Source organism: Bacteroides sp. HPS0048 (assembly GCF_964240755.1).
GTDB classification, from domain to species: Bacteria; Bacteroidota; Bacteroidia; order Bacteroidales; family Bacteroidaceae; genus Bacteroides; species Bacteroides nordii.
This window is the reverse complement of record NZ_CAXSVC010000033.1, coordinates 1-56,147: the sequence shown is the minus strand read 5'-3', so window position 1 is coordinate 56,147 and position 56,147 is coordinate 1. Positions and strand designations below refer to the sequence as shown.

Sequence of the window (56,147 nt, the reverse complement as noted above, 5' to 3'; positions counted from 1 at the left end):
GACGGAAAAAGGAAGCCGCACGACCGGAGGAAGAGAAACAGGAAAAGGCATGGCAGACGCTCAAACGCGACATCAAGAGCAGTGCCGATACCATCCACGGGATTGATACCGGACAATGCCGGGGCTATAGCCGTGCCCTGTTTGTCAGCAGCATCCTGAACAAGGTATCCACCCTGGCCAATCACGGGGAAGTGGAAATCGTCCGTAGGGCCGTGGACTTCATTTCCGAATATAACGCAAGGGTGAAGAAACCCGTCATCACACCGAGAAACAAATTCTTCCAATTGCCGGAACTGGCGGAACGGATGCGCGAAAAGCTGAAAGCGATGCAAAGCCGGGAAAACAAGGAAGTGCCGTTCGAGGGCGGGACACTTGTATGGAACTATGGGGAAGACCGCCTTCAGATCCTGTTTGACAGGATTCCCGAAGACAACAGACGCAAGGAACTGAAATCCTCCGGATTCCGCTGGTCACCCAGAAACAAGGCATGGCAACGGCAGCTCACCTCCAATGCCCTCAGTGCCGCCAAAAGAGTGTTGAACCTTCAAAACATCTGAACCATGAATAACGACAAACTGAAATTCGTAGTCGATTCACGCAGTTTTGACGGCAGCTGCGTGACCACCATGTCTGACGGAATACACGGCGACTACCACCATGAGACACTGGAGGAACTGAGAGACAGGGAAAAGAACCCGTGTCTCACAGCCGTGTCCGGAAATACCGTCCGCAAGATGATACGCATCCACCTGCAATCCCTCTGCGCCCCGTTCAGTGAGATTACGGAAGAAAGATATTTCGACTACATGGATGTCTTGCCCCCCATCCGCCATACCCGGAATTTCTTTTTCCTGGGAGAGCCTTATCATGCGGACATCTACCGGTTCTGCTTCCGGGCGGGCGGACGCTACTTCACGGGACTCCGCTCCGTTACCACGCCAAGGAAGGAGCTGGAACGGCAGATGGACAACCATTACCGGAACATTACCTTCAAAGGAGACATCCAGAAAGAAAAGCCGATGGTCATCTCCAACCACGCACGGCATGCCTCTATAATTATAGTTCCTTATCTGTTTCTTGACATAAATGGCGAGAAAAAGTTCATCTGCAACCTGATGAGAGGAACGGACGAATCGTCAGGCAGGGATGTGAGGCTGGAAACCGCCAAAATCCTGCGAAGCCTGCGCCGTCATCATTTCCTCTACTTCTCCGGCTATGAGGGAAACGACGATATGGACAGGTTCCTAGGCGAAGTGATGAAGAAAAAGCACACCCTGCTGGCAAACGGCAACTTCTTCCAATATCCCGTGAACCGGGAGTCCGTGTCGTTTACCGGAACGGTCAGGGAAACAGGCGAGCCGTTCTTCTTCCGGATTTACGACAGGGAGCTGTTCCTGCACCTGTTGTACGTCCTGAGAGGCATCAAAAGGGAAAAAGCTAAAATATAACGTGACACATAACGACGGTATGGTGACTGTCTTTCCGATCCGTCACCATACTAAAAAAACAATGAGATCATGAGAACTGTGACCGAAGAATCGTTGCGACGCAGGCTGGCCCGTCTGGAGTCGGCCTTGGAAAGCGAAAAGGCACGCCTGAGAAAAGTATGCGGCGGCATCCCCTGGGGAGCCGGGATGAGGCGTACCAAATGTACCCCCTCATTCCGAAGGGAGGACGAACTGATCGGGAAAATCAAGGCGGTGAGACAGCAACTCTCCCAAATGTCCGCAGGCGGTGACAATCACACGTTTAAAGAAACAGGCAGGTGAATGCCGGCCAATTAACTTGCAAGTCAATAATTTTAAAACCAGTTACGAATATGAACACCCGATTGGCTATAATCCGTTCAGAGGGAAAAGAACATCTCTGTTACCGGGAAGAGGAATGTTTTGTCGATGTATCCTATCCGATGGTGACATTTACCAAAGGGGAGGATGATTTTGAAATTGTCAAATGCGACCATCCGTCCATGGAAGAGACTTTCCTGTATCAGGAAAGCCGTTTCTCAATCGTGATTGAAATGTACCATAACGGCTGGCCGGCATTGTCTCTGAAAGATCCCGTGACCCATGAGATATACACGGTCCTGACGGTTAACCTGGAAGATAAGGCGGCATTCTCACTGCCTAACAGGGCATTCGTGGACATCAACAACAATCCTGATGCCATGGAGTTCCTTCTGTCCAACAAATTGGCTGAGGATACAGGTTATAGACGTCAGAGCGGCTGGGTAAGCTACCCGATGGTCACACTTAACCTTCCGACGTTTTACAGGCTTGACCCACATGCCTTTAGCGCAATATTGAATATCCGGTAATCCTTCCGGGCAATGAATCTGGTATCAACAATCAAATGGAAAGAATCATGAAAAGATATGACATAAGAGTAAGGTATTCCTTCGAGGGCACTTACACGGTAGCGGCAGAAGACCGCGATGAAGCAAAAAGAATGGTAAATGACGATTGCGGTCCTGTTTTGGGCGGCGATATCCACACGACACGCGATGACGATGAAGTATTGGAGTGGGATTTCTGTATCCATCCCGACACGCGGATTCTCTCCTTGCAGGAAAGAGGCGGAAAAGGAAGTTTACCGTCAGAAGCCGTTGATTTCAGCGGCAGGATCAAGGAACTGCGGGGGGACATCATCGACGCGATACGGCAGTTGCTCCATGCTCACTGCATGAAAGAAATTCGTCTTCCGGAAGAGGATTATGATCCGGTCTGGGTGATATGGTTTGGCAAGAACGGAGAACCATATGAATGCAGGGTGACAGGACTCCGGGTAACGGCGGACAGCCTGACCGTCCTTGCCGAAGAGAAAGAAAGCGGTGACGGGGTGCAGTGTCACAGCCCGTTTGAACTCGGCGCAAAGAACATAGACTGGCTTCATGAGATGTATGAGGCTGTGTGGCATCAACTGAGAGAAACAAACAATGTAGAATCACAAATAGAAGAACCATGAAATATCAAGCGGAAAATACCGTCTCCAGTTTCTTCTACTACATGTGGAACGCCTGGAGCGAGGAGGAATGCAAAGCCGTGTATGGCGGCATGTACCCGCATTTCTGGAAAAAATGGTGCGTGGCGACAGACAAGGGCACATTCGGCGCGGCGGAACGGTTCTACCTGGAACTCTCGGAAGACAACCGCAGGATTCTGGTGGAACGGGCCGTCTCGATATATGACGGACGAGGCCTCAGAAACAGGAACAGAAACATAAAAAATCAAACAGCATGCAGGGAAACATTATCAGTCTGATCTGCAACTCATGCGGTTGCAGTCAAACGGAAGCACAGGAATACCTGGACTCCGAAATACGGTACCTGCGCGAATTGCAGGAGGCGGACGACCTGAGAGAAGATGACATGGAAACGGCCTGTCTCAACCTCGGTCTTGACCTTGACTACCGGGAATATTTTATCAACCGCCTCGCAGGGGCATAAAAAACTTATGGCTATGACTTATTTTCAGAACATACACTCTCTGGCGGACTTGAAGAAAGAATACCGCCGGCTGGCATTGGAGCACCACCCGGACAAGAGTGGTGACACCGCAATCATGCAACAGGTGACCACCGAGTTTGGAAGGCTTTTTGAGGCTTGGAAAGAAAAACCGGATATTCCCTCGACCTCAACCGGATATGAATATGACTATCCGGGAGCCACGGCAAAGGAATACACCGGGTATGTGTATAACGAATACCGCTGGAAAGGCCGCAATTACAAGGGGCAGCACGCTCCGGAAATCGTGGGACTGGTACGGGCATGGCTCAAGGAGACCTATCCGGGATACAAGTTCTCTGCCAGACGGGAGAATTGCCACTCCATCCATATCCGGTTGATGAAAGCGGATTTCGAGGCGTTCACCAAAGAGTCCGGAAAAGTTCAAGGCGATGTCAACCACCATCATATCCATTCAGACAAATCATTGACGGACAGGGCAAAGGATGTAATGATGAACATCTGCGATTTCATCATGTCGTACAATTTCGATGACAGCGCCCCCATGACGGACTATTTTCATACCAACTTTTACCTGACGCTCGGAATCGGAAGTTACAAACAGCCGTACAAGGTGGAACCGCCCAAACTCGGCAGCAAAGACAAGCCGGAGGTATTCAAGCATCCGGAAGGTCCGGCACACAAGGCAATGCGCCGGGCATTGGGCAAAGCGCGTTTCGGCATCATCGAAAGCCGGAAGTATGCCGGGGAAATAATTCTGGGGGAAGACTGTTTCGGCTCACGGGGCTCACGGGGCGAAGTCTATTTTTGGCCGAAGGAATATTCAAGCGCAAAAATGGCCCAAAAACGCATCGACAAACTGGAGGAAGCCGGAATAAAGTGCGAACCCACCGGCTATAACGGAGGATACATCCGCCTGCTCGGGTACACCCCTGAAATGAGAAATTCCCTGGAACGGGAACGTCAGGAGTATGCCGCCGCGTATCAGGCATGGTACTCAAAACAGAATTTGAAACAATCTGATTCAGAAATTATGGATACAAACAATTTGGACAAGTGGTGGTACGGACTTCCGGGAAACACCAGACAGGCTATAGGAAACGATGGAATATGGGAAAAACTGGATATGCCGTCCCGTTCGGCGCTACACCGATATTCCCGGCTTAGAATTTACGGAACGGCAAAGGACAGGGATGAGGAACGCACGCTGCTCAATGAAATCGCGTGCGGACTGGGCGACCTTGCCCTTGTCCGTAAAAACGGCATCGCGTTGGAGGAAATGTGCAACGGGAACGGGGAATTTTACGATGAATACCAGGAACAGTTCAACATATTATATGACAATTACGGACACACAATAGAAAATATAAGCTGGCCGGACTGGATCGGACATACAATTCCGACAAACAGGGAACTGGGCCGATTATTGGAACATCACGGTTACAAGCGTATGGAAATCGATACCGACAGAAGAATCCCGAAAACTTTCTATGTTTTCCGTCGTGGGTTGCACATCAACGCAAGCGAGGACTTGTCTTACCACATCGTACCGCAACAGGACAGTTTCGGACTGGGGCGTTTTGCGGTATGTGCTACCAAAGACGGTGAAAGCTTCCAGCTGGGAACTGACTGTGCCCGGCTCTTTTTGAGGCGCTTCCTTGCCTTCCTGAAGGGTGAAAGAAGCGGGAAAGAGATTATAGATGAAATATGCAACAACCGACAAACTGAACGATAGTATGAAAGCAAAAGTATTCAAGTACAAGTTTGATGGAAATACCGTCGTGGCTCCTTATATGGAACTGGAGCCGTACGCGGAGAATGTATATCTCTCCCTGTCGAGAAAGAACGAATACGGGAATGAAGACGATGACTGTTTCCATGTGGTCTGCCGGATTGAAAACGTTTATTTCTCCAGCGGGCAGTATTCACGCCGGTTCCTCAAGGGAGAAGGTTGCAGAGAGGAAGCCGCCACCTATTGCAGGAACTGGATTGCGGATACGCTTCAAAGTGCGGAAAGAGGAGCCTTCGTCAATTTGATCTCCGTCCGCGTGTTCGAAGCTCTCGGACTTGACACCACCCCCCTGGTGCAAGCCCGTGAGGAATATAAAAGAATACAGGAGCAGAAACGCAGGGAGCAGAAGGAGAAAGAGGCGGAAGAGCGCAAAGTGCAGGAAGAGCAACATCAGCGGCTGCTCAATGAACAGAAACAGAAATTCCTGGACGGGGAACGGATCACGGGAGAAATGTTCCTTGAAATCACCGGAAGGGACGGTTTTGACATCCATATCAGAACCAAAGGGACATTCAACAGGCATGTGAGGGGCATTGACAGGAACGGAACCGTCAGTTTCCGGAAAATCAAGGGCTGCCGGACTCCGGACTTTACCGGATGCCATAAGGCCGTGTCCGTCTATCTGGCGTTCATAACAGAAAAAGAGGGCAAATAATTAAATCCGGGGCGGTAACGGTCTGCTCCATGCAGCTGTTACCGCTACCGGCTTCCGGCCTCACAATTCACGGTTCAGCGCCATTGCCAGCGGAAACATCAACCGGTTATAGGCTTTAAGCTTTTGCAAATTCAGTACATATCCGGCATAGGGATTGGTCAGATCGGTATAGAAGAATACATCGGTAAATCCCGCGTGTTCCTCCACGACTTCACCCTTCAACGGAATCTCCTCCACATTGAACCGCTCCAGAGGCAGTTCTTCCAGACGGGTCTGTTCCGCATTTCCCAACACATTGAGGTTACGGTTAAACAGCACGAATCCTTTCTTCCTGTAATCCACACGCATACCGTACGGACGCTCCACAAGGAAAGCATCCGCCGCTTTCTTTACATAGTTTTCCATAATCCTGAAATTAGAAATTGCAAAAATACAGCATTTGTCCGGCAATGGCGAACAAATCAGGAAGATTATCTAAGGAATCCACACAAAATCCCACAACAAAAAACAACCGTATATTTTATTTCCCACCCTGCAAAGGTAGTCCCGTGTCCTGTGTACCCGTACAAGGTCAGGCCCCTGCGGGGTTGGCTGAAAGAAAATCATCCTCGCTTCGCTGCGGTATTTTCTTTCGCCAAACCTTGCGGGTACGGCCACGGGACTGTCAGGCAGGCGAGAAATAAAAATACCGGCTCCCGGAGCCGGACGTGTTTAACAGATAAAACACCAAAGTTATGAAAATCCTGAATGAAGAACATTTCGAGAACGTAAAGCGCTATGCCGAATCCATTGGTGACACCTCACTTCAAAAGTGCTTGGAACGGTTGAAGAGTTGGGAAGGGAATTCTGACTATCCCAGTGAGATTTCACTCTACTATGACCATGCCCCATACTCGTTCGGCTTTACCCAGCATTATGCCGATGGAAGAATAGGTATCGTAGGAGGTCTGCTCTATCATGGAATACCTGACAGGTCGTTTGCCGTAACATTGCAGCCGTTCCACGGATGGCAGATACATACCTGAAAAACATGAAACTTGACAATGACCGAAAAGCAGACTTCAGAACAGAGAATCCGAGGTCTGCTTTTTCATTTCTTGCTGTAAAGATAGCCGTTTTCCGGGCTGATTGTGCAAGGCGGCCCCTTTCAGGGGCTGGGTTGGCTGAAAGAAAATCATCCTCGCTTCGCTGCGGTATTTTCTTTCGCCAAGCCTTGCCGCAATCCCCGGAAAACAGACTGGAAAGACATCAAGAAATAAAAATGCCTACCCATGTAGGCCGATGTTTTACTTAAAAAAGAACAGATATGGAAACACTGGATTATAACCAGCTGCTGCTTGTCTCCCTGTGGCAATACAACCACCACGGGGATGAAGGGCTGACTCCTGCACTTTTCGAGGAAACGTTCGGAAAGGTCTATGGAAGTCACTATTACGAAAAATGGACCGGCTACTTCAATCGGAATCTCTGGGACATGATTGCCTATTTCAGAAGCGAGAAGGAGAACGGACAGAAGTTCTGCGACATGGTTGCCCGTCAGGTCAAATTGTATCAACAAAAACGATCTCAATATGAAGTACGGTAATTTTTATGACCTGGAAAGTCTGACTCTGCTCAACAGGCATGAAGGGTGTGCCTGCTCCATAAAGGAATGTGATGTGGAGAAGGTGAACCGGCTGATTTCAAGGATGCGGGAGGACAGGGAAAGAGTCGGTTTACCGACTGCAGGAGACATTGTCACTTATATCACCCGTGGCGGTGACTATTATCCGCAGGCACACATTGAAAGGGGCGATGACCGGGAAGTTCATATCTGCCTTCTCCCACAAACACCTTTTTGCCATGAAAATGAAAAGTGTACCGGTTACAATACGGAAGGAGGCCCTTGGGTTACAACCGATCCGGAATTGCTGATTCCCGATGGCATACGCAGCAAACAGTTCCGGATATGGGGGCATACCGGAAGGCACAGGAACGGTGCCGTCCTCTTCCACACATTCGTCAGGGCATGGAAATACACGGAACCCGATCCTCTGTACGGAAAGTACACCACAAAAGAATGGACGAGATACCTTATCGAGTGTCAGCCGGATATTGAACCGGCTGATGCCTTTGTCTATCGGAATGAGGCATTCACCCTTTACTCGCGGGAAGAACTGGAACGGCTGGTCGGGATTCTGCACGGAAAGCTTTTCAACGGATTCCGTCCCGGTCTGTTCATACTCTGGGCATACCGTATGGAATGGAAGGAACTTCCCGCATGGGAATGGAACATGCTGAAAGCGGACACCCATCTCTCTTTCCTTGGCATTTCTCCCGTCAGGATACAGACTGACCATAAAAGACATATAGTAACAATCTATAAAAAATCAGAGTAATATGGTACCATACAACACACCGCAGACGATACGTCCGCTTGAGAAAATGGTCTGTGATTTCGCCTATTCGAACGGCTACGATCCGATATCCGTTTTCAACGATTTCCTGCGTTATGTCATTCACGGGTTCTCTCCCGGCGCACCGCCCCTTATGGACTGGAAATACAAACGGCAGCAGAACAGGCATTTTATGGAAATGCTTACCGGATGGATACGGCTCATGCAGCGGGAACTGCAATCCGGCGGATGGTTTGATGCGTTCGGTGACCTCTTCATGGCAATATCCTCCAAAAGCGGTCGGCAGGTGAACGGACAGTTCTTCACTCCGCCGGATATCTGCGACCTGATGGTCTTATGTACCGATTCGGGGGAGACAGCGGCAGGAAAACGTATCTGTGACCCGACATGCGGAAGCGGAAGGCTGCTGCTGGCATATCATGTACGCCACCTGGGTAATTATCTGGTTGCAGAGGATGTCAGCCGTACCTGTTGTCTGATGACCGTTTGCAACATGCTCGTACATGGCTGCATAGGTGAGGTCATCCACCATGACAGCCTCTGCCCCGAAAACTTCATGGACGGCTGGATGGTAAACCATACGCTGACCCAGACGGGCATTCCCTCCATTCGCCGGATGAGTGAGGAGGAATATCGGACAAGCAGGAACATGTCCGTTGACCTGCTCAGAAAGCGGAAAGAGAAATTGCGCCAAATGCAGCCTGGCAAGAAACAATTGCCATATAAACAACAGAATTTATAAACAATAAACCGAATGATTATGAAACTGAATGTTAGCAACGAATTGAAATCCCGCCTGACCCATGCGGCGGAAAACGGAAGTGTGATAGCCAAAGATATCCTTTCGGAAGTAAAAAAGAACGTACCGGTGGAAGAAGTCATACGGGGGTCCTACAATTTTTTCTCCACCAAACGCAAACGGACGGAAGCCGGCACGTTCAAGAAAATCCGGATCGTGTTCACGGCATGCAACAAAGACTTGGGCCATCCCAATTTCCCGGACCGGAACAATCCGCAGGCGCCCTGGTTTCCGGAGAACCGGACAGATCTGGAACCGTCCACGTTTATCGAGCTGTTCAAAAATCTGGGACCGTACCAGCCCGATGAAATCAACTATTTCTGCAGCGCCATCTCACTGGACAGCAAGGTCACAATCAGACTGCATGACAGTATGAACGATTTTATGGAGGCTTATCTGGAAAGCAACTATAGTCCCATATCTGACGGTAGCGAATCCAGCCTGCACAACTCCTGTATGAGATATGAAGACAAGGCCCGTAATGCAGCGGATTTCTATGCCAATTTCGCAGGAGCCAAAATACTCGTGGCAAGGGATGACAGCAGCAATGTGGTCGGACGGGCCATTGTATGGAACGAGATAACATTGTGGAAATCAATAAACACACCGATTGCCGCCTCCCTGCTGGATCGTATCTATTCCTCACACGCATTCGTCATCGAACTGATCCGCAAGCAGGCGCAGGAGGCAGGTATCCTGTTGCGACGCAGATACAACGATTATACACATACGACGGATTTCACCGTACTGAATCCCATTGAGGGGCAGGAATGGGCGGCCGGAGATAATATACAGGTTTCTTTGACGGTGAAAGTGCCCGCCTGCAGGTGGCACAAGAAAGGGGTGCCTTACCTCGACACGTTCTACAGCCTCCATCTGACGGACGGTAACCTGGAACTGAGAAATACGGAGGGCGACACGAGCATAGCCACCTGCCGGAGCACGGAAGGGTGTGCAAACAGGAAAAAATATGTATGTCCCAAATGCGGGAAGATACATATCTTCCCGGATGCGGCATTCTGCAAGAACTGTCAGGATATGTACTATGTATCTACCGTATTCGGGAAAGTCCTGAAAGGATTATCAGTGGAATATAAAGGAAAGAAATATCCGTCTTTTCTCTTTCGTAAAGGGCGTCCCGTACCGGAATTCAGACGATACCTGCAAATCGAAAAATTGTTCATTTCCTAAAATATCATTATCATGGAAAAACTAATGGCTCTTTACGGCATTTCTTCCCCCTCTGGCAGAGAGGGGAAGATGGCTAAATTCATCATAGAGGAACTCAAAAGGATGGAGATTCCTTTCCGGCAAGACAGGTACGGAAACATCTATGCGGTCAAAGGCAACCGGGAAAGCTACCCCTGTGTCGTGGCGCACATGGATGAGGTACACCGGCGCAAGACAGGCTCTTATGCAGCCCATCTTGTGGCGGACTCGATGATTGTCGGCTATGATCACAAGCGTAAACGGATGACCGGAATCGGTGCGGATGACAAGAACGGCATCTGGATCTGCCTGAAATGCCTGGAGGATTGCAAGACGGTGAAATGTGCCTTCTTCGTACAGGAGGAGGTGGGATGCATAGGCAGCAGCCATGCCGATATGTCCTTCTTTTCCGATTGCCGTTTCGTGATTCAGTGTGACCGGAAAGGGAACGGGGATATGGTAACACAAATCAATGGGATGAAGCTCTGCTCCAACGAGTTCATTTCAGCTATAGATTTCCGGAAGTACGGCTACAAGCCGGCACAGGGACTGAATACAGATGTGGCGGCTTTGAAAAGAAACGGTCTGGAAGTATCCTGTATCAATCTTTCCTGTGGATATTACGAACCTCATACGGACAACGAATATACCGTCGTGGCTGATCTTTGCAAGTGTTACCGCTTTGTCCGGCATATCATCTGCTGCCACAAGGGAACCAGCATGCATATACCGGAAGCGGGGAAAAAAACTTTCCCCGGATATTATGAACTGTTCGGGCTGACCGGATATAGCGAAGAGGATTATATCCGTTTGTCAGAAGAAAAATACATGGGACATGCTAAAACAACCAAGACAAGCTCTAAGAATAAATTCTGATTCATCAACATTAAAAACATAGTATTATGGAAACAACAGTAATGCCGGCAACTGCATCGGTACAGAAACAGCAGGGCCTCAACCAGGTAGTCATTAACAAGGTACAGCGGATGATAGAAGGCAGGCAAGGCGGTGTCATGGACACCATCAACCGTCTGCTCAGTGAGGGACGGATCGCGCAGGATTTTATCGCTCCCATCGGGGTAAGCCAACGTAGCAAGGAACGCCCCGTTATCTCTTTCAAAGCGGAAGGAAGGGTACAGATGGCAATGCCCGAAGGGAACTTCAACCTGCACGGCAACGCCATAAGCCAGATTTCGGAGAAGATGGGCATTCCCGCCAAATACCTGCGCGAGCTTTCCGCCGGGGATGTTTGGCAGAAACAGTTGTGCGCCACCATCCTGAACGAGCATTCGGGATGGACCGAGCGTACACGGGTACTGATACGGGCGGTAGGAATGGAAGTCCGGGGCGTATTGTCGGACTCCTACCGTCGGCTGAACTCGGTGGATATCCTGACCGCTTTCATCCGTGAGGCGGGAGGACAGGGAGCGGTCGTGTCCGATGCCTATATGAACGACACGAAAGTATGGTGTGAGACAATCCTGCCCACTCCGATAGAGATACCCACCCGTAAGAACGGAACGGTCATCATCTTCGCAGGAGCACGCTTCTCCACATCCGACTATGGCAACGGATCGGTCGATATGCGGTCGTTCCTGCTCAACGGGGCGTGCCTGAACGGGATGGTCAGGGAGTCCGTCATGCGGCAGATACACCTTGGAGGCCGACTGCCGGAATCCCTGTCCCTCTCCCAAAAGACCTACGAACTGGACACGCAGACCACCGTATCGGCTGTTTCCGACCTGACCAAAGGACTGTACAGCAAAGACACCATCATGCAGAAGGCCATCGAAATTCAAGGAGCATCGGAAATAGACGTGGATTTCGACAAGGAACTGAAAAATCTGGTGCAGAAAGGAGCCTTGTTGAAAAACGAAGGACGTGAGGTCGAGAAACTGCTGATGAACAACAATCCTGACGACGGAGTTACAGGCGGGGCCACGCTATGGAAACTGACACAGGGAATCACCGCCTTTGCAAGGGAACAGCAGCCGGAACGCTGCCGGGAACTGCATGAAATTTCGGGACAGCTGATGAACCGGGTAAAGATAAATTAAGAGAATAACAACCGAATTGTATGACAAGGGCGGCCGTGAGTCGCCTGTAAAGCAGAAGAACAATGGGAAATAATATAGTGTGCAGCAGATGCGGATCGGCCAATGTCAGGTGTGAGGCAATGGTAAACCCCAACACAAAAGGGTTCGACCACTTCACGGACGAAGCTTTTTATTACGGGTGGTGCGAAAACTGCGGATTGGGAGTTGCCTTGACCGACAAGGAGGAAATCCGGAACGAAATTTTGGAGAAATACCACAGGTTCAAGAAAGAGAATGCTTGTGAGCCACATTACGCGAATTGCCGGATTGTCCAAAGGGACAGCGGTCAGGTCAAGGATGTAAGAATTATGCTTTCACCGGACACCGGTATGGCCGATGACGGTATTTTCTTTTACTGCCACACATTGGAAAGGCTTATTGGGCTGTCCGTTCCCGGCAGGGAAAGTTTCACCCTTACGGAATGTTTCGGTTTTGCCTTGCTGACAGACAGGGAAAAGATGGAACGGCAGGTATTTAAACATGAAGCGGACGGAAAGCCCATTATCGTAACAGGCAGGGAAGTGCTGCTTTTCTATGGGGAACACTATGGTATAAGACCGGAAGAATTGAAGCAATACGCAACGGAGTATTGCTGCCATATCAAACATTACAGGGAATATGGATATCCGTTGCTGGACAGGTCCCTCGTGAAAAAAATGCTGGAGGAAGAGGAACGGATTACAAAAGGGGAAACACGGTCATTCACTCTGCGGATACACTTTCCTTGGCATGTGAAAATCACAAAAGAGGATAATCCTGAATATGCCCCATACAGATATGCCTTGAATGCCTATTGCCTGGACAATCCGCAATGTTTTAACCGCAGATACACCACTTTGGAGAAAGCCTTGCTCCATTGTCTGAATGGATTCAATGAAAATGCCGCAATCAAAGACCGGTATCGTTCAATAGGGGAATACTTGCTGCAAAAGTAAGAACAGCAGACAAATACATCTTAAAAAACAGAAACGTCACAAGGTGATGTATATCACATCATACCTGTGGCGTTTCCGTTTTAGCCACTTCCCGGTTCTTGATTCTGCCCGCTTTGGGAATATGCATCTAATATGGCAATTGGAGTCATTCTGCCCAAGGGACTTTTATGTTTCATGTGCCCTATGACATAAATACAGATCTTTAGTCATGCACATTCCGATGTTCCATCTGTTTCCTGTTACGGTATTCAAGGTTTATTGTGGAATGGAACTTTACAATCCCCTGTTAGGGATATGTTCATACCGGACAAATAAAAAAGGTTCGGTCGTCTCGTAGCAACCAAACCTTTATCAGCAAGCAATCTACGGAATATAGAACAGTTCAAACTCCTCTTTTCTTCTTCTCTCTATGCTTGGAATGACTTTCCCCCGATAACAGCGGAACGATACATATTCCCTGTAAATATCCCGGTTGCCGCTGTCCAGTTTCTGAATCAGTTTGCTTTTAGGTATCTTGCCGTTTCCGATCAGACGGTAACAGCCTACATTAAAGCCTAACAGACTTAAAAGGAGCGAGTCTTTCCCATATTTTCGGAATACCTTCAAACACCGTTCAAGGTCGCATCTCAAAAGTGAGTCTGCCTGTGCCTCACTCAGGTTCTCGGTCAGCGTCTCGTGGGGAAGCAGGCGGTGTCCGTAACCGATGTAAGGCATTTTCCCCCGGTGCCAGCCTTCCCACCGCTTGATGCAGGCTACCGCCTTATCTTTGTCAGACGGGGGATTTTCCGCCTTGCCGTACAAGACAAGTAACAGGAAGATCATAACAGCCGGTATTCTTTTCATGCAGCCTCCTTGTTATTTTCTTCATCCGTATCCTTTCCATTAAAATCATATGTCAATTGTTGCAGATTCCCCCAATTATCTTCAAGATAGAGGTCTATGGTCTGGGATTCCTTGCCGCTTTGCGAAGTATAGTAAAGACGGAATTTCCATTCGTTCAGCAGATAACGGTCATTGGGCTTCAGTACCGTTCCGTCCTCCATCTTCAGACTGCCCTTGCCGTCCGGCTGGAAATACCTTAGCGTATAGACGGTTCCGGCAAAGTTCCCTTCCGGCTTGATTTCCAGCCGGATTTCCACAGTCTCCCCATCGGTAATCTCATCCGCTACCGGCATGGTTTCTACCGTAAACGGGTATTCCTGTCTGATATCCAGCTCATTGTCACAAGCGACAAGACCAAGAAAGGAGAATGCCATACAGCAGGCTGTCAGCATAAAATCAAGGATTTTTCTTTTCATGGGTATGTATTCTTTTAAGGTTAGAAAATGTATTTTACTCCGATTCCATACTGGAAGTGGCAGATCCCCGAGGCACTGCCCCACACGAAACGCTCACGCAGACGCACCAGCAGGACAACCCTGTCGGACAGGTAGCCTTCCGCTTCCAGCGTTACCGCGCCGCCATAGATGAAAGACTCGCATTGCTGCAAAACGGCTCCGTCATCCAGCAGCCGGTCTCCTTCGTTCACGGTCTCATAGCCCAACAGGGCGGAAGCGCCGAGGTTCAGGAAGAAGGACTTGCCGGGGGTGGAAAAGAACATATGGTAGTAACCGCCTTCCCCCGTATATTGCAACAAGGGTATATGCGTACTCCGGTAAGGGATGTTACGTTTCAGCATCTCACCGCCAAACATCCACTGGTTTCCGCTCCCGGTACAGGTGGATACAGCCAGCGAGAAGGCATAGCCTGCATCGTGACGGTTTGCCCGGCTGTAAAATCCGTCGGCCATTTCAGTGGTGAAGCGGACGGCTTTCATTCCCGGCAGGCGGCGTTGGGCTTCTGCCTGCCCTGTAAAGAGGGCAAGCAGGAGGATAATAAAGAGGGAGTTTCTTTTCATGGCGTTCATCTGACTTTCAGTTCATTGACGGTTTCTGCGCGTACCAGGTCCTCATTCTCCACATCAAAGGACTGATGCCGGCCGCCTTGCTTCTCATACATTTCCACTATCAGCTTCTTGTCGTCGGGAATGGTGAACTTGGGCAGGGCAAACACCGTCCGCTCGTTCTTCTTCCCGTCCACACGGGTCACATAGTTGAAGGCACGAAGCGGATAGATGACCTGTTCCTGCATGGCGGTACGTTTCATGATTTTCTTGTCCACGATCTTGAAGGTCACGAAGTCCACATCGAAAGGCACGTTCGTGGCGTTCTTCACTTCGGTATGGAAATAGATCAGTTCGCCGTGCGCATAAAGTCCTTTAAGCAGATATTGCACTCCGAACCGTTTGCAGCCGATGTGCTTGACCTTGCGTTTGTTCTGTTCATACACGGATTTCATGATCAGCCGTACCAGACGGGGAGACTCCCCGGCGAGTTCCTGCAAGTAGATTTCCATCGCATTGTTCGGACGGTTCACGGCCTCTCCGTCATGGATGAAGTCGCACATTTCCACATTCAGCAGCAAAGGCTCGTCGGCATACTTGACGTTGAATGTATAGAAGTTGCCGTCTTCGGTAATTACGCTCATGTTTGTCTCGCTCCGGAAATGTTTCCGGGTTGCCTTCACACGGATCACATTTTCCGCACCGTCCGCCTTGCCCGCTATCAGATTGGGCGAACCCAGGTCCACATATCTCACGGGAGAGGGAAAAATAATATGTACGGTCTTGTCATATGTGATTTCCAGACCGTGTGGGGGAATCATCCGGCTGAATCCGATCTTGCGGCTCAGTCCTTCATAATAGTCCCCGCTGCTCTGCTGCGCATATGCAGCCACTGTGCCCGCAATCAGGGCAAGCATCATCAGAATCTTCTTCATGTGTGTTTCTTGGTTGATTGGTGAATAAATGGTTGATTTCCTTTTCTCCTTCATTTTTCAGGAGAATGCAGCAACAGCCGGTGCCCGGCCTTCAGGGTGATTTTCACCGTGCGCATCTTCTTGCCCACATATTGTGACACACCCTGTATCACCCCCTTGCCCACATCCGAGGCAATCTGCGCTCCGGCATCCGTTGAGATATTGATGCTGCTTCCTATAGAGGTGCCCATGCCGGCGGCAATCTCACGTGCGGCATCATACTCCATCGAGTTCGGTACAAGGATTCCCTGCTGCCCGTCAGCGTCATACACTTCGAGTTCCACCGGGAACAGCGTGCCTCTGTACTCCACTGTCTCGATCAGGATTCCCATCCGTTCCCCCTCGACACGTGTGCCGCCGACCAGTACCGTACCTTTTGGGATAAGGAGATCGTCCACTGCCATCGGCTCAAGCAGGCGGATACGCAGTGCCTGTCCGTCAGATACGGTCTGCGTGCCATGCACACAGGCGGCGATGGTGTTCCTGCCGGAAGATGGCATTTTGCCTACCGGGGTGTGGAAGCCGGTATTTCTCTCGCCTGCATATCCGGAAGCAATGTCTTCATTGCCTGCAGGCTGGGCCAGTGATGACACCATCCGGTTCTGTACCCGTTTTACAGGCCGGACAGCCGTCCGTTCTTTCCGGCTGTTTGGGGCATTTGTTGTAGAGGAAGCATCCTGCTCTTTCCCGTTGTAGCGGGCAGCCAGCTCGTAGGACTTTTCCAGCAGAGCCATCTTTTCTTCCAGGGTCTGGCCTTCCGCCTGTTCTTCCGCCGGCTTCCTTTCTTTTTCCAGATCCTCAATACGGCGGAGCAGATCGGCGTTTGGCTGATTTTCATTCCGGGTATATACACTGCCCAGCGAACGGTTCATATTCCGGTAGGCTTCTGCAGAGGAACGGATGGAGCCAGGGGCTTTCCCCTTTTCCGGTTCCGGCGGAAGTTCCATGTTTGCTTTTCCTGCGGTAAGACCGGCAGTATCCTGATCGTCCTTGTTGAGCTGTTCGGACATCTCCTGGAAGGTTCCCCTGCGCCATTTTTCCTTTTTTGCCAGTGCTTCCTGCTCGTAGGCGCTTACCTTGTTGCCCTCCATTTCCGAATCTTCCGGTGAAGGCATCTCCACGTTAAAACCCCTGCCTTTTTCCATTTCCGCCTTCTCCTTTTCCGACGGGCTGAATACCAGCAGGAGGAACCCCATGCACAGCAGGCAGAAAAACGGATAGACAATATACTTTGCGCGCCGGCGCTTCTCTTCGGGAGTCAGCGGCTTGTCATTTGACACTCCGAGCCGTTCCCTGATTTTCTGAAAGTCCATTTTCATGTTTATGGATGTTTGAATGAATGTTTCTTGTTCTTTCCGGCCGGAACACGACGGAACGGATATGTCCCATTGCCGGTCTTTGGCCCGGCTCCCCGAAACGGGATACACAGGAGAGAATCGAGTACAGGCAGGAGGCAGCAAGCAGGAACGAGGCCGTGCCTGCCAGAAGGATGCGCTGCTTTCCTGTCAGCCGCCGGCAGAACAGCCGTACCCGGCTGTCCGCATGGCCGAAGAATCCGCGTTTTCCCCTCATCGTTCCGCACTTCTTAGGTCCTTATTCTCCAGCACGGTAAACTGCTCGATAATGAATCCGTTGGGATTGTCATCCGAACGTCCTGTGTTTTGAAGCGAGCAGGAAGTTACGAGGCTGCGCTCGGTCACGTTGCTTTCACGGATAATCAGCTGCCGGGCGTATGTCCGCACCTTGTAAGGGTAGGCGGCAAAGTCGCACACCACGCTGTCCACATGCACCACCTGGTTGATGTTGCCTGAAATCAGGCGGTTGTAATACCCTCTTTCGGCAAAATCCACATAGTAGTGATAGGCACTCTTGTCTGCCAGTTGCAGGGCACGGTTGATATTGTGCTCGATGGCATCCTTCTGGGGTGAGAGCGAGAAAAACAGTTCGTGAAAGCGCCTTACATGTTCCCGCGCCTCGGCAGGCCTGTTCTGTGAGAGGTCCTGCGAAAGGGCCATCATCAGCGATTTGCCCCCGTCAAGCACATAGATTTTCTCGCGTTGCTTCTCGGCAAAGCGGTATGAGCTCCACAGCGCATATCCGGTAACGAGCGCACAGCAGCAGGCAAAGACCGCCAGCATCAGGCGGATGCGCTTGAAGCTGCTCTCAATGTTTGTCAATGACTTGAATTCCATTTTTTTTGATGTCTGGTTTGAATGAATAAATATTTCCGGTATGACGGAACATCCCGTTCCGACAAGTCACCGGACCCGTCATCTTGGGTTGCCCGACTCATGGGAAGGAGGCTCCGCAGGGTTTATTTGCCCCTCAGCCTGCCTCCGATATTCCCCAATACGGCACCGCCTGCTCCGGCTGCAAGGCCGCCTGTCTTGGTGGCCGTACGGTTCAGGTTACGGCTGAAGTTTCCGGCACCGCCTGCCTGCACTATCCAGCCTGCTACCGTAGGCACGGTGAAGTATCCGATAATCCCGATCAGCATAAAGATGATGTAGACACTGTTCGAGTTGTCTATCGAGTAGTCCGGATTGTTCTGCAGTTCCTGAATGTCATTCTGAAGCATCAGTACCTGAAGCTTGGCAAGCAGGGTGCTGAACAGGTCGCTGACCGGAAGCCACAGGTAAACGGAAATATATCTCGTGAACCACTGTCCGAGCGTGGACTGGAATCCGTCCCATACACTGAAGGCGAACGCTACCGGTCCCAGTATCGAGAGTACGACCAGGAAAAAAGTCCTCACGGTGTCTATCAGCAGCGATGCCGCTGCGAATATCAGCTCCAGCAGGCTGCGGAATGCGTCCCGGATTTTCTTTTCCAGATTATACATCCCGACTTCCACATACATGCCCAGCCGGGAGGCGGTATCTATGGTTGACCAGCCCAGTTCATCCAGCTGACGGTCAAACTCCTCGTCACTTACCAGATATGCTGTTTCGGGATTGCGGAGCATGGCCTCCTTTTCCAGTTCCTCCTTTTGGATCCGGTACTGTTCCATATCCATCGTCTGTCCTTCGAGCATCTTGTGTGTGCCCTGCACGATGGGACTGAGAATATTGTTCAGCGTGCCGAGCACCAGCGTGGGAAAGAGCAGGATGCAGATGCCTATGGCAAAGGGACGCAGCAGGGGATAGACATCTATCGGTTCGGCACGTGCCATCGACTGCCATACACGGACGGCAACGTAGAACAACGCACCCAGTCCGGCAAGTCCCTTGCCCACGTCCATCATGTCCTCGCAAAGGGGAAGCATCTCGTCATACAGGGTTGCCAGTATGGTGTGCAGGTTGGCAAAATCTATCGACAACGGCATCATGGCTACCAGTATTTGGAGGTTTCATTCCCATAGAGCCGCATCACACGTTCCAGGTCGTTCTTCTTTCTGGCCCTGAGGTAGCTTACGGCTATGTTCTTGTTCGTATAATAGCTCACAAGGTTGCGGTAACGGCGCATCTCGTAATAGCAGTTGTCCACCACGTCCATACGGTCCTTGTCGGTCATGGACAGGGTACTGACATTGATAACCTGTTTCAGGTCCTGCAACACGCCGTTGCTCTCTTCCAGCAGGCGGGTGTAACCGAAGGCGATGGCGTCCAGTTCGCGCGGTGAGAAGTTTTCATCGTTCATCATCTTGCCGAAGTTGGTTACATAGATGTCGGACACGTCGCCCACCATCAGGATGATGTCACGCACCTTGCGGGCATCCTGTATCAGGTTGTTGACCGATTTCAGCTGGTCGTAATATTTCTTGGCCTGCTCATAGATCTTTACTGTCTCGGCAAAGCTTTCTGCCGTATTGACTGCCGTCTTTGAGGTATGGGCGATATTGTCCGACATGTTTATGATGCTTTGGGCCAGATTGCCGGGATCTGTCACCACCCATTGGGCGCGTGCTCCGGTAACGCCCAGTACAAATGCCGTTCCGATCAGAAGCGTTCTTGCCTTCATGCCCGTTCCTCCTTCCTTACATAGTCTCCGCCCGGTGAGAATGTCAGCACGTCGGCTGCCTCATTGTAGGACACATCGACACGGTAGCCCGTATTGACAAACAGGTTTCCGTTTTCTTCCACCAGCAGGTAAGTCTGCGGCTTCAGCTTTCGGGTTCTCCCGCTACGGGAAAACACCGTCACCTTATAGCATTCTCCTTCCTTGTATACCAGTACGTCAGGTCTGCCTTCCACGCTGGTCCACGTTCCGCAGATCTTGTCGCGGTCGATACCGCTTTCCGAACAGCTCTGCAATATCATGGCGGCCATGCTTATCAGACATACCGCCAGCCTCATAAGGGGTCTGTTTCTCATAATCGTTTTCATTTCGGGTTTGATACCTGTTTCTGTTCCTCTCGCTTTTTCTCCGCCAGACGGCGGATGGCTCCTTCCAGACTGCCCTCCGGCCCTCCGGCAATCCGTTGTACTTCCAGTTTCTCCGACTCCTCGGTCGTGAACGTGAAGTATTCTTCCTCGCTCACTTCCGTGGCATATACTGCCGAGCAGGTTCCTCCAAGCCCTATCCATACTTCCCGGTAGAAGCGTCCGGGATGGTTCGCCTGGTTGATGGAAAGAATCTGCCCTTTCTCTTTCTCGGTCAGACCGAGCAGCCGCTGGATGTGCTCGAACTTGTTCATGTATTTCCGCTGGTCAAGCAGGATCTTGCAGTCAGAGTTGTTGATGATGGCCTCCTTCACAATCGGAGAGCTGATGATGTCGTCCACCTCCTGTGTCACCACCACAGCCTCGCCGAAATATTTTCTGACGGTCTTAAAAAGATACTTGATGTATTCACTCATATTGGCGGACATCAGGGCTTTCCAGCATTCCTCTATCAATATCATCTTACGGATACCTTTGAGCCTGCGCATCTTGGCGATGAAAGTTTCCATAATGATCAGTGTCACCACCGGAAGAAGCACTTTGTTGCTGCTGATATTGTCCAGTTCAAACACGATGAACCGTTTGCCTGTCAGGTCCAGTTCCTTGTCGGAGTTCAGCAGGAAATCATAGTCTCCGCCCCGGTAGAACGGTTCCAGAACGTTCAAAAAACCGTCAATGTCAAAATCCTTCTCACGCACCTTTTTCTCTTCAATCATTCTTCTGTAGTCATCGGCGACAAACTCATAGAAACCGTTGAAGTCCGGTCTGATGTTCCGGTTCTCCGAAATCTTTCGGATATAGGCGTTCACTGCTCCGGAAAGAGCGACCTCCTCCGAACGTTTCGGCGACTCGTCTTCCCGTTTCCACAAGGTCAGTATCAGCGTGTTGATACTGTCACGCTTCTCCACATCGAATTTTCCGGATTCGGTGTAGAACGGGTTGAAGGATATCGGATTGTCCTCTTCATACGTGATGTAAATCCCGTCCTTCCCGTTGGTACGGTCATGGATCATCCTGCACAGCCCCTGGTAGCTGTTTCCAGTGTCCACCAGCAGGATATGCGCTCCCTGTTCATAGTATTGGCGGACAAGGTGGTTGGTGAAAAAGGATTTTCCGCTGCCCGAAGGCCCGAGGATGAACTTATTTCTGTTGGTGATGATTCCTCGCTTCATGGGCAGGTCGGAAATATCCACATGCACCGGTATCCCGTTCTGGCGGTCTGCCAGCCGGATTCCGAACGGACTGGGCGAGCTCTTGTAATTGGTCTCTCCGGCAAAGAGGCATACGGCCTGTTCCAGGAAGGTATAAAAGGATTCTTCGGATGGAAAGTCGCCTGCATTTCCGGGGATTCCCGCCCAATAGATGACCGGTGTGTCAATGGTGTTATACCTTGGCGTGCATTCCATCATGGCCAGCTGGCTGCCCGTGTCGTTCCTGATGCGGCGGAACTCTTCCGCATCCTCCGCCCAGGCGATGACGTTGCAGTGGCATCTGACGGGAAGCACTCCTTTGGTATGTGCCTCATCAAGATACATCTCCGTCCACTCCTGGTTAATGGCATTGCTCCGGCTGTATTTTGACAACGAGAGCATATTGCGCGAGTTTTTCTCCATCATCTGCAGGATTTCCTGTGCGTCGTCGATGAACACGTATTGCGAATAGATGTGGTTGCATGACAGCAGCAGTCCTACGGGTGCGGCAAAGGAGAGGCGGCAGTCGCTGCGGTCCGTGGACATCCTCTCGTAGCGCATGTCCGTGGAAAGTCTGCCGGGCAGGTCTTCCGTATCGGAAAGGGTATGCAGGCAGAGGCGTTTGTCGCCGATGCGCATCCTGCCGGGCTTGAGGCAGATGTCCTGCAATACGGCGGTCTCATCCTCCAGCGAGAGGGAAAAGTATTTTTCCACCAGTCCGGGACGTTCCTTCGTACCGGTGATTTCGTCTGTTTCCAGACGGCGAAGCCTTATATGTCCGGAATCATTCATAATACGCTCGAACTGTTCCACCGCCTCAAGAAAGCGGGCGGCAGCATCCTTGTCGGTTATCTCTTTGGGCAACAGGAATCCCCGGCAAAGGGTATTGAAGTCACTCTTCCGGCGGCTGCGTTCGCGGGTTGTCTTCGTCAGGAACAGGTAGCATTTGTGATTCAGGTAAGGTCTTTCATTGAAATGCAGCTCATAGCTGCGTGTCAGGAAGCTCTGTTCTCCGTCATCGGTCTTCGGACGGTAGGTTTCCTTGACGAACCAGTCCTGTTTGCAGACGACACTATGTTCCGGCAATACCTTCACGGCTTTGATCCAGGAGGAGTGCATGGCCTCATACTCGTCTGCCGTTACCGTGTACAGTTCGGGCAGTTCCACTTCGAAAGCCACGGTCAGGTCTGCATCCTTGCTCACGATACAGCCGTTTTCTACCGATAGCAGGGGGAACCTGCGTTCCAGCGTTTCCGCCTTTAATACATTTCTCATGATTGTTGTTTTTTCTTCTTCTTGTGAATAATCTGAAAACTCTCTTGCGGTGAATCAGATAGCGTGGATGTCGTTTTTCAGCCAGCAGCTTCATCAGCCCGTGTTCACCGTAACGGGCATTCAAACGGAATATCACCCACACCAACAGGCTGCCGGACAGGATTCCGAAGGATAAGCATATCCATTGGTCCACCCCCGTCAGGTAAAGAAAGACTACCATAAGGAGCACCATCGCAAGCCCTCCGGCAAAGACGAACAGGTATTGCGACTTGAGTCCTTTGAACTCGACGGGGTTGCCGGCACCTTTGTTTACCGGATATTCCATAGGCTTTAGAGGAAGAAGGAACGTAAGATGGTGGCGGCTACGATCAGAAAGATACAGGCAAAGAACCAGCTGGCGGCGGTTTTCGAAGTGTCGGGATCTCCGCTGGAAAATTTGCCATAGGTCTTGATACCGCCTACCAGACCAAGCACCGCACCGATGGCATAGCATAGTTTGGTGGCGGGATCGAAATACGAGGTCATGAGGCTGGTTGCCTCGTTGATACCCGCAAGGCCCTGGCCCTGCGCAAAGGTGTTTGCGGCGATAACCGCACACATCACAGAAAAAAGGATTCTTCTTTTCATTGTCGAATCGTTTGGGTAAGACATAAATTTGAATTCGACAACAAAGATAAATGGGGATAATGCGCTATGATTCAGAGGTGTCATCAGATGTCATCAAATGTCATCAGATGTCCTCTTTAAGCATAATATTTAAACGATAATTTTGGTACAAATATGGATTGTTTAAACTATTACATAGTTTTCTGTACTTCTGTACCATTATATAATTACCATTACAAAAGCCGGCAAATTCCATAAAGTTGATTTCTTGTCAAATACGACTATTATTGATATTGAATTAAAATCATTATATTTGCATATCAAACGCAGTTTTATGGCCAATGCAAACAGGTTAAAACAGTGCATCATGTAATGTAAAGAGCACGCCTTGAATAAAGTATTTTTAAGTAATATATCTGTTTATATTCAAGAACAATCAGACAGAGAACAATCACCTTCATACTTAGTAAGTATGAACAATGAAATTATGGTGCTTAAACAAAGCGAACAAAATATAAGGTCGTAAAATAAAGCATAATGTAACAAGTGCTTACAGGCAAAATATTTAATCAGTTAGTGTATGAAGAAAAACCTTAAAGATTTATATTGCCAACGCCCTCATGTCGTAATAGTTGGAGCAGGTGCTTCAAGAGCGGTCATGGGAAAATCTTGCCCAACGATGAATGAAGCCATTGAACAGGTCGGGTTAGATGGAATCCTTAAAGGATTTATGCTAGAAACGAAAAGCAGGAATCTTGAAGATATATATAGTGAGCTGTTTAGGCGTGGTGATGAGTGTAAAAATGCACGGATAGCAATGGAAAAAAAACTTTATGAATATTTTTCAAATGTGCAGCTTCCATCCTTCTTAACCATCTACGACCTTTTAATTCTTTCGCTCACAGAAAAAGACTGCATTGTATCCTTCAACTGGGATAGTCTTCTTATCCAAGCATATAACAGAGTGGCAAAGATTACCCGGAATAGACCGGAAATTCTGTTCTTGCATGGAAATGTGGGAGCTGGTGTGTGTAAAGATTGCATGACCTTTGGTCTTATACAAAACTATTGCAGAAAGTGTGGCAAACCGTATAACGTTGTTCCTTTGCTGTATCCTGTAGAACAAAAGGATTACAACAGCGACATCTTTATCCGTGACCAATGGAACGTTGCAAAGTACTATATATCGAAAGCAGGCAAGGTAACAATCTTTGGGTATAGCGCACCTTCTTCTGATAAGGAGGCAAGTGAAATACTTAAAGCTGCGTTCTCTAAACATGATGGTGTTCACAGATTGGATGCAGTGGAGATAATAGAACGTCCCGGATTCAGCGCAAATGAAATATCAGAAACTTGGCAGTATTTCTTTTCATTGACCAATTACCATTCTGATATTGTGGATTCCTTTTATAATAGCAGTTTGGCGCAGGCACCTCGCCGTACCTTGCAATACCAATACCAGCAATATATTAAAGGATGGTGGGGACAACCAAAGATACACTTCTCAAAACAAAATACTTTTGAGTCGGTGGAAACGCTTTTAAAACCACTTCTTGTAAATGAAGAACAAGGAGATTATTCTATAATTTAAGTCAATAACACTAACATTATCATTACAACCGAATGAATAGACTTGTTATCATAGGAAACGGATTTGACATGGCACATGGCTTTAAAACAAGTTATGTGGATTTCATCAACTGGTATTGGGACCAACGAGTATATGCTTTTGCCGGTAATACTACAAATGTATCAGAAGATTGCCTTTGTCGTTTGGTTATCAAAGATAATGTAAATATTAATTGCTGGAATGTTTTTGTCTTCACCCACTCATGTTTTTTTAAAGACATCTATCGTAAAGAAAGATACTCAGGTAGTGAAGTTATTCAGTATATCAAGGATCAGCCGGATGTTTTCTCTATTGAATGTTGCCCATTTTTCAAAACTATTCTGCAATCAATAGAAGTCAAAGGATGGGTGGATATTGAAAACGACTATTATCAACTGTTGAAAGCGGGAATGGATAACCCGGATTGTGATTATACGATCGGTGAGTTAAATGAGCAATTAGTATTTCTTCAAGAAAAATTAATTGAATACCTCCATACAATACAAACAGGCAATGTAAGGGATGACCTTCATAATGCAATAATTGACTTCTTTGACCCTGCTGATTTCTCAACAGAAGGAAAAAAGAAAGCTTTGGATAACATTGGATTTGACACATCTAGCTTTGCAGAAGTTAAATACAATAATGGAGAACGCAAAAAACTTCTCCCTAAACGTATCATGTTGTTGAGTTTCAACTATACAAAAACAGCTAAGATGTACAATAATTTCAATATTACCCACAATTATATTCATGGTGAGTTAGAAAAGCCTGAAAATATAATTTTTGGCTATGGGGATGAACTTGACAAAAGCTATCAGTCTATTCTTGATATGAATGACAATGAGTTACTTAGAAATGTCAAATCCGTTAAATATTTAGAAACAAGACATTACCATGATTTGCTGGAGTTTCTTTTAGCTGCACCTTTTCAAGTTTTGATAATGGGGCATTCTTGCGGAAACTCAGACCGAACATTACTAAATACCGTCTTTGAACATGAAAACTGTGTTTCTATAAAGCCGTTTTATCATAAATGGGAAGATGGCAGCGATAATTATTTGGAACTGGTTCAAAATATTTCCAGAAACTTTACTAATATGAAGTTGTTTAGAGATAGAGTTGTGAACAAGGAACAATGCAAAATCATGTAATAGAGCTCTAAATTTAAATGTGATTTCTATGATATCTGTTATGCACATAAAGTGCGACAAAATATTGTATAAAAGGAAGTAGGAAAAACGGATTTTCATCCATTGGAAAAAGTAAGGAGCTGACTTGGTAAACAGCTCCTTATTTTTTATAATTTATAGGCTTGCAGAGAAATTTTACTTAATAAATTAAGCTATAGTTTTTCCTGTTAGCCAATTAGGATAATTTTATTCTTTTACTTTTGATTCGTAAGCAACTGTGAGGAAGTATCCAATTTTCTGAGTTGTCCCCGTGATTTCTATGTTTTAAGTTTGTTTCTTCCTATTACTCTTACCAAAAGACAAACTTCAACCTTTTTCATGGATTATAAAAAAGACAAAGTCGGGGCACATAATAAAGATTCTACATATAATATTTAACGCATATGGAATTTTTGTAGCATAATAGCATTTACTTTCAGACTAGATTCCTCCAGTCAGTAACATGTTTGCTTTCTTTCCTCTCTCTTTTCAAAGGCAACGCATTCCCCTCCTTATCCACATACTTCCCCATCAGTTCCTCAATCAGCTTCTTGTTCTCCACCTGGGAGGAGAACAGTTCAAACATGTCCGTTTCCCGGATGGAATGCAGTGTCATGGCCGCCCTGTATGATTTGTTCTCGTCCGAGCCGGCACCATTCAGGTTAAGCAGCACGTCGCCTACATTGAGCAGGTCAGCAGGAGTAACCATCGGAGCAATGGCTTCCGTTTCGGGAGAGCGGCTGTCCAGTTCCTCCTGTTCTTCTTTCAGCATTCTCATCTCCTCCAAAGGCAGTTTGCATTCCACTTCATCTTCCGGAATATCCTTATCCGCTCCGATAAAATCACTTCCGGTTTCCAGTTGCTGGCTCATGTAAGGAGCGACGGTCTTCCCGGCATTCTCGTCCAGATAGACAAATCGGGTAGCTCCCATCACATCCTGTGCATTTCCCGGTTCACCGTTGTCTTTTTCTGCTTGTGGCCGATTGCGGGGAGTATAAAGCAGATCACAGATTTTACCTATTCTCTCTTTTTGTTTCCATACCTTATATAACAGATAAGCGGTACAGCCGAACCGTATTGATAAATAAACTATTTCTTCCATTCTATTGGCTTTTGAGTTGCTTCTTGATTATATATTTCATTGATGATATGCTGATACCTTTCCAGATGGTCTGACAGTACACTCCCTAAAAACATGGGGACAGACATTTCCGGTGCAATGACCGGCAATACTTTGGCAACAGTCCTGTACAATGTATCGTTAATATAGGTCTGCCTTCTTGCTCCCGATAGTTTCACTTTCAGAAACCGGCTCCGGTATTCATCTGAATCAGCCGCTCCATCCGGTGTTTTTTTTATTTGCTGTCTGGAAGAACCGCTTTTCTTCTCCTGTTTCTCCGGACAAGGTCCAGCCTGACTTTTTGTTTCCGGCTCCTTTTCCGGAGGAACCGTTCTTTCCAAAGCGGTCACATCTCCTGCCATCATGCGTTTCAATGCCTCCTCGTCCACTTGGTAATCCGTTCTTCTTTTGGTAGTCATAATTGTTTTTATTGAAGTTTCAGTATGGTTTCTATTTCCGCTGCCAGCAGGTCCAGACTGCTTCCTTTCATTGCGGAGGAAGATGGAGGGAACAAAGTGCTGCGGAACAGAGACCCTTTCATTCCGGAGTCTTTTTTGTAACGTTCTGCACTGGGAATGACGGTTTCCAGTACCGGCAATTTCAGCGAACGGAAAATTTCAGTATAGCCGTTATACAGGTCTTTGGAAACACGTTTGTCCATCCGGTTCCAGAACATATGGATACCACGCAAGGGTACATCCTTATGCCGGTGCATGTATTCCCGGATGGCAAGGACAAAAGACATACTGCTCCGCATTGCCATTCTTTCCTGCGTGATGGGGGTGAATACATAATCCATATTGATTACGGACTGGAATACACCTGGCACATTTACGGTGCCCGGAAGGTCAAAAAGGACAAGGTCATAATCCAGCTCCGACTTTTCAAGAAAGCGTCCGGCCGTTTCCCGGGCTTCTTCCGGAGTGGAGTTCAGGATGCTGTAGGCTTTCCTGCCGCTTGCTCCGAACTGTTCCACCAGCTGGTTTTGCAGATGCACGTTCTTTTCAATGTTTCCCACTTCCCAGTTCCGCATGGTACTGATGCTGTGCTGTGGATAATCACAATCCACCACCAGTACGTTATACCCCTTCAGGTAATGGAAGTAACTGGCGAGCAATACCGTGAACGTGGATTTTCCCACACCGCCTTTCTGGTTGCTCAAAGCGACAAATAAAGGTTCTTTCTTCATAGGCTTGAATTTAGAGTGTATAATTTGTTTCATATCTGTCCGGATTTTTTCGTTTCATCACACGGCAATGCATCCGTTGGTATATGGCAATGACGCATTGTTTGCCGGTTTGCATGAATACATTGCATACCATATTGCACCAGTGTAATACCGGTTGCCGATGGGCATTGCCATATAAGGTGCATTGCATTCATGCAATATGGGGTTCAATGTATCCCATACTGCATTGCACGGATGCAATGTATTCCGTCATGCAGAATTGTCGTGCAGCATATATGGCATTGCACATATAGGGATGATGCCGCATTCACATCATGCACCACCTGTGGCAGGCAAGCAATACCCCTTACAGGACAATGTTTCAATGTATGCCCTCATGCACTGTGCCAAAAGTAGCGGCTATTTTTGAAACTTCCACCAACATTTCCCCTACCTGACATCAGATGTCATCAGATGTCATCAAATATCATATCAAACGCTGTTTACCAATCGGTTATCACTGTCTAATTTTGCAAAATCGGAATCAGACGATGGAAAAGAACTGACTTCGTCGGACCACAGCGTTCCGTGAACGTCGCGCTGCAATCCGACGAAGGAGGATTCTCTGTTCAAGCGAACAGAGCAAGTTGTGTCCTTGTCCGACAAAAAGTCTTTTGTCCGACAAGAACCAACTTGCCCGCCCCTTCCCGGGGCGGGGGAATCCGCTCCAAAGTCGCGGATTCCGGAAGAGAAAAAAGTACAAACCCAAAATCTCATGTGCATGGAGAGAACAACAGGGACAAGGACGGGCAGAAAGCCCAAGAGTGATCCGGCGGACCGCAAGTACAGCTTCCGCCTGAACGCCGAGGAGAACACAAGATTTGAAAAGTTGCTGGCGGATTCGGGAGCCGGAGACCGCACGCTGTTCATCAAAAAATCCATCTTTTCGGGACAGATTAAAGTCGTGAGAATCGACAAGGCTACAATGGACTATTACATCAAACTGACCGAGTTTCACAAACAGTTTCAGGCTGTCGGAAACAACTACAACCAGGTCGTCCGCGCCTTAAAGAACAATTTCGGGGAGAAACGGGCGATGGCATTGCTCTACAGGCTGGAGAAACTGAGCGTCGAACTGATGCTTGTCTGTAAAAAAGTCATGGCGCTAACCCAGGAATACGAGCGGAAATGGTTGCAAAAATAAGTCATGGCATGAACCTTTACGGGGCACTCGCCTACAACCACGACAAGGTGGCGGCGGGTACCGCCGAGATTCTTTCGGGCAGCCGTATGATTTCCGACAGGCTTGGATTGCCAAGCGAGGACATACGCCTGGCGTTGCTCTCTTTCGAGAACTACCTGCTGGCAAACCGCAACACGGAGAAGCCCGTCCTGCATATCTCCCTTTCCCCGGCACCGGAAGACCGTCTGAGCCACACACAGCTGGAAGAACTGGCGGCAAGATATATGGAAAAGATGGGGTATGGCGACCAGCCATACATTGTCTACAAACATGCCGATACCCACAATGCACACATCCATATCGTCAGTGTCTGTGTGGACGGACAGGGGAAAAAGATCAGCGATGCCTACGAGTACCGCCGTTCCATGACCGCCTGCCGGGAACTGGAAGCGGATTTCGGCCTGCGCAACGGGGCGGACACGGAAAGGCGGAATCCGAAAGCGGAGCTGAGGAAGGTGGACGCTTCCTTGGGGGATGTCCGCCATCAGGTAGGCAATACCCTTAAAGCCGTATTGGAAAGCTACCGTTTCCAAACCTTCGGGGAATACAATGCGCTGCTTTCCACGCTCAACATCGAGGCGAAACAGGTCAGGGGAGAATACAACGGTACACCATATACCGGTATTGTCTATTCGGCCACGGATGATACAGGCAAGGTGGTCAGCCCGCCGTTCAAGAGCTCCCGATTTGGGAAACGCTTCGGAAATGAACAGTTGGAAAAGCGGATGCTGATGAACCTGAAAGACCTCAAGGACGGGAAATGGGCACCGTCCATACAGGCGGACATCGTTCGTGCCTTGCGGCAGGCGGATTCACGGAAACGGTTTGTGGAACTGCTCGGGCAAAGGCGTATTGATGTGGTTTTCCGCGAGAATGAGCGGGGACGTATCTATGGTGTCACCTTTATTGACCACAACCGTCGGGAGGTGTTCAACGGCTCACGCATGGGCAAGGAGTTTTCCGCCAATGTGTTCAACGACTATTTCAAATGGCTGGAAAACATACCCGAAAAGGAACGGGGTGGACATTCCGCTACAGAGCTTTGGCAGCATCACCGTCACGAATCCTCTAGCACGCTCGAACTGGCGGCAGGCATTCTTTCTATGGAAACCAATCCGCGGGATTACGAGGAGGAAGCCTTTGCACGCCGCATGAAGAAAAAGAAGAAGGCCGGACGCAAGCGTGGCATTTAGACAAAACAAGTATCAACCCATTTATATACAATCCTTATGCAACAGGAAGACGATTTGAGGGCCCTCGCTAAGATAATGGAATTCGGCAGGGCTGTGAGTATTTTTCTTTTGGTGGTGCACGTCTATGTGTACTGCTATCCGAGCATGACCGCATGGCATCTGAATCTTGCGGTCATAGACAAGATTCTGGTAAACTTCAACAATACGACGGGTATTTTCAACTGTATTCTCTGGACCAAGCTGTTGGCAGTGACTTTACTGGCAATATCCTGCCTAGGAACACATGGAGTTAAAGGTGAAAAAATTACCTGGCCCAAAATCTACGCGGCACTGGTAGCCGGATGCGTGCTGTTTTTTCTGAACTGGTGGCTGCTTGACCTGTCCCTGCCGCACATGATAAGCACCATACTGTACGTTGTAACACTTACCGCAGGTTACCTCGGTCTACTGATGGCGGGATTGTGGATGAGCCGGCTTTACAGGCATAACCTGATGGGTGATGTGTTCAATATCGAAAATGAATCCTTCCAGCAGGAAACCCGGTTGTTGGAGAACGAGTATTCCGTCAACCTGCCCACCAGCTTCCGCTTTCAGGGAAAACAGCATGACGGATGGATCAACGTGGTAAATCCCTTTCGTGCCACCATCGTGCTTGGCACGCCCGGATCGGGCAAGTCGTATGCCGTGGTAAACAATTACATACGCCAGATGATTTCCAAAGGATACAGTTGTTATATCTACGATTACAAGTTCGACGACCTCTCCACCATCGCTTACAATACGTTGTTGAACAACATGGACAAGTACAAGGTCAAGCCCCGGTTCTATGTCATCAATTTCGACGATCCGCGCAGGTCACACCGCTGCAATCCCATCAATCCGAAATTCATGACGGATATCTCCGATGCGTATGAGGCGAGTTATACGATAATGCTCAACCTCAATCGCACCTGGATTGAAAAGCAGGGGGATTTCTTTGTGGAGTCACCCATCATTCTGCTTGCCGCAATCATCTGGTACCTAAAAATTTACAAAAACGGTATTTATTGTTCCTTTCCGCATGCGGTGGAACTGCTTAACAAGCCTTATTCGGATTTGTTTACCATCCTGACCTCGTATCCGGAGCTGGAAAACTACCTTTCCCCCTTCATGGATGCCTGGAAAGGGGGCGCCCAGGACCAGCTCCAGGGCCAGATCGCTTCGGCAAAAATTCCCCTTACGCGCATGATTTCCCCACAGTTGTATTGGGTGATGACAGGTAATGATTTTTCGTTAGACATAAACAACCCGAAAGAGCCCAAGCTGCTTTGCGTGGGTAACAATCCGGACAGGCAGAACATCTACTCGGCGGCACTTGGACTATACAATTCCCGCATCGTCAAACTCATCAACAAGAAAGGACAGCTTAAGAGCACTGTCATCATTGACGAGCTGCCGACCATCTATTTCCGTGGATTGGACAACCTCATCGCTACCGCCCGAAGCAACAAGGTGGCGGTCTGTCTCGGCTTTCAGGATTTTAGCCAGTTGAACCGCGATTACGGTGAAAAAGAGTCGAAGGTCATCCAAAACACGGTAGGCAATATTTTCAGCGGTCAGGTGGTTGGAGAAACCGCGAAGACGCTTTCCGAACGTTTCGGCAAAGTGCTCCAGCAGCGGCAGTCTGTCTCCATCAACCGCCAGGATGTATCCACCTCCATTAGCACACAACTTGACTCGCTCATCCCGGCTTCCAAGATTGCCAACCTGTCCCAGGGTACATTTGTCGGAGCCGTTTCCGACAATTTTGGCGAAAAGATAGACCAGAAAATATTCCATGCTGAAATCATTGTGGACCATGCCAAAGTCGGCACGGAGGAAAAGGCTTACCGGAAAATCCCTGTCATCAATGAATTTAAGGACAAGGATGAAAACGATATCATGATGCAGCAGATACAGCGCAACTACGACCAGATTAAATTGGATGCTCAGGCAATCATTAATGAGGAAATGAACCGAATCAAAAATGATCCGGAGTTATGTGAACGGTTGGGGTTAAAAGATGATACCTCACACAAGTAAAATCTGTCTAATTCAAAATAAACATAACATCTGAAAAGATTATTCTCCTTTAAGTACTGTTGTTCTTCTTTTCAGATGTTAGTATACCTTCCTTTATGACAATGATATTAGGATATTTCTAAGGTTTATTAATATTCCTGATGCGATTTTCTCGATCAATCAATTTATTAATATCAATATCTTGAATATTAATTATGGTTATAAGTCCAAACATAGAAATGCTTTCGTTACGTACAAACTCATTCAATTTCTTAGCCTCTTGATAAACTTTATCTATCCAATGATACGACGCTATTGTCTCATAATATTTACTCCCCAATAAGCCGTTCTCTCTGAATTTAACATTGGCTTCAAGAGTATAACGAACCCCCACGGATATATCATCCAACTTTTCATCAAGGATAAAATTGGCAATATCTTGAAAATTCGCCGTGTCAACTTTTGACAAGAGATTGCTTAAATTGTGAGTCCGAATAATTTTATACGTTGATTTTTCATCAGAGTCACTTCTCAAAAAAATCAAAGATTTCAAACTGCACTCAAAAGAAAATAATAAATCCACCAATATTTTACTACGTGTACTTATATTTGTAAACACATTTATTAAAGCCCTATATCGTGCTAAATAGCCAGAACTATCTGTCAAGAAAAAATCTGATATTTCTTTTCTTAAATCATCGTCCATAATCAAAATATTAAATCAGTTAATCCGTATTAATAAATTGCACTTTATTCCTTTTTCGATTTTAACTTTCACGTTGTTCTATAAACACATATTTGCTCAATTTAAGAATTAAGCAGAACAAGACAACAACTTTGTCTAACGAATAATCTTCGATTTGAAGTAAAGAATGTGCTACCTCATTTCTCAAATTCCAGCCTATTTTCTCTGACATTACATATTTGAGCATGGTAAGATGATCTTTGACAAAACTAGAAGGGCTCTCTGGAGTTCCCTTAAGATCTGCAATAATATCATCAAAAAGTTTTTCCATTATGACATCTCCATCTTTTGAACGTCTCTTAGCAAAAGTGGGTATTTTAAGTTTCTCAATAAAAAATCTCAAAAGACCTTCAATCTTAAGTGTTAAGCTATCTATAATAGTGACATAATCAGGGATATAACTTCCTTCAGCTTGTTTAAGTTCATCAAAGATTCTCTTTAATCCAGGTTTAACAGTATCTAAAGGAACAACACAAACCTTTTTACCATTATAGTTTCTCTCAATAGGTTCATTTAACCATGTTTTTTCCAAATAGTTTAAAACTGAATCGTATGATAACTTTTGAGAGTCAATGGCTGCCATAAATAATTTAAGCATTTTTAATGTACCAATTTTGAAAAAGAAACTATATGTAGACCAAAATTTCCCTTCTGCCGGTGTATATGTTTTAACGGTGTTGCCATATCTGTCTATACTTGACAAAGGAAGGATATCTATAAGTCCATTATCCGTTGCATCAGATAAAGTTTGGATAGAATCGTCTGTTTCATACCAAGGAGTCTCTGCAAATTGATCTAACAATTCATCTACAGAACAAGTCTCTATAGTCTGTTTTACAGCTTTGTCAATTGCCTTTATATAATCATCTGGAATTGGAATGGAAGTTTCTGTCAATTGGAAAGTATTTCTCTTTTCAGAGTATAACTCTTCCATCTCTTTTATTTTTCCATTGTCCTTTATTTTAAGATAAATATCCAAAGCTAATTTTATAAAATGCATTGAAGCTATATCTTCCTGCCTGCTTTTGGCAATCTGTTCATATACCTCAGCTCTCTGTTTTAAAGAATCTTCTATTGAAAGATTTATTTTTTGTTTTAACTTATCCGTAAATTCAATAGCATCTGCGGCCATATAAAGATTATCTTTTTCTATCAAGCTGATAGCATATTTATTACGCTCTATAACTTTTTCAAAGTCTATGTATTTTTTACAAATGCTATAATGCTCTAACATGAACCTTGAATAATTTAAAGGAACATGTTTTGTGTTATCATTTACACTCCAATGTTGCTGTATATCAAAAACTTGTTCAATGATTGCCTTTTGACAATCTTCAAACTTACTATTTATTGCAATTTGTAAAGCCAATTCCAAACGATTAAGAACATATCCCAATTTGAAATATTCTCCTTTTTGAGCTTCACCATAATATTCTTGAGCTAAGGAGATTAATTCGTTGCATAACTGAAGCTTGAAACTGTTATTTTTCGACCAGTCTGTTTTTTGTCCGAAATATACCATCAAACCATATTCGGTTTTTGCATAGAGATTATTCGTTTTTTTATAACGCTGCTCAAAGAACTCGAAATTTTCTTTAGTAAGATTTCTAACATCAGGCCAATAAAAAGGTATTTTGTTTCCATTTGCCATATCTTGTGTTCCTGCCATTTGCCACGATAATCCTTTAATTGTCCCCTTTGTTTCATCATCTTGAAACTCAAAAGACTTTCTTATTAAAAAAACTTGTCGATCTAATTCTGCTTGCAAAGCAACATTAATCATATCTTTTTCACAAAGTTCACTTATTACTTTTTGAAATTCATTATTAATTGTAGATGAGTCCTTATTCTTATAATTTACAGAATCAAAATTCTTTAAGAACTCTTCATATATACCATATTCACTCTTATTTTCCATCTTTCCAGTATTTAATTGTTTTTTTTGAGAATACTTCCGTGGAGAACGCATAAATCGCTTTCCTTTCTTTGTTCTACTGTCACCTTTTCCCATATTAACATTTACAATGTTATCATCTAAATTTCACAACAACCTCCACAACCTCTCCACGTTCCCTCCACACATCCAACACCCGTGCAGGAATCCCATGGTTGAAGCAGCATTGGATAAACTCCATCCCGATAAACACTCCTGTATTGTATTCCCCGACATTATCTCCGTCATTTTTGCAGAAGGTTACGGTTCCTTTCATCTCCTCATTCCTTCTCTTGCGGTATTGCGCCTCCTTTTCAAACATCATAAAGACTTCTCCTCTGACAATCTGCACCTGTTGGCCTCCGGTTTGTAGGAATTGCAGGTAGCTCTCCAGCAGGTCTTCCGGGCATCCGCTATGGGATAGCATGTTTCTTATCCCTTGTATCTGAATCGAATTTTCCATTGCTTTTTATTTGGCTATGATTATCTTTTTATCCTTGATGACAAGTGTGTCTTTCCCGCCATGATTCGTCAGGCTTACATCCTTCAAGTCAATGCGGCTGTTGGAGATGGAGAACTCCTGATGAATCGTATCATTCCGCAGGAAGTGGATGTCCTGCTTGTACAGGTTCGGAATGGAAAAGAACAAAGTGATTATCCCGATAAAGCACAGCACCATCAATACCGTAAAGGTTACAAACCAGCGTTGGTATTTACGGTCTTCCACAACCTTTACTTCAATAGGAAATGGAGATTCCTGATAGCTCACCCGTTTCTGTTTCCATGTTACTCTGCAACGTAGGTTCGAGAACTCATGCAGACTGAACAGTTCCGGCAGTTCCTGTAAGAAATGCAGGTATTGTTTGGTTTCCATCAGCACTTCCAGCTCCACGGTTACGCGGATGACACTGCGTTTCATTATCTTGGGTTTCCCCGATGCGCCTGCGGGCTTGGCGACATTGATGGGACGGATGTCCGATGCTCCGTTATCCATGCTCATGGCAAGCTCCATTCCGGTGTTTCCTAAAGAGGGGGCATCTGTAGGATGGGTTCCAAAAGATGAAGAACTTTCTGCACCTTCATATTCCGCTATCAGGTCTGCTATTTCGCGCACTTCAGTTACTGCCACATTCTTTGCCTCTGCATTGGCAAAGGTTTCCACTTTGGTCTTGACCATATCGGTCAGAAAGGCTTTTATCTTGTCTTCGCTTTTCTTATGGATAAGGTAGCTGGGATACTTCTTCGTGAAGTTCCGGGCTACGTTTTCCATATAGTCCATTGCATAATCATAATTACGATCAATAGTCAGAAAAAATACAACGGATAGACTAAACAGGTTGGATGTTTGAAAATCATTCATACATTTTTCAATAAACAGTAATTATCAAATCTTTCCGGGCTTCAATGGCTTCATCAAAAATAAAATTCAAATCATCCATTTCTTCTTCATAATCATAATCACCAATGCCGTTTCCTGCTTCCAATGCAGTATATTGCTGTTTCTTGATTTCCAATTCTGACATCGGAATGCTTATGATATAAGGAAAATCATCACTGAGTGGAATAGGTATGAAGCTACTCTGTTCGTCCAGTTGCCACAAGTTCTCGGCATTATAGATGATTCGTCCATAATATTCACAGACTTTTTCATATACATATCCATACATGAATGCCATGTGGGGAGAACGTTTCTCTCCGTTTACAATGTCAGCAAGTACACTGTAAGCATCTTCTGACGGACTTATTTCACTTTCAAAGTAATTATTTAAGCCGTCTAACTTCTCCTTCAGCGAAGAAGACAATTGGTTCAACAAATCCATATCATGCGAACCGTAAACGGCTTTTACTTTATTTGCATCTACCAAATAAGCATGAACATAATAACTCATATCAGTCTTGTTTTTAGTTGTTACTTACTTTTGACCATCTGCCCAATGAACCATATCGTATGGATAATATGGATGTCCTTTCAAAATACTATCATCAAGCCCCAATACTTTAACCAAAGCACCACTTTCAAAGCACCAATATCCATCATGGTTAATTCCGTATTTGTGATCATTATACCAAGATAAATCTGAATGTCCTCGATACCATTCTTTTTTGAGATATTTTTCCAAACGTTTCACTGCTTCTATTTTATCTTGTTTAGCTAATTCTGTTACAGCAATAACCGCTTGATAGGGTAACGGATATAAAACAGTGCCAGTTGTTTGTGTCCAATCAGGAAATCTATATCTAATTAAAGTATCATAGATATAATCTTTTACATCATTATCTTTTATCAATTGGACTAATTTTTGCATAGTATTATCATCATATTCCAACATGATACCAATTGATAACATCCATAACATTTCAATATAAAATCCTTTTTCAGTCCAAAAACGTGGCATGATTCTAATAATTTCCATATAATTACCTTTCAAATCTTCAAGGTTCTTTCCTACAGAAAACTGCACTAACAAAGAACGAAGTCTAAAATTGAACAAAGAATCATATCCGATATGTTTACCAGAACGATGCAGTTGCTCATAATATAAAATTTCTTCATTATACAACTTTAGTTGTGATAAATATTGTTCTTCTGTAAAAAGTTTGTCTCTTATTTCCATATACATTTAATATTATAGTTATTATGGCCAAATCTCAGAAATGAAATCAGAAGTTTTTGATTTAATAGACTCATTTCCTTGAACTCTAATTTTTTTAGTTACAACTTTACCATTTTCAAAAATACGAGAAACAATCCTATCCACCTCTTCATTATCTAGTGCACGCCTAATTTTTCTTGATAATTCTATAGATATAATTCCTTTTTTTTCTAATCTAAGAATTTTATCTTTAATCCATATTATTCCCATCTGAGGACCTTTTTGGGTTTGACTAAGCATTGAGGTTTCATACTTAGTTTCATCAATAACAAATTTAGGCAATGGTGTCAAATTCTCATAAATTCCATCGATGCCTTTCCTAATTTTAGAATCCAAGCTGTTAGGTGCATCATCACCGATTCTCTTCAAATTATATCGTCTGCCATTTACACCTTTCTTTAAACTCTCACTAGTCAACAAATTAAGGCAGGATTTCATCTCTCCATAATTACCCTTTTGCTTATTGCTCGGTTCGTCTTTGTTACCACTTTGCAACAAAAATTTAAACCGTTCTTCCTCTTTTTCTAATATTTGTTTCATCTGCTTCACTTGGGCATTGACAACAGCCAGTTCTGCATCTGATATTTTTAAAGAAGAATTTGCTGTAAAGTTAGTATTCTCTTGAAAAACTTCATTCTTTTCTATTTCGTTTTTGACAAAATTTTCTGCACTACTTTGGACTGCGGGGGCGCTCTCTTTCCACACCTTCTCCCTAACCTCCAGATTATTCCTTTTGATAATCCCCGGTGACAGATACAGCACCATCATCATCGGAGAGTCTCCAGCACTCATATACTCCTCTATTTTCACACAGAAGCAGTCCCAAAACCGGAAAATGTCCGCAATCTCTACTTCGTTGTAGATGAAATGGATCTCCCCGTTGTGCATGGCTCCTTCGTTCAGCCAGTCATAGAAGAACTGTTCGTCGCCCTTGCATTCAAACGCGAGCGTGATCAGATCTCCCTCGACCGGCAGACATTCCCTATTGCCGATTTCCTCGCAGACCTGGATGTGGAGTTGCATGATTTTTCTCAGATTCGGGTCATCATAGTGCCGGACGTGGCATCGATAGTTATAATAGAGTATCGGCACCTCCCTTCCTCTTATTTTCAGAATAGTTTCATAAATCATGATAATACAGTTTCAGGTGAATGACTAAGGTAATAAATCACGGCTGATCCAGTAGTACGTCTGCCCGTTGGATTGGAACGACTTGCCGGCAGCCTCATCCAGCAATTCTTTCTTTTCCTTGAAATATTCAATCAGCATGTCCAGTTCCACATCCGTAATCATTTTCTTTTTCCGCAAGTCCTTGACACGGTAAACCTCAAAGAAAGGATAGTCTGCCGGACAGGAGGTAAACCTTTGCAATACCTCTGACAGGGGCATTCTCAGGAAAGTCTTTCTCCCCACCCTGCAATACCTGTCCCTGTTGCGCTCTGAAAGGAAATGTCTGACCAGTTTTCTTCTTACATGTCGGGTTGAGGCATATTCCGGCACGTTCAAGCTGTCCGTCTTGATGCGCACGGTCGATTCTTCGGTGTCTGTCTGTAGATAGTCGTCCGGACAGTCGCAAATATCCGCTTTCGCCCACTTTTTCTTTTTGACCGCCTCGTATTTGTAGTCCACAATCAGTTTGGCGGGTGCTTCCACATATTTTCTCAACCGTTTGAACTCCTCTTCATTGGCAAGTAGGTAATAGTTCAGTGTGGAGGACAACGAGTCCGGCAATGCGACAGGTTGCGCAGGCAGGCTCCAGGCGGGTTCGATACCCGGAAGTACGGACAGTATGGGTTGCACATCCGACTGGCGGATATGGTAATAATCTGTCATTGTCGAGTCCGTCCTATATCGGTGTGTACCCACTTCATCGAATGCCCTTGCCAGGCTGTTGCTCAACAGGGTATTGTCAAACTTCACTTGCAGCAGCATGGAGTCCACGGCGGCGGTCAGTCCTTCCAATTCCAGCGATTCGTTTTTTTGCGGAAACACCAGCCATCCCTGCGTCATGCTCCGGTTGGGAAAATCCAGGCAATAGATATTATGGTTCACCTCCGCGTATTCGCTTTCATTCCTGATTTGCTCGGGATATACAATCAGCTCCCGTTTCTTCCGGCTGATGCGTGGTGCCGAGCAGTCTATCATGTTCCCGATTTGCAGCACGAAGTTGTTGAAGTTGTCCGGCTCTCCTCCATAGAACTGGAAACCAAGCAGACGGCAGTTGTTCTTTACCAATTTGTTCACCAAGGTGGAGTCCGCCCACTCGCTGTTGAATCCTTTGTCTCCGATAACAACCAGAATATTGGTCTCATCCGGACATTTGTTGAATTGTTCCACCCCGATTTGAAGGCCGGACCAGCTGCCGAACCGCCCGTATGTGGGTTTCAGTTGCCCGGCATTGCGTGCCTTGGCGGAAAGGAAGTCAAGCAATTCCATGTAGTCGGGAGTCAGCTTGCAGATAGGGTCCTCCCGGTTGTCCGGTTCGTTGAAGGTAAGCACGGCGCCGAACTTGAAAGAAAAGCTCTCGTCATTTGCCAGTTGCGACTGTAATCCCTGGATGGCATTCACCACGGCAGGAAACCGCTGGATGGTGCTCTCTTTCCCTTCAAGGACGAACATGAGATTTATTTTTCGCAGGTCCTCCTCAATCTTGTGTTTGAATGTGCCGTAATATATCGGATGCCCGTTGACGTTCAGCACATAGCTCTCCCGTTTGTCTATGACCGGCATCGGCACATGCGTTCTGAAACAGAACGCCGTATCATTGTGCCGGTAGGACAACACCGGGCTGTACCGGATGGTGGGTTGGTTATCGGCGAATTGCAGTTTTTGTCGCATCTCATCGGATGACAGATGTAAGGTGTCCTTCCGTTCCCGGTCTTTGAAAACAAGCGTGCTGTCCGGCAGCGAGGCTATGTCTATATGGAGCTGCTGTTCGGGAGCGGTCAGCAACCTCCCGTCCATCCATCCGATGGCGGTCTGCCCGATACTGTCTGCATCAAGTTGCGGTTTGTTCGCCACGAGGACACATCCTTTGTCCGCAACTGTTTGATAAGGATACACGATACCGTAGAATGGGATTTTGCCCGCTTCTTGCGTCAGGTCGGGATTTTTAAACAGCTTTACGGAATCGTTGGAAAAATAGGTATCGGGATCGGCAAACGCCAGGGTGTCGGTCAGCATGACCACCTGCTTGTTCTTGAATCCTGTAACAACATCGGTAAAGCCGCTCCGGGTCAGCAACAGGTCGTTCTGGTTGATCCACCCGCAATACCTGGCCTGCTTCCACTCTTTCAGCCTCCCGTTTTTCAGGATGGCGGGGTCGTACCGGATCAGCCGGAGCCAGTCACCTTTTCGTTTGATGACTAAAAACGCGTCCATATATTCCACCGCCTGCATCTCGTTCTTTCCGCTCGGACTCAGATAGGTCGTTCCGGCTTCACGGGCAAAAACGATCCACGGGGTATGCCTGAACAGTGTCTGGCTGCGTGGAACCTTCACTCCTTCCACGGAATAGTTCCGCATATACTCACGGGGGACATTCTTTATCCGGGTAAAACGGTGTACAGGTCCGCAGGATATCATACAGGCGATACATCCGCAAATCCATCCTCCTTTAACAAGTGCCGATATATAGTTCTTTTTCATGCCTCATTCTATTTTTTTGATTCGGAAAAGCGTTCGTGCTGGGTTACCATCAACTGCATCACACATTCGTTGTTCAGGTTGTCTCCCATATCGACGAACACCTCGTCTATAAGGGTTTTCCTGCGTGCTATGATTTTCAGTCCTTGGCAATAGGAATAGAAATCATTCTTCTTGCTGTTGTTGACAGTTACCGCTATGTCCGGATTTCCGCAAAGGTATTTTTTCAGGATATAATTGTAATGGGTATTGAACGGCTTGCCGTCCACGATGGCCTGCAAGTGTTCACGGATGTCATTACCGATAATGACAAGCACGTCCGTCGAGTCGTTCTCCGTATATTGGGGAAGGATTTCAATGGTGTGCCTGACCGGATATTGGGTATTCTCCGTAGTCAGCAGAACCTCGTATATGCCGGGTTCTGTATAGGCGTAGAGCGGGTTCTGCTCCCGCGAATCGACAATTCCGGACTCTCCGAACTGCCAGCGCCATTCTTTCGACGGACCGTATCCTTTGAAAGATACGATTTCTCCTTGGAAGGCGGTTGCAGGTGCTTTCATCCTGACAAGTTCGTCGCTTCCGTAATCATCCCGGCTCTTGTGTACTGTGATGATCTGTTTCCTTTCCAGTCCTCCGTCCACCTGAAGGCGTACTTGGTAGCGTCCGGGTTCCTTGAACACATATTCTCCGCTTCGTTCGTGTGATATGTCCCCGTTGCCGAACTCCCAAAGCCAGGAACGTGCGTTGCGGGTGCTGTCCGCGTAATGGACGGCTTCTCCGGTTTCCACCTCTATGGGGGTCAGTGTCATCCGTATGGTACGGTTGGAAAAGAACAGCCGGATCAGTATGGCGACAAGAACGCATAGCAGCATGGCTGCGATTACGAACAGAATCTTTCTGGTATAGATTTTTCCCATGTCATTTTCCATTTTTAGTGCCAGAGCGCAGGTCTTCCTCTTTTTTCCGCAAGCCGATCTCGCACTCTTCCAGATTGGCTTTGAACAGGCTTATGTTTTGTTCGATGCTCCATAGCTGTTTCTTGTCGGACAGCCACATGGCATAAAAGTCGGCAATATGCATGAACAGCTTGTAACGCTTGTCCCAGTTGTTTCTTTCGTATGTGTTCCGCAAGTTGTTTATCAGATAATGGATATCGTCCTCCTCATATTGGGCATAAACGCCCGGTTCAAACGCCTCGATCTTACGGAACAGGGAGTCTGTCGGAAGCTGGCATTCCGCCTGCTCCTGTTGGAATTCCTTAATGCGGTTCATTTTGATTTTCACGAACTCTTTCTGTTCAAATATCTTAAAATCCGAATTCCACATGAATATCGCCAGACAACACGCTACGGTCGTCAGGAAAAAGAACAGGAATACATAGGCATGCCCCATGAAGATTTCCCGTTTGTTCATTGTCTTTCTGTTGTTATCCATAAATTTACAGTTTTATTTATGATTGTTGTTGGGACCGACATTCAGGTTACGCCGTGTCTTCCAGTTATCCTGAATACATTGCATCAGGTCTTTCTTCACCATCTCTTCCTGGATATTCAGCAGACGGATGGAGTCCTTTACTCCGAGGAAGATGTTGATGTTTCCCAAAAGTTGCCTGTAGAGCCTGCAATCCTTGGCATCCATGCCCTGGACATATTTGAGCAGGTTCATCTTGCGTGTACTGACAACGCTTTGCAGGAGCATGTCGTTGATCTGGGGGGAAGTGTTCATCAGTTTCATGTACTGGTAGACGGAATCCACGCTGTTCGACAGGGACAGCTCCTTGGCATAGATGTGGTCATACTCCAGTGCCTGTTCCGTAATCCGCTTTACTTCTATGCCGGAGGTCTTCAGGAAACAGGCAAAGATGGTTACCGCAAGGATGATGCAGCACGTCAGATAGCCTGCGAACCTCAAATAGGCTTTCCTTACTTCTGTGTTGTTTTTCGGTTTCATATAGAATAATTTTTGTGTTTATAAATAAGTGCTGATGCCCAGATAGGCGCCTTGTTCGTCTGGGGTCCCCAGTCTGAACCGGGCATCTTCCTGTTGGATGATGTAGCGGATCTGTATCTCCTTGTCCGAAGGGAGGAACAGCTCCGCCAGCGCATTCAATATTTGGCTGTCGATGGCACCGGGGAAGAAACTTTCCATCCGCCGGGCGGGCAGGGGGCCGATTTCCATCAGCATCCGGAAAGTACCGTCGGCAAAACTGTTTCCCAGAACCATATTGTCTCCCAGGATACAGCTTCCCAATTTGGGAATAAGGCCGGTATCCGCTTCCACTACGCACTTGTCTCCTTTCCTGAGATGGACGGGCACACCCGTCAGGATGGTCATGCACTCGCCGATCTTGGAGGGACTGGCCGTAATCTGCTCCATATAGGCAAGCATATGGACAAGCATGACCGCCAAATGGGTTGGCAGCAGTTCCAGCACGGGCCATTGTCCGGAAAAGATACTCACGAAATCCGGATGCACGTTCATCTCGTCTATGCGGCGTTCCTTGTTTTGGAAAGTGACCAGCATATGGTCCAGGGAGATTTCAAAAGGCTTGAAGAAACGGCGGGCGAAGAACTCCTCCTCCCGGTGGACACGGATTTCATCCAGCACCTGCTCCTTCGATATCTTTTCGGACTGGTAAAGGTTCTTGTGGAATATGCCTTCGGGCAGTGCGTCATAAAGACTCCGCCTGTTCACATAAAGATACAGGTAGTCCGTCAGGTCGTAATGGGAATATTCAGAGTGGATGTCATGAATGTCTTTCGAGAATCCGCGCCGTATATCCCCCTTTCTGGAAATGAGGGTACGTTCCGCGTCATATCCGGCTTCTTTCAGCCCGCTGGCAACCACTTCCGCCTTGAAGTCCGTATCCGGCAGGTTGAACGAATGGGGATGTTCGTCAAAACATACGATTTTATCTGTTTCTTCTGTCATGGCTGTTCGTTTATGAGGGATTAATCCAAGATGTTCCAGCGTGATTCGCTGGACTCTTTCGGTTGTCTGGAACGTTCGGCGACCACGATGTTCTCTTTGTGCTTTCCGATATACTCCAGACGGCTGAGAGTGGTCCACAGGTCATTGAACAGGTATAGGAAACGTTCTGCCGTAACCATCAGCTGGCGGATATTGTGGTGGTTGTACAGCAGACCGCTGTTTTCCCTCAGCAGACCTTCGTAAGCGCCTGGGGTGATGCCGTTCCACTCGTTGAAATATTTCAGCAAGTCCTCTTTCTCTTCCTTGTCCATAAAACTCAGGCATACATACAGATGATGCGCCAACGTGGAGAACACGTTCAAAAAGCGCAGCGGCGAGTAATACTGCCCCTCATTGCGGAAAGAGAAATAGATGTCGGATATGAACAGCATGACATGGCGGCACAGCATACCGATGTTGGTGGCAAGGTCGGTTTGTTTCTCCGCATTCTCCACCTTGGCAAGGATGTCAAACGAGGCTTTCTCGATGGAATCGACAAGCTGGCCGAATTTGGTATAATAGCCTTTCAGGTCCGGATGACTGGACATGCTCGTGCATGGAGGGATGAAGTTTCCGTCCACCTCGCAACGGTTCCCGTTCTTACGCAGGCGGCCGATCAGCAGGAAGTGTCTTCCTAACTCGCTTCCGTCTGTCTGTCCGGTCGGTAACACGCTCAATGCGTATTTGGGCAGGGCATTGGGCTGGCGGGGGCTTATCTCTTTCTCGTCCGGAATGCCCGATGGCAGATGCTCGAAAGGGTCTGCCATCAGTATGACATCCCAGCGTCGGTCCTTTTCTTCCGTTTCATCCATGGAAATATGAAAACTGGCGGTCAGCTCGTCATCGTCACCGGCATCGTAATCTATCAGGTAGCCTCCGGCCGTAAGGGCATGGCAACGTTTCAGACGGACTTCCAAAGTGCCGGTAACAAGTTCCGTAATGCTGAAATCACCGGAAACGGATTCTCCTTTTCTGAACGGCAGGAGTCCGTAGGTGTTGCGGTTCAGATAAAATGACTGGTATTCGCACAACCGGTCCGTAAAGTGGTCTTCCTGTTGCGTGAAATGCCCTTTGTTGACAGGCATTCCGTCCGCCCAGTTTACCAGCGGGTATTTTTTCTTTTGGCTCTGTTTTCCTATCATGACGTCTCTATTTAAAATTCATTATACTTTACAAGTTCGTTCGCCACACGCTTGGCAATGATTACATCGTGCTGTTTCAGCCTGTTGTCGGCAAGCGTGAGGTCCGGGTCTATATAGAACCGCCTTTTGAAAAAGGAGGGTTTGGTATAGAATACCCATTCGTAATATGCGCCACCCTCGTTCTTGTACACGATGGGAGAGGATGGCGATTTGAGGTTGCAGTCGTCGATCATGCGCTGGAACCATTGTCCGAAGATGACATCCTCGGATGCCTTGCCGGTAATACGTTCCGATGCCGGATCATCCACCTTGCGGAATATCTCCACATCCATCACGATGCTCCGTTTGCGGTTGATGCGCAGGGTGTCCGAGTCATATTCCTCCGAATACTTCCAGACTTTATAGATTTCAATGGGTATGTCAAAATAGCTGTTCACCGTTTGGGTATACAGGAGCGGGAATACAAAAGGCAGCAGGCAGGTGGAGGCCCAGACTCCATACTGGAGTTCGTTGCAGAGGTTGAAGACCACGGAGAACAGTCCGGCTCCCAATAGCGTGACCGTAACCGTCAGCAGGCATTGGATGCCGAATGATGGCATCTCCTTGCCCGAGGCGAATACCTTGCGCAGGATGAACCGGTTATAATGTCCGGCAGTCCAGTACAGGACAACCAGCAGGATATAGACATAGGGCATGAAGCTATAGTCCATGAACCCGCACAGGGCGGGCAGGGCAAGAATCATGCCGCACAACAGCAGATATACGATCAGTTTTCTATTGTTGAGCAGTTTGTTCTTGCGTGCGATAAAATAGGCCGCGATTCCGAAAATCACGGTTAGCAGCGGCATCAGCAGGTACGATGAAATGAGATGTTGGGTAACTGGGTTCATAAGTATGATATTTATGCTTTATTGTATTCTATGAATATCCGGTAGTTGAATGTGTCCGGCGAACAGGCCGAGAGTTTGGTACGCAGGTTGTCTTTTATCTGTTTTTCCTGCGAAGGCTCATCCAGTTTCGTTCCAAGAATCAGATGGACCTCTTTGGTACGCACCAGCCCTTCATGGGGCATCGGGCTGATCTCCACTCCGTTCCGGATTTCTGTCCGCACCAATAGCTCACCGAGTTCCTTCTTGCAGAAACTGGCTATGTCGTTTTGTGTCAGGATTCGGCCGTGCGAGATGAAACCGTATTTGTAGATGTCGATCTGTTCCCTGTTTTTGGGGGCTTGTTTTCCACCGTAGGTGGTGCTGACCAGCGCGAGTGTCTTCGAGTCCAGATAAGTGGTGGCATTGGGTGACAGGTTCACACCGGCCTGTATCCGGTTGCCCACCTCGCAGTTGGTGGTCCAGTATTTGACGGTAATCTGTCCCTTGCCGGACAACTGGTCGATCATCAGATAATAGGGAGTCTCCCTGGACTCGTTCATGCTGTCGGCTGTCTGCTTCATTTGTGCCATCAGTTGCTCCATCTGGGTGGTAAGTGCCTGTAGCTTGATGCTTGAAACGGCATGGAAGGCATGGGTCTCGTCATCGAGCAGGTCTGACAGGTAGCCGAGCAGTTCCTTGGCGGAACGGGAATCGAAACGTTCGCATCCGCCTTTGCGGATGGAGTAGGTTCCATTGCTTTCCGTAGAATCCTTTTCGGGATAGAGAAGTTCATGATAAGTCTTCCCGTCGGAGTCTTTCACGCTGTGTACGGACAGCAGGGACTCATGGTTGCCTGTGCGTAATGGCACCACCCTGAAGGTGTCCTCAAGGGGAGTTGTTTGTTCATGCAGTGTCTTGTTCTCGACAGGTACGATATTGATGCCGGCATGCAGCTCTTCCAGGACTTCCGGCGTGAAATGGGCGGGAAACTGTATCTTCACCCAGACCAGCTTGTCCTGCATTTTCTCAAGGACGGCTTCTTTGAAGCAGGAGCGCAGGATGTCCGGAAGGTTTTTCTTCCAGGAACTGTCAAATGGAAAGGATTGCGATACCTTCAAGAAATGTTTGCTGTAAATATCCATGACTTCCCTGTCTATGACGGACATCACATCGTAGTTTTGGAAAAAGGCACGGGTCGGCTCTTCCGGTATGGTTGTCCTTTCATGGATGCCTCGTTCCATCACAACCGGCTTCCCCTCTACGGACCATTCCGTACAGGGGAGCAGGAGCAGATATTCATAGCTCTCCATGAGGTTTGGGAAATCCAGATAGAAGGAAAAGTCCTCAAGGTCGGAAATGGATTCATCCACCGCCACCCCTAACCAGACGGTACGTGGAGGCATCCTTGTTTCCGTACGGGCAATCATGGTCTTTTCCAAGGTTGGGGCTATCCGGTAGAGAAGGTCGTCGCAGACCATATATTTCACATCGGCTTTGTGCAGAAGGGTATCGCAGGCAGGATAAAACGACACGCTTCCGGTCGATAGTTTTCGGGTAAGGGAATCGCTCTCGTAATACATGCCTGACTCCCTGGTTATCTGATAGCATGGCTCTATGGGATAGGCGTGTACGATGCCGTGTGCGGGAAAAGGTGAGGTCAGTATGCCCGGAGTAAGGATTCGGGCGGTCTTTTCCAGCAGCCTGGTCTCGATGGCGGTAAAATCCTCTCCCAACATATATACCTCGTTGGACAAGGCTTCCAGCAGGAGCTTGACAACCGGGTCGAAGTTCTCCGCCTTTTTTATTCCCCAGAAAGCCGCGGCGTATTTCAGCATACGGTTTCTGATTTGCTCTTTATTGTATTTTTCTGTACTCATACGCCTCTTATCGGGTTGAAATGGGTCCTAAATAAATCACATAATAGAAACAGCGTTTTTCTCCGGTATGCACCAAGGTTCCATATACATATACCTGTACACGTTTCTTTACGGCGGGAGCGTCGAACACATTGTCCTGCCGGGTGGTGTCATCAATGATGACCCGGACATTCACACCCGTAAGCCGCTTCTCATGCTGGGTGATCGCCTTGGTGATGTATTCCGAGAATTGCCCTTCCCAACGGGTGTGTGAAACGATGCTCTCAAAGTCGAGGAAAAAAATCTCACAGCCGAACTCCTTGTCAAAGGCATGTTCGCCGGGAGCCGTGCTGATAAGCAGCTCGATAAACTGGTCGATGGACTCGATTTCCGAACAAGATACGAGACGGCTGTTTTCCACATCCTCGCTGAGCAAGGCGCCAAAATCCAGGGGCAATTTGCAAAACTTTGTTTCCATGCTTGTCAGTGCCATTCGTTTTCAAATTCTTCGTTCGTAAATCTCATCGTCCTTGCCGCAAACAGAAGGACGATGCTGCCGGAATGGGATATACGGTCAACCTTGCGTTGCAGGCGGATGCAGTTCCCTTCCACAAAGCGCAAGGCAAATGTCGCCTGTTGGTCAGGTTGGTCCTTTTGGTAGATTCGTATTTCGCCGTCCTCACGGGAGTCGCTGTATGCGGCCCATCTCAACAGTTCGTTACCCGGCATACCGGTAAGGGTACAGGTGACGAATCCGCCGTATGCCTCACCTTCAGGCAACCCGTCACGGTCTGTATTCCGCTTGAATTGCAGGTCGAACTCTTCAATGCTGTATGTCTCATGGCAGACGGACAGCCGCATCACGTAGCGGTCATCCGGCATTGAGGATTTTTTGTTTTTGAACAATGAAGTGAACCAGTTCATGATTATAAGTTTAAGTGACACGAATCGCCGGTCTCCATTTCCCGGAAGTGGATGAATAGTGAGGTACGGCTCTCTTTGGTTGTTGAATGTACGTTGAACTCAAGGCATTTTGCTCCCTTGAAACGGATGATCTCTTTGGGAGTACCGGGCAGGCCGGAAGTGTTCATCACCTCTCCGTCCTTCAGGATTCTTGAATTGAACATCCATTCCAAGAGTTCCTCCGTTGGAAATCCGGCAATACTCACCCGTATTTTGCCGCCGTATGTCTTTCCGGTTACTTGCCCGCTATAGGTGGTCTGTTTCCGGAAGTCATACTCGTAGCCCAGCAGATCGTATGCCTGCACTTCTTCATGCTCCGAGGGTTCGGCTGTCCAGAACTTGATATACGATTGTACACTCATATCCTTATACTTTTTTATTCTTCTTCACTCGTCAGATTGGTTTGCAACATGGCAGTCAGGGTCCGTTCCTCGTTCATGCGTGATTCCACAAACAGTACCGTGTCCTGAGTGTCTAAATGTTTGCGCACGTAGGCTCGCAGGTAGGCTTTGAAAGCCTGCACCTTCGTCCGGTATTCCTCCAAAGGGAGGGCGAAGATGTCTTGCGTTCCTACCCGTTCCAGTCCGTATTTCTCCAGTTCTTCTTCAAATGACTTTTCTAATTGCTCATTAGCTATGATATAAATCACTAATACTTTATATTGTCTCATAATAATCTATTTAAATATTAACGATATATAGAATAAAGTTTAGGATATTGATATTCAGAGTCCTTATTACTTATCCTGTATGAACTTTAATTTTATTAACAACGAATCATAATCCAAACCAATATACATTGCACTATCAAAGAGAATAAATAAATTCCATAATATAGTGTATGTTTTTTTTCTGTATTAAACTTTACAAAAAAAAGCTCGTACTTACTTTTTTTAAACAAAAACAAATAGTTTGTAATATACATAACCATACATATAATCACAAAAAATATACTTAATACCAACATATTATTGAATGCCAATTGAATAACATTCACCTTAGTTGTTTTATAAATAAGCCAAAATAAAAAACTTAAAAAACAAAGTGTATGGGCACAAATATAAGAAGTTGAAAATATAATAATCCCAGAGTCTATACCTCGTTCATCTACTTCTCGTTTATTCAAAAATGACACAATATTGTTAATATATTCATTAAGTCGTGATCTAACTTTTTTGTTTTGCAACCAATATATTGGATTTAGCAATCTATTAAAAAGATAGAACAACAATGTATATGTACAATAAAACATTATATTCCAATATAGATTAAGCAATGTTTTCATCTTATTATTAAAGAATTTGAAATGTCGATAATAATATCTTCTCCCAACTCACCACCCAAATACCCTCCTATAGTACTTCCGATAAAACCTCCAATAGCAGCACCGGCACCAATTCCAATACCAGCAGTAAATAGTCCAGCAACAGTAGCTCCTAAAAACATTCCTATTTTTGTACCTAAATATAAACCAGCAGCCCCTCCAGCCATACCACCACCAATTTTTAAAATTGTATTTTGAGTATTATCCCCGAATCCTTTATCTTTAACCAAAGCGTACCCTATTTCAAGAGCATTTAATCCATATTCAATAGGTTTTATTACATTTCCTATTTTCTCCCCTATACGAAAAAGTGAATAGGTCTTAACATATTGATTACCATAGAAGACATATCCAGATTGTTTTTCAAAATACAGTTTCAAATTTTTATTTGAAATTCTAGTTTTTCCTGTTTTTGTCAAACTTTCCGCAAAAATGTCAACATATCCATATATATCCTTTGAGTAATCTATAAGATTGTCAAGTAAAATATTAGTATCTTTAGTTCCTAAAAGTTTCACTAACTCTATTGATGAACGATCAATATGATTATAGTTATTAAAATCATAATCATATTTTCCATTTATATTCTTGCTCTTTACTTCTACTCTAATATTGAAATAAGTATCGGATTCATCAGTAGATATGATAATTTCAGAATCCTTTTTAGGTATCGTCAATGGACCTTCCGGTATATTTAAGACGTACATATCTCCCTTTTCTGAAACCAATTTATCACGAATATCATCAGGTGTCAAATGAAGGCTCTTGATAATAGCCAACAAAGAAGTGTCTATTTGTTGAACTTTTATTGGATTGTATATATATGATGAATTTTCTAATATGGCCATCTCCAATGGAATGTTTTCAACATATGCATACCCACACCCTATGACAAATCCTTCATAAGGATACCCTTGGATACAGCAGACCTTAAAGTCATCTAATTCCATATATGTTGTTCTATAATTTCCCATATTACACCCATCTATTATCGAAATCAACACCTTGGACTGTTAATGTTTCTGGAGAAATCGTTAATGTCGTAGATAATCCCTGCCCAAAACTGATACTTCTATGTAACCTTGCACAATACGCATTCGTAAACGCCACCTCAAATATCACCCCGGACGTACCGGTCTTGAACAGAACTGCCCCGTTCTTTTTCACCCACGGTTTCACAGCCCATCCGTAGATGTTGCTTTTCACCGTCTGCGAAAGGGTTATCATGATTCGTCCCCCTCGCACTTCGCCTTCCGGTTGGTTCTTTAGGTTATCTACTGGCTGGTGAAAACCTATTTTGAACTGTTCCACTGCATATTCGTCGCCGTCAACGCTGAATATGACATTCACGTTGCTGTCCACTTGCGGAAAATTAAAAAGTCCCATAACGCTGCTGTTTTTAAAACACCCACTGATTTTCAAATTCTTCTGTACCGAATGCCAGCTTCTGTGCCTGTACGGTCAGTTTGGTCGCAATATAGCTTTTGCCCTGCCGGATATAGCTGATTTCCATATCCACACAAGTCGCTTGCTCAAAGAGTATCTTTTCGAGTGTGGAGCCTTGGTTGTCATGAACTACGATGGCTCCGCTCTGGTATTTACGGGCATCCAGCATCCACTGGATCATGTCACGGTTGGGAAGATGAGGGTAGGTCACATAGAACGTGCCGCCTTTTACCTCGGTCTGTGCCTGTCCTTTGATGTCTATCCCTTGGGCAAATCCGAATTCGCAGCCGATGAGCTGGTAGCTGTCCTTGTACATGTCGGTCAGTGAGGAGGCAGCCAGGTTGCCTATCTTTAAGAATACGGTATATCCAAACATACGATACTTGATTATTGGTGAATATTCCAGGTTAATTCATTCTGTTCGTCCAGACCTACCTCCAGACTTTTTCCTTTGCCCAACTCCTCGTTGATGATAAGCCGTGAAATCGGTCTGCGCAGGTAGTTACGGATGACCCCGGCAACTTGGCGGGCACCGTATTTGGGAGTGAAGCCTTTGTGGGCGAGCATTTTCCGGGCATCATCGCTGATGGTGATGCCGATACCCTGCTTGTCCAGAAGTTTTCTGACTCCGTTGAACTGTATATCGAATATTTTTAGGAGTATCTCTTCACGGATGGGGAAGAACGGAACGATTTCAGACAGGCGTGCCAGAAACTCCGGACGGAAATACTGTCCCATTACCTCCATGATCTGGGTGGTGGGCGGAACATTCCCGGATTCAAGTTGCCTGGTCAGCCATTCACTGCCCACGTTGGAGGTAAACAGCACGATGGAGTTGGAGAAATCCCCCTCTTTGCCTAAACGGTCATGCAACTTCCCCTCGTCCATGATTTGCAGGAAAATGTCATATACGGACGGATGCGCTTTCTCTATCTCGTCAAAGAGGACTACGGCGTATGGCTGTTGGCGTATTTTATTGACTAACATACCGCCTTCCTCATAGCCCACATATCCCGGAGGTGCTCCGTAAAGCAGGGCTGCGGAATGTTCCTCCTTGAATTCGGACATGTCAAAGCGGATCATGGATTTCTCGTCATTGAACAGGGCTTCCGCCAGTGCTTTGGCGAGTTCGGTCTTGCCGGTACCGGTCGGTCCCAACAGGAAGAAGGAGCCGATGGGCTGTCCCGGTTTGTTCATGCCGCTACGGGATTCAAGGATGGCGTCCGTCAGCGTTTTCAAAGCCTGATCCTGTCCGACGACGCGTCGCCGCAGATACTCTTCCATATTGAGTAGCCGTTCTTTCTCCTGTGATTGTATCTTGCCGATAGGAATGCCTGTCTTGCTGGCGACAACGGCGGCCACCTCGTAGACGCCTACCTCCTCTATTTTCTTTTCGGCAAATTGAAAGATGGCGTTCAATGCGTTTCGCAGATAAGCGGCGAGTTCTTCATACTCCTGTAATTCATGGATATCCGCCTCGTCAGGGATGACACCTAAAAGGATAGGGCTTAATTTGTTGTGCATCAGGAAAAGCAGCGTTTTCAGCTCTTCCGTCTTTTCATGGCTCTCTTTCTCTCCTTTTTCTATCTCATCCAATCTGGACAGCAAAGCCTCCGTGTCCTTTTTCCCTGTTTCATTGACCATCTTGATGGCGGAAAGCGTCATATCCAGCAGACCGATGGCGGAGTCCGGCAGACGGCGGTCTTTCACGTACCGCTTGGCAAGACGTACACATTCGGCTACGGCATCGTCGCAGATCCTTACCTGATGGTAGTCCACATATTGTTTCTGCACGGAGTGCAGCATCTGGATGGCGGACTTTATGTCCGGCTCGCTTATCTGCACGGTTTCGAAACGGCGGCTGAAAGCATGGTCCGGCTCAATGATCTTGCGGTATTCGTCAATGGTGGTGGCGCCGATGACGGTCAGGTCGCCGTGCGACAGTTCGGGTTTCAAGACATTTCCCGCACCGGAATTTCCTTGCCGGTTGTCCAGCAGTACGTGGATTTCGTCAATAAACAGGATGGCATTGTCAATATTCCGCAATTCTTTCAGGATGTTTTTCAGGCGGTCCTCAATCTCTCCTTTATAGGTGGCTCCGGCGATCAGGGAGGCGTTGTCTAACTCGAAGACACGGGCTTCAGCCAGGAACGAAGGCACCTTATGGTTGACAATATCCCAGGCTAACCCGTAAACCAGTGCTGTTTTTCCCACACCGGCATCGCCGACTATCAGGACATTGGACTTGCTCCGGCTTCCCAGTATCTCCATGACCATACGGTTCTCACGGTCGCGGTTGATGACCGGATGCAGCCTGTTTGCCGCAGCCGCGGTAAGGTCCACGCAATACTTTGCCAGAAAAGAGGACGAGGCGGAGGCCGGAACATAGGCATCCGCCGTGGCGGCAGGAGAACATACCGGCTGTCCGTTTCCTATATATATGGAATGGATATCCTTTTCCAGAATGGGGAAAGACCTGAGCTGGTCACTGGAAAAAGCGACACCGGGCTTTGTCAGTGCCAATAGCACGCAGATGGGATTGATGTCGAACAGCCCGAACTGGATTCGTGCGTCATCGGCGGCTCGGAAAACGGAGTCGATCTGCTCCGATGGCTTGATCTCGGACAACCGGGTGGATTTCGGGCATTGCTCGATGTACACGTCCGCCCACTCCTCCAGATAGCCTAAATCCTTACCTATACTTATTATAAAATCTCGTAGCCCTACATCCTTATGAAGTAGAGCCTTCAACAAATGCGAGGGAGTATAACACTCGTTCGCATTTTCACGAGCCACTGCAAGTGCTATGTTAAGCGCAATTTTTACAGAATCATCAAGATTAATGAAACCAACTCCTGTATCCATAATCATTAAGATTTAAAAATTGCGCAGGAGAACATTGCAAATATAAGGCAAAAAAAATAATCCAGCTATTTTTGACCGTTGTTTTTTTATGCTTGTGAGCATGTTTCCAACAAAAACAAGAAAAAATCCTCGAAAGTTCTTTGTAGTTTTCAGAAAATGCCATATATTGGGCGCAGAAATTGAAGGACAAAGACAGGGTAACAACAGACCGCCTCTGACCGGATATTTCAAAATCAATTTATTGTTTAATTTAAAACTTTGAGACTATGGCATTTAAAGCGTCATTTAAGTTCTCGGACTCAAGAGAGTTTGATGTATTGAACTGGAGAGTCAAGTTCAATCGTGATGTGGACCCCAAAGGTCGTCCGGCATCTGACATTTATGGTGGCACAATCTATGTGGAAGTCGAATCGACTGGCTCAGTTGTAATTCTTGGGGGATTAAGTTTAGTCAATTCCCTTCATGCATATACCTTTGCTAGCCTAAAAAGGAAGAAGCTCATATCCACTACTCCTCTAAATGATGCCCTAAATGCTT

At 46.8% G+C, this 56,147-nt stretch carries 63 protein-coding genes and 2 pseudogenes (1 of these 65 running past the window's edge); 25 read left to right on the top strand and 40 right to left on the bottom strand.

Annotated elements, in window-relative coordinates:
- The 10 genes and pseudogenes from ACESQI_RS19855 to ACESQI_RS19810 form a co-directional block, all read left to right on the top strand.
- Positions 1-557: the 3' end of a hypothetical protein gene (locus tag ACESQI_RS19855; protein ID WP_033572536.1), read on the top strand. The gene continues 577 nt to the left of window position 1, outside the view; 557 of the gene's 1,134 nt are visible here — the last part of the coding sequence; its start codon lies beyond the left edge, outside the window; its stop codon occupies positions 555-557.
- A 3-nt stretch (positions 558-560) separates the two neighbouring features.
- Positions 561-1,448: a hypothetical protein gene (locus ACESQI_RS19850; RefSeq protein ID WP_044269158.1), complete on the top strand. Its 888-nt coding sequence runs from the start codon at positions 561-563 to the stop codon at positions 1,446-1,448.
- Between the two features lie 69 nt (positions 1,449-1,517).
- On the top strand, positions 1,518-1,769 hold the full coding sequence (locus ACESQI_RS19845; protein ID WP_005634966.1) for a hypothetical protein: 252 nt from the start codon (positions 1,518-1,520) through the stop codon (positions 1,767-1,769).
- 50 nt (positions 1,770-1,819) lie between these two features.
- On the top strand, positions 1,820-2,317 hold the full coding sequence (locus ACESQI_RS19840; protein ID WP_033572538.1) for a DUF4313 domain-containing protein: 498 nt from the start codon (positions 1,820-1,822) through the stop codon (positions 2,315-2,317).
- Between the two features lie 47 nt (positions 2,318-2,364).
- Positions 2,365-2,964, top strand: a complete 600-nt coding sequence (locus ACESQI_RS19835) for a hypothetical protein (protein ID WP_033572539.1) — start codon at positions 2,365-2,367, stop codon at positions 2,962-2,964.
- The gene (locus ACESQI_RS19830; protein ID WP_033572540.1) at positions 2,961-3,260 is read left to right on the top strand and encodes a hypothetical protein; all 300 of its coding nucleotides are present in this window, start codon (positions 2,961-2,963) and stop codon (positions 3,258-3,260) included. Before ACESQI_RS19835 ends, ACESQI_RS19830 begins: the two co-directional genes overlap by 4 nt.
- A complete protein-coding gene (locus ACESQI_RS19825; RefSeq protein ID WP_033572541.1) occupies positions 3,236-3,445 on the top strand; it encodes a hypothetical protein in 210 nt (69 codons plus the stop codon). Before ACESQI_RS19830 ends, ACESQI_RS19825 begins: the two co-directional genes overlap by 25 nt.
- 13 nt (positions 3,446-3,458) lie before the next feature.
- Positions 3,459-4,478: pseudogene (locus ACESQI_RS19820) on the top strand (LPD29 domain-containing protein); the annotation flags it as partial.
- A gap of 18 nt (positions 4,479-4,496) precedes the next feature.
- On the top strand, positions 4,497-5,198 hold the full coding sequence (locus ACESQI_RS19815) for a hypothetical protein (protein WP_080707123.1): 702 nt from the start codon (positions 4,497-4,499) through the stop codon (positions 5,196-5,198).
- 1 nt (position 5,199) lies between these two features.
- On the top strand, positions 5,200-5,910 hold the full coding sequence (locus ACESQI_RS19810; RefSeq protein WP_036630517.1) for a hypothetical protein: 711 nt from the start codon (positions 5,200-5,202) through the stop codon (positions 5,908-5,910).
- A gap of 60 nt (positions 5,911-5,970) precedes the next feature.
- On the opposite strand, the gene ACESQI_RS19805 is transcribed toward ACESQI_RS19810, so the two are convergent.
- Entirely contained in the window at positions 5,971-6,315 is a 345-nt protein-coding gene (locus tag ACESQI_RS19805; RefSeq protein ID WP_117601211.1) for a hypothetical protein, read from the bottom strand.
- Positions 6,316-6,644: 329 nt separating this feature from the next.
- On the opposite strand from ACESQI_RS19805, the gene ACESQI_RS19800 reads away from it, so the two are divergent.
- The 8 genes from ACESQI_RS19800 to ACESQI_RS19765 all read left to right on the top strand — a co-directional run bounded on the left by ACESQI_RS19800 (position 6,645) and on the right by ACESQI_RS19765 (position 13,345).
- Complete coding sequence (locus tag ACESQI_RS19800) at positions 6,645-6,935, top strand: DUF4120 family protein (protein WP_117797148.1); 291 nt, start codon at positions 6,645-6,647, stop codon at positions 6,933-6,935.
- A 281-nt stretch (positions 6,936-7,216) separates the two neighbouring features.
- Positions 7,217-7,495, top strand: a complete 279-nt coding sequence (locus tag ACESQI_RS19795) for a hypothetical protein (protein ID WP_005802666.1) — start codon at positions 7,217-7,219, stop codon at positions 7,493-7,495.
- Positions 7,482-8,288 carry a DUF4121 family protein gene (locus ACESQI_RS19790; RefSeq protein ID WP_258999096.1) on the top strand — a complete coding sequence of 269 codons (807 nt, stop codon included), beginning with the start codon at positions 7,482-7,484 and terminating at the stop codon, positions 8,286-8,288. The genes ACESQI_RS19795 and ACESQI_RS19790 overlap by 14 nt, the downstream gene beginning before the upstream one ends.
- Before the next feature lies 1 nt (position 8,289).
- A complete protein-coding gene (locus ACESQI_RS19785) occupies positions 8,290-9,048 on the top strand; it encodes an N-6 DNA methylase (RefSeq protein ID WP_258999097.1) in 759 nt (252 codons plus the stop codon).
- A 12-nt stretch (positions 9,049-9,060) separates the two neighbouring features.
- Positions 9,061-10,296 (top strand): hypothetical protein, encoded by a 1,236-nt coding sequence (locus tag ACESQI_RS19780; RefSeq protein WP_036630502.1) that lies wholly within the window; start codon positions 9,061-9,063, stop codon positions 10,294-10,296.
- A gap of 12 nt (positions 10,297-10,308) precedes the next feature.
- A complete protein-coding gene (locus ACESQI_RS19775) occupies positions 10,309-11,190 on the top strand; it encodes a hypothetical protein (protein WP_215665305.1) in 882 nt (293 codons plus the stop codon).
- A gap of 26 nt (positions 11,191-11,216) precedes the next feature.
- Positions 11,217-12,371 carry a hypothetical protein gene (locus tag ACESQI_RS19770; RefSeq protein WP_004288787.1) on the top strand — a complete coding sequence of 385 codons (1,155 nt, stop codon included), beginning with the start codon at positions 11,217-11,219 and terminating at the stop codon, positions 12,369-12,371.
- Positions 12,372-12,490: 119 nt separating this feature from the next.
- The gene (locus ACESQI_RS19765; RefSeq protein ID WP_309574076.1) at positions 12,491-13,345 is read left to right on the top strand and encodes a hypothetical protein; all 855 of its coding nucleotides are present in this window, start codon (positions 12,491-12,493) and stop codon (positions 13,343-13,345) included.
- A 363-nt stretch (positions 13,346-13,708) separates the two neighbouring features.
- On the opposite strand, the gene ACESQI_RS19760 is transcribed toward ACESQI_RS19765, so the two are convergent.
- From ACESQI_RS19760 to ACESQI_RS19700, 13 genes and pseudogenes are all read right to left on the bottom strand, one after another.
- On the bottom strand, positions 13,709-14,188 hold the full coding sequence (locus ACESQI_RS19760; RefSeq protein WP_007838806.1) for a glycoside hydrolase family protein: 480 nt from the start codon (positions 14,186-14,188) through the stop codon (positions 13,709-13,711).
- Positions 14,185-14,643, bottom strand: coding sequence for a DUF3872 domain-containing protein (locus ACESQI_RS19755; protein ID WP_004288765.1), 459 nt, complete (start codon positions 14,641-14,643; stop codon positions 14,185-14,187). Before ACESQI_RS19755 ends, ACESQI_RS19760 begins: the two co-directional genes overlap by 4 nt.
- A gap of 20 nt (positions 14,644-14,663) precedes the next feature.
- Positions 14,664-15,251: a conjugal transfer protein TraO gene (locus tag ACESQI_RS19750; RefSeq protein WP_258999102.1), complete on the bottom strand. Its 588-nt coding sequence runs from the start codon at positions 15,249-15,251 to the stop codon at positions 14,664-14,666.
- Positions 15,248-16,162, bottom strand: a complete 915-nt coding sequence (gene traN, locus ACESQI_RS19745) for a conjugative transposon protein TraN (protein ID WP_008777983.1) — start codon at positions 16,160-16,162, stop codon at positions 15,248-15,250. Before traN ends, ACESQI_RS19750 begins: the two co-directional genes overlap by 4 nt.
- Before the next feature lie 50 nt (positions 16,163-16,212).
- Complete coding sequence (gene traM, locus ACESQI_RS19740; RefSeq protein WP_373126872.1) at positions 16,213-17,520, bottom strand: conjugative transposon protein TraM; 1,308 nt, start codon at positions 17,518-17,520, stop codon at positions 16,213-16,215.
- 2 nt (positions 17,521-17,522) lie between these two features.
- On the bottom strand, positions 17,523-17,783 hold the full coding sequence (locus ACESQI_RS19735; RefSeq protein ID WP_193759991.1) for a hypothetical protein: 261 nt from the start codon (positions 17,781-17,783) through the stop codon (positions 17,523-17,525).
- Positions 17,770-18,393 (bottom strand): conjugative transposon protein TraK, encoded by a 624-nt coding sequence (traK, locus tag ACESQI_RS19730; protein WP_304182478.1) that lies wholly within the window; start codon positions 18,391-18,393, stop codon positions 17,770-17,772. Before traK ends, ACESQI_RS19735 begins: the two co-directional genes overlap by 14 nt.
- A gap of 122 nt (positions 18,394-18,515) precedes the next feature.
- Positions 18,516-19,529: a conjugative transposon protein TraJ gene (gene traJ, locus ACESQI_RS19725; protein WP_005802642.1), complete on the bottom strand. Its 1,014-nt coding sequence runs from the start codon at positions 19,527-19,529 to the stop codon at positions 18,516-18,518.
- A gap of 2 nt (positions 19,530-19,531) precedes the next feature.
- The gene (locus tag ACESQI_RS19720; protein ID WP_004288758.1) at positions 19,532-20,161 is read right to left on the bottom strand and encodes a DUF4141 domain-containing protein; all 630 of its coding nucleotides are present in this window, start codon (positions 20,159-20,161) and stop codon (positions 19,532-19,534) included.
- Positions 20,158-20,514 carry a DUF3876 domain-containing protein gene (locus tag ACESQI_RS19715; protein ID WP_036632189.1) on the bottom strand — a complete coding sequence of 119 codons (357 nt, stop codon included), beginning with the start codon at positions 20,512-20,514 and terminating at the stop codon, positions 20,158-20,160. The genes ACESQI_RS19720 and ACESQI_RS19715 overlap by 4 nt, the downstream gene beginning before the upstream one ends.
- 8 nt (positions 20,515-20,522) lie before the next feature.
- Positions 20,523-23,048 (bottom strand): TraG family conjugative transposon ATPase, encoded by a 2,526-nt coding sequence (locus ACESQI_RS19710; protein ID WP_036632168.1) that lies wholly within the window; start codon positions 23,046-23,048, stop codon positions 20,523-20,525.
- 10 nt (positions 23,049-23,058) lie between these two features.
- Positions 23,059-23,373: pseudogene (locus tag ACESQI_RS19705) on the bottom strand (DUF4133 domain-containing protein); the annotation flags it as partial.
- A 5-nt stretch (positions 23,374-23,378) separates the two neighbouring features.
- Positions 23,379-23,759: a DUF4134 domain-containing protein gene (locus ACESQI_RS19700; protein ID WP_007838794.1), complete on the bottom strand. Its 381-nt coding sequence runs from the start codon at positions 23,757-23,759 to the stop codon at positions 23,379-23,381.
- Positions 23,760-24,234: 475 nt separating this feature from the next.
- Between ACESQI_RS19700 and ACESQI_RS19695 the strand changes: the two genes are divergently transcribed.
- Entirely contained in the window at positions 24,235-25,245 is a 1,011-nt protein-coding gene (locus ACESQI_RS19695; RefSeq protein ID WP_036632171.1) for a hypothetical protein, read from the top strand.
- A gap of 32 nt (positions 25,246-25,277) precedes the next feature.
- On the top strand, positions 25,278-26,417 hold the full coding sequence (locus ACESQI_RS19690; protein WP_036632174.1) for an AbiH family protein: 1,140 nt from the start codon (positions 25,278-25,280) through the stop codon (positions 26,415-26,417).
- Positions 26,418-26,871: 454 nt separating this feature from the next.
- Here the strand turns inward: ACESQI_RS19690 and ACESQI_RS19685 are convergent, their stop codons facing one another.
- From ACESQI_RS19685 to ACESQI_RS19675, 3 genes are read right to left on the bottom strand one after another with little or no spacing between them, the layout of a single operon-like run.
- Positions 26,872-27,537 carry a DUF4122 domain-containing protein gene (locus tag ACESQI_RS19685; RefSeq protein WP_005802631.1) on the bottom strand — a complete coding sequence of 222 codons (666 nt, stop codon included), beginning with the start codon at positions 27,535-27,537 and terminating at the stop codon, positions 26,872-26,874.
- Positions 27,525-27,974 carry a DUF3408 domain-containing protein gene (locus ACESQI_RS19680; protein ID WP_036632177.1) on the bottom strand — a complete coding sequence of 150 codons (450 nt, stop codon included), beginning with the start codon at positions 27,972-27,974 and terminating at the stop codon, positions 27,525-27,527. Before ACESQI_RS19680 ends, ACESQI_RS19685 begins: the two co-directional genes overlap by 13 nt.
- 8 nt (positions 27,975-27,982) lie before the next feature.
- Entirely contained in the window at positions 27,983-28,777 is a 795-nt protein-coding gene (locus tag ACESQI_RS19675) for a ParA family protein (protein ID WP_036632179.1), read from the bottom strand.
- Between the two features lie 727 nt (positions 28,778-29,504).
- On the opposite strand from ACESQI_RS19675, the gene mobA reads away from it, so the two are divergent.
- The 3 genes from mobA to mobC are packed head-to-tail and all read left to right on the top strand — an operon-like array spanning position 29,505 to position 33,220.
- Positions 29,505-29,927 carry a conjugal transfer protein MobA gene (gene mobA, locus ACESQI_RS19670; protein ID WP_005942826.1) on the top strand — a complete coding sequence of 141 codons (423 nt, stop codon included), beginning with the start codon at positions 29,505-29,507 and terminating at the stop codon, positions 29,925-29,927.
- The gene (gene mobB, locus ACESQI_RS19665) at positions 29,912-31,159 is read left to right on the top strand and encodes a conjugal transfer protein MobB (RefSeq protein ID WP_008778751.1); all 1,248 of its coding nucleotides are present in this window, start codon (positions 29,912-29,914) and stop codon (positions 31,157-31,159) included. Before mobA ends, mobB begins: the two co-directional genes overlap by 16 nt.
- A 36-nt stretch (positions 31,160-31,195) precedes the next feature.
- Positions 31,196-33,220 (top strand): conjugal transfer protein MobC, encoded by a 2,025-nt coding sequence (gene mobC, locus ACESQI_RS19660; protein ID WP_005942820.1) that lies wholly within the window; start codon positions 31,196-31,198, stop codon positions 33,218-33,220.
- Positions 33,221-33,338: 118 nt separating this feature from the next.
- Here mobC and ACESQI_RS19655 read toward each other — a convergent pair whose 3' ends face one another.
- From ACESQI_RS19655 to tssD (ACESQI_RS19625), 7 genes are all read right to left on the bottom strand, one after another.
- Positions 33,339-33,905 carry a hypothetical protein gene (locus ACESQI_RS19655; protein WP_005942818.1) on the bottom strand — a complete coding sequence of 189 codons (567 nt, stop codon included), beginning with the start codon at positions 33,903-33,905 and terminating at the stop codon, positions 33,339-33,341.
- Between the two features lie 61 nt (positions 33,906-33,966).
- A complete protein-coding gene (locus tag ACESQI_RS19650) occupies positions 33,967-35,955 on the bottom strand; it encodes a DUF4209 domain-containing protein (protein ID WP_005942815.1) in 1,989 nt (662 codons plus the stop codon).
- A gap of 19 nt (positions 35,956-35,974) precedes the next feature.
- Complete coding sequence (locus tag ACESQI_RS19645; RefSeq protein WP_258999125.1) at positions 35,975-36,340, bottom strand: hypothetical protein; 366 nt, start codon at positions 36,338-36,340, stop codon at positions 35,975-35,977.
- A gap of 6 nt (positions 36,341-36,346) precedes the next feature.
- Positions 36,347-37,237: a hypothetical protein gene (locus tag ACESQI_RS19640; RefSeq protein ID WP_008778753.1), complete on the bottom strand. Its 891-nt coding sequence runs from the start codon at positions 37,235-37,237 to the stop codon at positions 36,347-36,349.
- 7 nt (positions 37,238-37,244) lie between these two features.
- Positions 37,245-37,766, bottom strand: a complete 522-nt coding sequence (locus ACESQI_RS19635; RefSeq protein ID WP_373126865.1) for a hypothetical protein — start codon at positions 37,764-37,766, stop codon at positions 37,245-37,247.
- Between the two features lie 24 nt (positions 37,767-37,790).
- Positions 37,791-38,492: a PoNe immunity protein domain-containing protein gene (locus tag ACESQI_RS19630; RefSeq protein WP_008778754.1), complete on the bottom strand. Its 702-nt coding sequence runs from the start codon at positions 38,490-38,492 to the stop codon at positions 37,791-37,793.
- Between the two features lie 21 nt (positions 38,493-38,513).
- On the bottom strand, positions 38,514-39,485 hold the full coding sequence (gene tssD / locus ACESQI_RS19625) for a type VI secretion system tube protein TssD (RefSeq protein ID WP_373126882.1): 972 nt from the start codon (positions 39,483-39,485) through the stop codon (positions 38,514-38,516).
- On the opposite strand from tssD (ACESQI_RS19625), the gene ACESQI_RS19620 reads away from it, so the two are divergent.
- Positions 39,399-39,686, top strand: a complete 288-nt coding sequence (locus ACESQI_RS19620; RefSeq protein ID WP_329919131.1) for a hypothetical protein — start codon at positions 39,399-39,401, stop codon at positions 39,684-39,686. The two genes, tssD (ACESQI_RS19625) and ACESQI_RS19620, sit on opposite strands and share 87 nt — an antisense overlap.
- On the opposite strand, the gene tssR is transcribed toward ACESQI_RS19620, so the two are convergent.
- The 16 genes from tssR to ACESQI_RS19540 form a co-directional block, all read right to left on the bottom strand.
- A complete protein-coding gene (gene tssR / locus ACESQI_RS19615; RefSeq protein ID WP_258999126.1) occupies positions 39,687-42,179 on the bottom strand; it encodes a type VI secretion system protein TssR domain-containing protein in 2,493 nt (830 codons plus the stop codon).
- A gap of 8 nt (positions 42,180-42,187) precedes the next feature.
- Complete coding sequence (locus tag ACESQI_RS19610; RefSeq protein WP_005942801.1) at positions 42,188-43,093, bottom strand: PKD domain-containing protein; 906 nt, start codon at positions 43,091-43,093, stop codon at positions 42,188-42,190.
- 1 nt (position 43,094) lies between these two features.
- On the bottom strand, positions 43,095-43,610 hold the full coding sequence (locus tag ACESQI_RS19605; protein WP_005942799.1) for a type VI secretion system transmembrane protein TssO: 516 nt from the start codon (positions 43,608-43,610) through the stop codon (positions 43,095-43,097).
- Between the two features lie 12 nt (positions 43,611-43,622).
- On the bottom strand, positions 43,623-44,126 hold the full coding sequence (locus tag ACESQI_RS19600; RefSeq protein ID WP_005942797.1) for a type VI secretion system TssO: 504 nt from the start codon (positions 44,124-44,126) through the stop codon (positions 43,623-43,625).
- 18 nt (positions 44,127-44,144) lie between these two features.
- Positions 44,145-45,107, bottom strand: a complete 963-nt coding sequence (locus tag ACESQI_RS19595; RefSeq protein ID WP_005942796.1) for a type VI secretion system baseplate subunit TssG — start codon at positions 45,105-45,107, stop codon at positions 44,145-44,147.
- 20 nt (positions 45,108-45,127) lie between these two features.
- Positions 45,128-46,288, bottom strand: a complete 1,161-nt coding sequence (locus ACESQI_RS19590) for a hypothetical protein (RefSeq protein ID WP_008778757.1) — start codon at positions 46,286-46,288, stop codon at positions 45,128-45,130.
- Between the two features lie 11 nt (positions 46,289-46,299).
- On the bottom strand, positions 46,300-47,178 hold the full coding sequence (locus tag ACESQI_RS19585; RefSeq protein ID WP_005942792.1) for a TssN family type VI secretion system protein: 879 nt from the start codon (positions 47,176-47,178) through the stop codon (positions 46,300-46,302).
- A gap of 11 nt (positions 47,179-47,189) precedes the next feature.
- The gene (locus ACESQI_RS19580) at positions 47,190-49,034 is read right to left on the bottom strand and encodes a type VI secretion system baseplate subunit TssF (protein ID WP_005942790.1); all 1,845 of its coding nucleotides are present in this window, start codon (positions 49,032-49,034) and stop codon (positions 47,190-47,192) included.
- Positions 49,035-49,041: 7 nt separating this feature from the next.
- Entirely contained in the window at positions 49,042-49,506 is a 465-nt protein-coding gene (locus ACESQI_RS19575; RefSeq protein WP_005942788.1) for a GPW/gp25 family protein, read from the bottom strand.
- On the bottom strand, positions 49,497-49,937 hold the full coding sequence (tssD, locus tag ACESQI_RS19570) for a type VI secretion system tube protein TssD (protein WP_008778759.1): 441 nt from the start codon (positions 49,935-49,937) through the stop codon (positions 49,497-49,499). Before tssD (ACESQI_RS19570) ends, ACESQI_RS19575 begins: the two co-directional genes overlap by 10 nt.
- A gap of 2 nt (positions 49,938-49,939) precedes the next feature.
- Entirely contained in the window at positions 49,940-50,338 is a 399-nt protein-coding gene (gene tssD / locus ACESQI_RS19565) for a type VI secretion system tube protein TssD (protein ID WP_005942784.1), read from the bottom strand.
- Positions 50,339-50,352: 14 nt separating this feature from the next.
- Complete coding sequence (locus ACESQI_RS19560) at positions 50,353-50,646, bottom strand: hypothetical protein (RefSeq protein WP_008778760.1); 294 nt, start codon at positions 50,644-50,646, stop codon at positions 50,353-50,355.
- Between the two features lie 610 nt (positions 50,647-51,256).
- Complete coding sequence (locus ACESQI_RS19555) at positions 51,257-52,249, bottom strand: hypothetical protein (RefSeq protein ID WP_005942780.1); 993 nt, start codon at positions 52,247-52,249, stop codon at positions 51,257-51,259.
- 25 nt (positions 52,250-52,274) lie between these two features.
- Positions 52,275-52,685 (bottom strand): type VI secretion system tube protein TssD, encoded by a 411-nt coding sequence (gene tssD, locus ACESQI_RS19550; RefSeq protein WP_005942778.1) that lies wholly within the window; start codon positions 52,683-52,685, stop codon positions 52,275-52,277.
- A 13-nt stretch (positions 52,686-52,698) separates the two neighbouring features.
- A complete protein-coding gene (gene tssD, locus ACESQI_RS19545; protein WP_008778761.1) occupies positions 52,699-53,121 on the bottom strand; it encodes a type VI secretion system tube protein TssD in 423 nt (140 codons plus the stop codon).
- A gap of 11 nt (positions 53,122-53,132) precedes the next feature.
- A complete protein-coding gene (locus ACESQI_RS19540; RefSeq protein ID WP_005942771.1) occupies positions 53,133-55,610 on the bottom strand; it encodes an ATP-dependent Clp protease ATP-binding subunit in 2,478 nt (825 codons plus the stop codon).
- Between the two features lie 266 nt (positions 55,611-55,876).
- On the opposite strand from ACESQI_RS19540, the gene tssD (ACESQI_RS19535) reads away from it, so the two are divergent.
- Positions 55,877-56,147, top strand: a 271-nt coding sequence (tssD, locus tag ACESQI_RS19535; protein ID WP_373126855.1) for a type VI secretion system tube protein TssD, incomplete at its 3' end; no start/stop codon positions are given.

Bases quoted from the DNA above. Each gene is read 5' to 3' on its own strand.
- traJ (WP_005802642.1), bottom strand. From the start codon at position 19,529: ATGATGCCGTTGTCGATAGATTTTGCCAACCTGCACACCATACTGGCA.
- ACESQI_RS19800 (WP_117797148.1), top strand. From the start codon at position 6,645: ATGAAAATCCTGAATGAAGAACATTTCGAGAACGTAAAGCGCTATGCC.
- ACESQI_RS19785 (WP_258999097.1), top strand. From the start codon at position 8,290: ATGGTACCATACAACACACCGCAGACGATACGTCCGCTTGAGAAAATG.
- ACESQI_RS19555 (WP_005942780.1), bottom strand. From the start codon at position 52,249: ATGGAATTAGATGACTTTAAGGTCTGCTGTATCCAAGGGTATCCTTAT.
- ACESQI_RS19685 (WP_005802631.1), bottom strand. From the start codon at position 27,537: ATGGAAGAAATAGTTTATTTATCAATACGGTTCGGCTGTACCGCTTAT.
- ACESQI_RS19795 (WP_005802666.1), top strand. From the start codon at position 7,217: ATGGAAACACTGGATTATAACCAGCTGCTGCTTGTCTCCCTGTGGCAA.
- ACESQI_RS19815 (WP_080707123.1), top strand. From the start codon at position 4,497: ATGGATACAAACAATTTGGACAAGTGGTGGTACGGACTTCCGGGAAAC.
- ACESQI_RS19760 (WP_007838806.1), bottom strand. From the start codon at position 14,188: ATGAAAAGAATACCGGCTGTTATGATCTTCCTGTTACTTGTCTTGTAC.
- ACESQI_RS19775 (WP_215665305.1), top strand. From the start codon at position 10,309: ATGGAAAAACTAATGGCTCTTTACGGCATTTCTTCCCCCTCTGGCAGA.
- ACESQI_RS19590 (WP_008778757.1), bottom strand. From the start codon at position 46,288: ATGATAGGAAAACAGAGCCAAAAGAAAAAATACCCGCTGGTAAACTGG.
- ACESQI_RS19850 (WP_044269158.1), top strand. From the start codon at position 561: ATGAATAACGACAAACTGAAATTCGTAGTCGATTCACGCAGTTTTGAC.
- tssD (WP_008778761.1), bottom strand. From the start codon at position 53,121: ATGTTTGGATATACCGTATTCTTAAAGATAGGCAACCTGGCTGCCTCC.
- ACESQI_RS19710 (WP_036632168.1), bottom strand. From the start codon at position 23,048: ATGAGAAATGTATTAAAGGCGGAAACGCTGGAACGCAGGTTCCCCCTG.
- ACESQI_RS19595 (WP_005942796.1), bottom strand. From the start codon at position 45,107: ATGACAGAAGAAACAGATAAAATCGTATGTTTTGACGAACATCCCCAT.
- ACESQI_RS19540 (WP_005942771.1), bottom strand. From the start codon at position 55,610: ATGGATACAGGAGTTGGTTTCATTAATCTTGATGATTCTGTAAAAATT.
- mobB (WP_008778751.1), top strand. From the start codon at position 29,912: ATGGTTGCAAAAATAAGTCATGGCATGAACCTTTACGGGGCACTCGCC.
- ACESQI_RS19835 (WP_033572539.1), top strand. From the start codon at position 2,365: ATGAAAAGATATGACATAAGAGTAAGGTATTCCTTCGAGGGCACTTAC.
- ACESQI_RS19720 (WP_004288758.1), bottom strand. From the start codon at position 20,161: ATGAAGGCAAGAACGCTTCTGATCGGAACGGCATTTGTACTGGGCGTT.
- ACESQI_RS19805 (WP_117601211.1), bottom strand. From the start codon at position 6,315: ATGGAAAACTATGTAAAGAAAGCGGCGGATGCTTTCCTTGTGGAGCGT.
- ACESQI_RS19575 (WP_005942788.1), bottom strand. From the start codon at position 49,506: ATGGCACTGACAAGCATGGAAACAAAGTTTTGCAAATTGCCCCTGGAT.
- ACESQI_RS19715 (WP_036632189.1), bottom strand. From the start codon at position 20,514: ATGAGAAACAGACCCCTTATGAGGCTGGCGGTATGTCTGATAAGCATG.
- ACESQI_RS19675 (WP_036632179.1), bottom strand. From the start codon at position 28,777: ATGAAACAAATTATACACTCTAAATTCAAGCCTATGAAGAAAGAACCT.
- ACESQI_RS19765 (WP_309574076.1), top strand. From the start codon at position 12,491: ATGGTAAACCCCAACACAAAAGGGTTCGACCACTTCACGGACGAAGCT.
- ACESQI_RS19600 (WP_005942797.1), bottom strand. From the start codon at position 44,126: ATGAAACCGAAAAACAACACAGAAGTAAGGAAAGCCTATTTGAGGTTC.
- ACESQI_RS19700 (WP_007838794.1), bottom strand. From the start codon at position 23,759: ATGACACCTCTGAATCATAGCGCATTATCCCCATTTATCTTTGTTGTC.
- ACESQI_RS19605 (WP_005942799.1), bottom strand. From the start codon at position 43,610: ATGGATAACAACAGAAAGACAATGAACAAACGGGAAATCTTCATGGGG.
- ACESQI_RS19830 (WP_033572540.1), top strand. From the start codon at position 2,961: ATGAAATATCAAGCGGAAAATACCGTCTCCAGTTTCTTCTACTACATG.
- ACESQI_RS19810 (WP_036630517.1), top strand. From the start codon at position 5,200: ATGAAAGCAAAAGTATTCAAGTACAAGTTTGATGGAAATACCGTCGTG.
- ACESQI_RS19655 (WP_005942818.1), bottom strand. From the start codon at position 33,905: ATGGACGATGATTTAAGAAAAGAAATATCAGATTTTTTCTTGACAGAT.
- ACESQI_RS19690 (WP_036632174.1), top strand. From the start codon at position 25,278: ATGAATAGACTTGTTATCATAGGAAACGGATTTGACATGGCACATGGC.
- ACESQI_RS19635 (WP_373126865.1), bottom strand. From the start codon at position 37,766: ATGAGTTATTATGTTCATGCTTATTTGGTAGATGCAAATAAAGTAAAA.
- tssD (WP_005942778.1), bottom strand. From the start codon at position 52,685: ATGGGACTTTTTAATTTTCCGCAAGTGGACAGCAACGTGAATGTCATA.
- ACESQI_RS19580 (WP_005942790.1), bottom strand. From the start codon at position 49,034: ATGAGTACAGAAAAATACAATAAAGAGCAAATCAGAAACCGTATGCTG.
- ACESQI_RS19560 (WP_008778760.1), bottom strand. From the start codon at position 50,646: ATGAGACAATATAAAGTATTAGTGATTTATATCATAGCTAATGAGCAA.
- ACESQI_RS19645 (WP_258999125.1), bottom strand. From the start codon at position 36,340: ATGGAAAATTCGATTCAGATACAAGGGATAAGAAACATGCTATCCCAT.
- traM (WP_373126872.1), bottom strand. From the start codon at position 17,520: ATGAAAATGGACTTTCAGAAAATCAGGGAACGGCTCGGAGTGTCAAAT.
- traN (WP_008777983.1), bottom strand. From the start codon at position 16,162: ATGAAGAAGATTCTGATGATGCTTGCCCTGATTGCGGGCACAGTGGCT.
- ACESQI_RS19630 (WP_008778754.1), bottom strand. From the start codon at position 38,492: ATGGAAATAAGAGACAAACTTTTTACAGAAGAACAATATTTATCACAA.
- tssD (WP_005942784.1), bottom strand. From the start codon at position 50,338: ATGAGTGTACAATCGTATATCAAGTTCTGGACAGCCGAACCCTCGGAG.
- ACESQI_RS19620 (WP_329919131.1), top strand. From the start codon at position 39,399: ATGGATCTCCCCGTTGTGCATGGCTCCTTCGTTCAGCCAGTCATAGAA.
- ACESQI_RS19640 (WP_008778753.1), bottom strand. From the start codon at position 37,237: ATGAATGATTTTCAAACATCCAACCTGTTTAGTCTATCCGTTGTATTT.
- ACESQI_RS19825 (WP_033572541.1), top strand. From the start codon at position 3,236: ATGCAGGGAAACATTATCAGTCTGATCTGCAACTCATGCGGTTGCAGT.
- tssD (WP_008778759.1), bottom strand. From the start codon at position 49,937: ATGAACTGGTTCACTTCATTGTTCAAAAACAAAAAATCCTCAATGCCG.
- ACESQI_RS19750 (WP_258999102.1), bottom strand. From the start codon at position 15,251: ATGAACGCCATGAAAAGAAACTCCCTCTTTATTATCCTCCTGCTTGCC.
- mobA (WP_005942826.1), top strand. From the start codon at position 29,505: ATGGAGAGAACAACAGGGACAAGGACGGGCAGAAAGCCCAAGAGTGAT.
- ACESQI_RS19755 (WP_004288765.1), bottom strand. From the start codon at position 14,643: ATGAAAAGAAAAATCCTTGATTTTATGCTGACAGCCTGCTGTATGGCA.
- ACESQI_RS19780 (WP_036630502.1), top strand. From the start codon at position 9,061: ATGATTATGAAACTGAATGTTAGCAACGAATTGAAATCCCGCCTGACC.
- ACESQI_RS19650 (WP_005942815.1), bottom strand. From the start codon at position 35,955: ATGGGAAAAGGTGACAGTAGAACAAAGAAAGGAAAGCGATTTATGCGT.
- tssR (WP_258999126.1), bottom strand. From the start codon at position 42,179: ATGAAAAAGAACTATATATCGGCACTTGTTAAAGGAGGATGGATTTGC.
- ACESQI_RS19790 (WP_258999096.1), top strand. From the start codon at position 7,482: ATGAAGTACGGTAATTTTTATGACCTGGAAAGTCTGACTCTGCTCAAC.
- ACESQI_RS19585 (WP_005942792.1), bottom strand. From the start codon at position 47,178: ATGAACCCAGTTACCCAACATCTCATTTCATCGTACCTGCTGATGCCG.
- mobC (WP_005942820.1), top strand. From the start codon at position 31,196: ATGCAACAGGAAGACGATTTGAGGGCCCTCGCTAAGATAATGGAATTC.
- ACESQI_RS19840 (WP_033572538.1), top strand. From the start codon at position 1,820: ATGAACACCCGATTGGCTATAATCCGTTCAGAGGGAAAAGAACATCTC.
- ACESQI_RS19845 (WP_005634966.1), top strand. From the start codon at position 1,518: ATGAGAACTGTGACCGAAGAATCGTTGCGACGCAGGCTGGCCCGTCTG.
- ACESQI_RS19680 (WP_036632177.1), bottom strand. From the start codon at position 27,974: ATGACTACCAAAAGAAGAACGGATTACCAAGTGGACGAGGAGGCATTG.
- traK (WP_304182478.1), bottom strand. From the start codon at position 18,393: ATGGAATTCAAGTCATTGACAAACATTGAGAGCAGCTTCAAGCGCATC.
- ACESQI_RS19695 (WP_036632171.1), top strand. From the start codon at position 24,235: ATGAAGAAAAACCTTAAAGATTTATATTGCCAACGCCCTCATGTCGTA.
- ACESQI_RS19770 (WP_004288787.1), top strand. From the start codon at position 11,217: ATGGAAACAACAGTAATGCCGGCAACTGCATCGGTACAGAAACAGCAG.
- ACESQI_RS19610 (WP_005942801.1), bottom strand. From the start codon at position 43,093: ATGGGAAAAATCTATACCAGAAAGATTCTGTTCGTAATCGCAGCCATG.